The sequence below is a fragment of the Enterococcus malodoratus genome (genome assembly GCF_027659535.1).
GTDB classification, from domain to species: domain Bacteria; phylum Bacillota; class Bacilli; order Lactobacillales; family Enterococcaceae; genus Enterococcus_A; species Enterococcus_A malodoratus.
Genome location: NZ_JAQDPG010000015.1, coordinates 1 through 57,671, shown reverse-complemented (window position 1 = coordinate 57,671; position 57,671 = coordinate 1). Strand labels below are relative to the sequence as shown.

Here is a 57,671-nt window from a genome sequence, read left to right as displayed (position 1 = left end):
AAAAAAACGTATGTCGAAAATATCGACATACGTTTTTTTAACGTGCTCTTATAGGTTGATCGGTTCTCCGCCAGTCACTCCATAAATTTGCGAAGTAACATAGCTGGCATCATTTGATGCTAGAAAAACATAGACTGGTGCCAATTCTACAGGCTGTCCAGCTCGTTCTAATAATGAATTTTGACCGAAATCAGGCAAAGCATCTTTCGGCTGTCCTTGATCTAGTTGTAATGGGGTCCAAATCGGGCCTGGTGCAACCCCGTTCACCCGAATCCCTTTCTTCGCCAACTGACTCGCCAAGCTGACCGTGAAATTCGCAATTGCCGCCTTCGTTGAGGCATAGTCCATTAAATGATCGCTTGGGTTGAAGGCTTGGACTGAGGTCGTCGTAACGATACTGCTGCCTGCTGGTAAATGCGGCAAGGCCGCCTGCACGATAGCAAACATTGAAACAATATTTACCTTGAATGTATCTTCGACCTGTTTAACTGGCAGCTTCTCAATTGATTCATGCGAGATTTGCTGCGCGGCGTTCAAGACTAAGGTATCTAATCCACCAAAGGCCTCAACGGTCTTGGCAACCATTTCTTTTGGTGCATGGTCTTCTCGCAGATCATACGGTAATAACAACGCTTTTCTTCCAGCCTTTTCGATATAGTCCGCTACTTCCTCTGCATCCTTATCCTCACCGGGAAAATAGTGGATTGCAACATCGGCTCCTTCACGTGCATAAGCGATAGCTGCCGCACGACCAATACCGGAATCTCCGCCAGTGATCAACACACGGCGATTTTCTAATTTTTTACTTCCCACATAGCTCTCCTCACCACAATCTGGTTTAGGTGTCATTTCGTCCTGTAGTGCAGGAGTTTCTTGATCTTGCTTCTTAAATTGACTGCCATGAAATAGATTTCTTGGATCGATTAAGTTTGGTTCGTTCATTGTATCTCCTCACTTTCTATCTATAACCCTAAAGGAAAATGGCGCGGATTGAAATTATTCTGCTCACGCGAGTTTCTAACAACTAAATCAAAAAGCCACGCTCAAATTGAGCGTGACCCTATTTTTAAAACTATTTAGCTAAACGATAGATCGCATCTGCATAGATTACCGCAGAGTTCAAAATGTCTTCAACAGACATATATTCGTTGGCTTGGTGCATAGTATCTTCAAATCCTGGGAATTGAGCGCCGTAAGCAACACCGCGTTCTAGCAAACGACCGAATGTTCCGCCGCCGATTACTTTTTCTTCCCCTTTGATACCAGTATGTTCTTCGAAGGTATCTAATAAAGTAGCTACCAATGGATCATCTGCTGGTACATAGTGAGGCAGCATGTGGTGTCCGCCTTGAGTTACTTTAACATCTGAACCAAATAGTTCTTCTAATTTTTCTTTGATGTCTTCTGCCGTCGTACCTTTAGGGTAACGGAAATTCAATGTGATATGGTTGTCGTTGTCTTGACCATCTTTGAAGCTGAAGATCCCAGCGTTCATTGTCAATTCGCCCATTTTTTCATTATTGAATTCAACGCCTAATTTTTTACCATAGACATCTTCATGAATATATTTCGCACTATTTTCGATGAAGGCTTTTGCCCCTTTGTCGAAATCATAGTTATTCAAGAAGACTGCTAGGAATGTCCCTGCATTTGTACCTAGTTGAGGGCTGGCACCGTGAGCTGCTTTTCCATCTAAGTGTAAAGTAACGGTTGATCCGTCTACATCCGCTTTTCCGCTAATTGGATTGTTTCCTACATAAACGTCAAAGTCTTTAGCCAATTTTTCTGCAGCATCTGCATCCGCAACTTTTACTTCTGCGACTGCATTGCCGGGAACCATGTTTTCACGTAATCCAGCTTCGAAACTTACTAAAACATAAGAAGTTCCATTTGTGCCATCAAAGTGAGGGATCATTGTTACATTCCCTTTTTCACCGTTGATGATTGGGAAATAGGCATCTGGTGAGAACCCAAAATCAGGTTTTTCTTCATGTTCGAAGTAGTAATCCATGTCTCCCCAGCCGCTTTCTTCGTCAGTACCGAAGACGAAACGGATTTTTTTAGAGATTGGCAAGCCTAGTTCTTTAATGATTTTTACCGCGTAGTAAGCTGCAACAGATGGTCCTTTGTCATCGCTTGAACCACGAGCATACAATTTGCCGTCGCGAATTTCTGGTTCGTAAGGATCTGAATCCCAACCGTCGCCAGCTGGTACCACATCTAAGTGACCAAAGATCCCTAAGGTTTCATCGCCATCACCGTAATCAAAATGGCCGGCATAGTTGTCGACGTTTTTCGTTTTGAAGCCATCACGTTCTGCGATCTCAAGCATTTTTTCTAATGCTTCGACCGGTCCAGGTCCGAATGGTGCTTCTTTGGTTGCTTTGTCGTCTTCACGTTCACTTTTGATGCGTAATAAAGTGAATAGATCTGCTAACAAATCATCTTTGCGTGCTTCGACTTCTTTTTTAAAATCGATTGTCATTGAAAGATTCCTCCTTTAATTAAAACCACTATCATGATAGCATTCTATTCAATAGAATAAAAATGAAAACTCTTTAAGAAATGCTGGGACAGGCTCTCCTTTTTCCCTTATAATGGTACCCATAATACATTTTTCTACTATTACTTTTCGCAAAAATAAACCGATATTTTTCTTGATGAAAGCAGGTGACTCTATGGTTCAGTTAAGCGAAGATATTTTACATAAAGTGATTAAGAAGCGACCGGAAATTTCTCATAAAGGAACCTTCGGACGAGTTGTTTTGATCGGCGGCAATCAGCAATACGGCGGTGCGATCATTATGAGTGCCGAAGCATGTATCAAAAGCGGTGCCGGACTTACCACCGTCATTACGGCTGAAAAAAATCATAGCGCGCTTCATGCTCGTTTACCAGAGGCGATGGTTTTGGCCTTTTGGGAGACCACGATGATCTACCAAGTATTGGAACAAGCGGACGTTATTTTGATTGGTCCAGGACTTGGTTTGGATAAAACCGCAATCACGCTCTTAAAAGGCGTTTTAAAAACCCAAAAAGCGCAGCAATGGTTAGTAATCGACGGTTCAGCTATCTCGCTCTTCAGCGAGTACAACCTGTCTTTGAAATTCCCCTCTCAGACAGTCTTCACTCCTCACCAAGCTGAGTGGGAAAGACTGAGCGGCTTATCTTTTCTTGAACAGACCGATGAAAATAATCGTGCCCAGCAAGCACTCATAGGAGCAAAAATTGTATTGAAAAGCCATCGTACAACGATTTATGACGATGCTGTCTCCTATTATCAAAATCCGTTGGGCAACCCCGGCATGGCGACAGGCGGTATGGGCGACACCTTAGCGGGAATGATTACTGGATTTTTAGCACAATTTGAAAAAGGAATTGATACGATTGGCGCTGCTGTCTATCTTCACAGCCAGATCGGTGACGACCTATCAGAAAAGAATTATGTTGTCTTGCCGACTACGATCAGCGAGGCCCTGCCCCGCTATATGAAAAAATACGCAATCGAAAGGAAATAATTATGGAAAAATATCCCGGCTATTTGCGCAAGCCTTTTTATTATGAAACCGATAAGATGGGCATCATTCATCACTCCAATTACATTCGCTGGTTTGAAGAATCCCGAGTTGACGCGTTGAGTTTCATGGAATGGCCCTTTGAAAAAATCGAGGCAGACGGTATCATGATCCCCGTATTAGGAGTCACCTGTGAGTACAAAGAAATGGTCCGCTTCGGTGATGAAGTCTTGATTAAGCCCATCGTCACCAAATATACTGGCACTCGCTTAGATTTTGAATATTTGGTTTATAATGGAGAAAAATTGGTGACTACTGGAACCAGCCAGCACTGCTTCATGTCCTATGAAACGAATCGTCTAGTGCAGTTGAGAAAAACACATCCTGCCCTGCATGAATTATTTTTGGACTATTATGAAACCACAAAATCAGAACAATAAAGAAATAGCCGCTGGCAATTGCCAACGGCTATTTCTTTATTAACTAAGTTTTTTTATTATGCTGAAATGCTTTCTCCAGCTGTTTCTTCTGCAGCGCCTGATTCTTCATCAACCAATTTTTTATCATATGCACGAGCAAATGGCAGATAAATTGCGAATGCTGCAGCCGCACAGATAATTGCGACCAATGCCGCTTTCCAGTCACCACCGGTACTAATGAAGGCCCCGACACCAACTGGTGAAGGCCAAGGCATGTTCGCGATTACTGGACGAATCAATTCTAATTGAATCGCGAAGTAAGCAATGGATGCTGAAACCATTGGTGCTAAGAAGAACGGAATTGCCATAAACGGATTGTAAATCAATGGAATACCGAAGATTAACGGTTCATTGATATTGAACAAACATGGAACAATCGCTGCTTTACCTAATACTTTCAACTGTTCTGATTTAGCCATGTAAACTAGGAAGATACATAGACCTAAAGTTGCACCAGAGCCGCCGATCGTTACAAAGGCATTTTGGAATTCACCAGCCAACGGAATGTGTGCACCATCAGCATTTAAAGCTAAGTTACCTAGAGTAATCGGAGCGATCAAGGAAGAAATGATATTGGCACCGTGAATACCCACGATCCACAAAGCATGGATCAAGAAGTAGATGACCATAACCCCGATCCAACTACTAGTCAGATTCGTTACGAAACCAAATGGAATAGCGATCAATTGGAAAATATCAGTATTGAAGAATACTAATACGCCAGTAATAATTAAAATGACAAAAGCAACAACAAATGCAGGAATTAATGCTGTAAAGGCTCTAGAAACACCTTCAGGAACTTGTTCTGGCATTCTGATAACCCAATTTTTTGATACACATAAACGATAAAGCTGAACGGCAATAACTGCCATGATAATACCCGTAAAGATACCAACTGTTCCTAGACGAGAAACACCGTCGCCGCCAATTGCCCAGCCATTGATGATGTTTTCTTTAGCATCAGTCAAACGAACCACTGTTCCGTTATCCAATACTAATTGAGGAATTGAAAGGAAGAATGCAAACATCGCTAATAACGCACCTGTAATCGGCGCCATGTTCAATTCATCTTCTTCAGCAATGATTTTTGTATATTCATACCCTAAACCAACACAAAAGTATAATGCCAAAATCCCCATCGTAGTACTGTTGGCTAACATATAAAGGTCACTGAATTTGAAAAATGTTGCATTGAAGATGTCTTCTAGAAACGGAAAGGTCATCGGTAAAATATTGAATACTAAGAACATCGAACCAACGATCGTAAACGGAATTGCGCCCATACCAGCACCCATGATCGCCCGCACTACTTTTAGTGATGCGTTTTTTCCCATAGGGCCCATCAAGTTTTTCTCTAAGAAAGCAAATACTTTATTATTTGATCCGTCCATTTTTTAATCACCCTTTATCAATTATTTAGTTTACTAAATTCTGTAATATACGTTGCATGCTTATCTTTTTGACTATAAATGCTGTTAATTCGTTTCAAAATAACGCCTGATAACAAAATGCCGACTAACAGAATGCAACTGACAAACCCTTTGCTCGTTACATTATTTGTGAAAAACGGAAAGACTTGTTCAAACCCTAAATTGGTCAAAACAGACACCATTAAAACAATATTTGTTATCGTTTGAGTTATCTGATACAGTCTGTGCCATTTTAGCTGGTTGCGAACATCATCTGATGGATAGCCGTACAGACGTAAATGCTCTGCAATGGCAGGGACTGAAAGTACAATTAATCCCAGCGGCAATAATGCCCACATACTTTTGCTCATAGCTAAAGAAAGCAACCAATATAAATTAGTAAAGAAAAAAACGGCTAATAAATATCGAAGCAAAAGAAAACGATTAAATCTAAAATTCTTTAGTGCCGTTTCTTTTTTTAATTGACTAACAGTTTCTTTATCCATCCTCTGTTCTCTCCTTGTTCATATTAAGGTAATGATTTTTTTGGCAAAAAATCAGTTTGTTGCTCACGCCGTATATCATTCTGCTTAAGTGCTCGTTCCTAAATTACTCAAAATTTCTGATGTTTTATTCGAACTTTTTTCACTGCGAAAAGCAGAACTGACATCCTTATTCGTGTTAAGGTATTGAATTTCTATTGAGATACTTTTTGATATAACGACAGCATTTCAATTGCGACTTCGCGTAAGGTCATAGTTGTCATTAAATGATCTTGTGCGTGGACCATAATAATTTCCATCTCAATTTTCTCGCCGCTCGCATATTGCTGTAAAAGTTCGGTTTGAGCTTTGTGTGCTTTGATTAGTGAATCATTTGCTTCGTTCAAATGTACCTCGGCTTCTTCATAGTTTCCTTCACGCATACTTTTAAAGCCTTCATGTACAAGAGTTCGGGCATCCCCACTACTCAAAATAATTTCAAATGCTGCTTCTTGTAATTTTTCTGAGTCCATTGTTTTCTCCTTTTATGCTTTTTTTTCAAATTGATCAATAAACGCTTGGATAAAGTTATCAAAAGTATCGCTGAAGGCCAATGCCTTCCTGAAGTTATCATCTTCCATGATTTCTACCAACATTTGACTAACCTTCTCTATCTCAAACTTCCCCAATTTATCTGGTGACAGCAAGAAAACTAACTGAATACTTTGACACTCTTCACTCCAAGCGATGCCATCGGGTACTACTGCTACCGCAACATGCCCCTCTTTGGTCAAGGCCTCAATTGGATGAGGAACAGCCATAAATTCTGAAAATACCACTGAACTATAGGATTCCCTTAGTTTTAGCTGGTTCAAAAAGCTTTCCTGCAAGTCGGTTTCTTCGACTGTTTCGATTTTACCGATCAATTCCTTTAACACGGTTTCTTTGGTTGATTGACCTTCAGCAAAATAAAACAGCTCAGGTTTGAAACTTCGTTTAATTAATTCAACGTTTTCTTCGACCATTTCGGTTTGTTTATTTTCCTTAAACCCTTTGAAATGACCACCCTTATTACTAGATATTTCATGATTGATCTTTTTAATGTCTTCTTTCCCTAAGAAAACACTGACATTAACGATCGGTGCGTTTAAAACGACGTTTCCTAAATTGATTGACGAGATAATCAAGTCGATTTGACTTAAATCTTGTTCGGCTATTTCATAATAACTAATGACCTTTTCAATCAGTATTCTCGTTCCAAATTCTCGTTCCAAACGATTTTTGATCATTTGCGAGCTTCCTAATCCAGTCGCGCAAATAACTAATACATGGGTCTTCTGTTCATTAAAGTAACGTTCGACCGCTGCCGTTATATGAATCGCGAGATAAGCCCACTCACTTTCAGTTACTTGGTACGATTTGAACAATGACATTTTTGAAAAATAGTTGACCGTCAACTCAAACAAATCAGGATACTGGGTCTTGATTTCCGTAAGTAATGGATTTTCAATACTCGAGTTATTTTGGAGCCTCGTTAGCAGCGGAATAAAATGAATCATCAATCCGTCAACTAAGATTGTATCGTGTTCCAAATCAAACGGTGTGTCTTGATCAATAGCCCTCAATGTTTCAATTAACTGTGTGCGTATTTCTTCTTCTGTAGCATCTGCCTTTTTAAAAATCGTCTTGGCCGTAATTTTATTTTTTAAATGAAGTGCGATAAAATCGGCCTCTTCGGAAGAAAACGTAATTCCCATCGCGTTTTCAATTCTTGCTAATATTTTCAGTGCGGTTTGATATTCAATCGAACGTTCATCAAAGGTCATCGGTGCTTGGATATCCATCAAAAAACCATTCTGTATTCGTTTGATCGCCAAACCGATGTGGAGTACTAAATTATAAACGATGAAATCGGAAAGCTTTAATTGCGATTCACGACACTCATCTAAAACAATAATGACAATTTCCTCTACACTGATGCCTTCTAACAGGTTGGCATACATTGAGAAAGCAAATAAATTGTCATGCAAACGTTCCATAAAGAAATAGTTCATAATAAAATGACGAATATTCTGTTCATTTCCTACTATGAAAATTCCTTTATTACTTTTGCTCTGAAGTTCGATTTGGTAAGGAGCGATCAGTTTTTTTACTTCAACTAGATCGTTTGATATGGTTGAGCGAGAAACGAACAGTTCGTCGGCAATCGAATCCACATAAACTTCACTCTGCTCAAAAAACAAGCGGTTTAAAATATAGTACTGTCGATCATTTGACTCTTGAATCGTCGTGATATCCTTTGAAGTTGATTGATCCTTAACCTCTTCAAGATAGAACTCATCAAATTTTTTTGCGTCCTCAACTTTCAACTGGTACCCATTTCCTTGTTTTGCTTCAATAGTGGCGATTGATTCTTTCTTTAAAGCATCTTCCAGCAGATGAAGATATTTTCTAGCTGTTCGATTGGAAACATCAATTCCTGAAGCAATCTCTTGGCTCGTTAAATACGTGTGTTTATGATCAAAAAGAAGTTTTAGGATTTGTGTTTCTCGTTTGCTCAACATAGTTATCAATCCTTACTCAATATTTTCAAGAATCACTTTAGATAATTTATCAATACCCATCGGAATCGGTACATATGCTTGTGGTGGAATGTTAACAATTGGTTTATTGTATTTCTTCGCACTCTTCTCTAAGCTGTCAAAATACATTTTGGTTTGCGGGCTGACTAGGTATAAATCATACTCGTCTTTCGCGATTGTATTTGCTCCTTGAGACTGAGAAGTTGCATCTACTTGGATCTCCTTACCATTTCCTTGTAAACTTTCTGTTGTTTTTTTAGCAATTACTGATGATGACATTCCTCCGGCACAGATAATTAATGCTTTTTTCATCGTTTGTTCCTCCCTATTCGTTTTATTTTTTTATCCTTCTAATCTAAGTTTAACGTAATTTAAAATTGTATCGAGTTCGTTTTTTTTATAAAATTTCACCATTTGAGGCAATAACTTGTTTAAACCAATCAAATGAATCTTTTTTACTGCGTTCTAAGGTGCCATTTCCTTCGTTATCTCGATCGACATAAATGAAGCCGTAACGTTTTTTCATCTCGCCGGTTCCAGCTGAAATCAAGTCGATACAACCCCAAGGTGTATAGCCCATCAGATCCACACCATCCTCTACAACGGCCTTCTTCATTTCGTTGATATGGTCGCGGAAATAGTCGATTCGATAAGTATCATGAACACTGCCGTCTGCTTCTTTTTCATCGATTGCACCAAAGCCGTTTTCGACGATAAATAATGGCAAGCGATAATGGTCAGTGAACCAATTCAATGCATAACGCAAACCTTCAGGATCGATCTGCCAGCCCCAATCTGAGATACCGATGTATTCATTTCGCACAAAGTCTTCTTGTTCATGGTAATCGTAGTAAATATTGTCCTCTTTATGTGTGATTGCAAAGGACATGTAATAACTAAAACCAATATAATCGACTGTTCCTTTTTCTAATTCTGCTAAATCTTCAGATGTTATATCTAAATCATAACCTTTTCTAGCAAAGTATGTCATCATATAACCCGGATAAGTGCCATGCACATGAACATCTGTGAAATAATAACGTTTTTCCATGGCCTTTTGCGCCATCAAGACATCTGATGGTTTGCACGTCGCTGGATAGATTGGACACATAGCGATCATACAGCCAATTTCAAAATCTGGATTGATCGCTTTTCCGATCTGAACTGCTTTAGCACTAGCCACTAACTCATAATGGGCTGCCTGGTACATGATCTGCTCGCGATCGTCCCCTTCTTTGTAGGCGATCCCTGAATTCGTAAATGGGAAAAATTGATCATTGTAATTGGCCTGGTTATTGATCTCGTTAAAGGTCATCCAATATTTGACTTTGTCTTTGTAGCGCGTAAAACAAACTTCCGCAAACTTAACAAAAAAATCAATTACCTTACGATTGGCAAATCCGCCATACTCGGTTACTAAATGATACGGCAATTCAAAATGAGAAAGTGTGACCACTGGTTCGATACCATACTTCAGACATTCGTCAAATAGATCATCATAAAATTTTAAGCCGGCTTCATTAGGAACTTCTTCATCACCTTTAGGGAAAATTCTCGTCCAAGCAATTGATGTTCGAAAACATTTAAAACCCATTTCAGCAAAAAGCGCGATGTCTTCTTTGTAGCGATGATAAAAATCGATTCCCTCGTGATTTGGGTAATACTCTCCTTCAAGAACACCCTCAGTGATCCTTCGTGAAATACCCGGACCACCAACTGTCATCACGTCTGCAACACTCGTTCCTTTACCATCTTCCTGCCAAGCTCCCTCAAGCTGATGCGCAGCTACTGCACCTCCCCACAAAAAGTCTTTAGGAAATCCTGCCATAAATTTACCATCCTTTCTTTTTCTATCTTCATCATACGAGATAGCGTTTACATTTAGAACACAGACAATTACCACAACGTTGTGGCAATTTATTGGTTCCTCTATTTTATATAGAAGAAAGGTGCCCCGATTGCGAAAATTGCACAGCAAAAAAACATCTAAGGCAGCGTGTCAAACTACCTTAGATGTTGCTATGCAGAAGCTTTCAAGACAAAAAAAGCTAGCAACAACGGCTGCTAGCTCATATAATTATTTATATTTTTTCTTCAAATACAAGTAGAATGGAATTCCCAGTGCAGTGATTACGATACCCACCATTGCTAATTGGAATTGGTTGATCAATGTCATCACTAAGATGAATACACCACCAATGATTGCGATGATTGGAATAATTGGGTAAAGCGGCACTTTGTAAGGACGAACCAAATCTGGTTCTGTTTTTCTTAATTTAATAACCGCGATAAATACTAACGTATAGAAGATCCAGATAACGAATACTAACATATCTGTTAACATATCGAATCCGCCGACCATCATCATACCAATAGCGATCACTAATTCTAAGATACCAGCGATATAAGGGATTTGGTTTTTGTTTAATTTTACTAGCTTGTCAGAGAATGGTAATTGTTTTTCAAGCCCCATTGTGTAAGGAAGACGCATACCAGTCATTGTATAGCCATTGATTGTTCCATATACAGAGATTAGAATACCGATTGTTACTAATTTACCGCCCATGCCGCCAAAGATTTTTCCAGCAACATCCATTGCAGCATTTTCGTTTCCTGCTAATGCAGAGATATCTAATGTGCGCAAGAAAGCAAATTGAACTAATAAATACACAGCCATGATTCCTAAGATCCCGCCAGCGATGGCACGAGGCAAGTCGCGTGCTGGATTTTTCAATTCTCCAGCGATATTCCCAACGTGGATCCAGCCATCATAAGCGAACATTGTTGCTAATAGACCAGCACCTAATGCTGAAGCAAATCCGCCAACTTGTGTACCAGCTTGGACTGGGAACAAACTAACAGATACATCGCCTTGACGGATTAAACCGAAAATAACGATTAATGCTAAAGGAACTAATTTACAGACTAAAGTGATTGATTGGAACATTCCGCCGGCCTTTGAGCCTAGGAAGTTGATTAACATGATTGATGCTGCTGCTACGATCGCGATTGGGATAATCGCTGCATCGCTCATACCGAATAAGTTCTTGAACTGAGTGGCAAAAATAATTGCTAAAGCGGCGACGTTTGCTGGGAAGTAAATAACTACTTGTGCCCAACCAAGTAAGAAACTCCAAAATTCTCCGTAAGCGCGTTCGATATAGCGTAACATACCACCAGTTTCTGGAATTGCTGCTGCTAATTCCGCACCAGTAAGACCCGCACAGACACTGATCAAACCACCTAAAAACCAAGAGAGCATGTGTAAGCTGGTCGATCCTGTTACTGCAGCGACACTTGCTGCTTTAAAGAAGACCCCTGCACCAATTACAGTACCCATTACTGTCGAAAGGGCCGGGAAAAACGTCATTGTTCGTTTCAGTTCACCTTCATTTGAACCGACAACATCATGTTCGTTGACTGCCATAATTTTTCCTCCTTGTTGTGAAGCGACCGTTTGTTCACTTCTTAACTTGACTTGCAAAACAAATAATTGAAGTTATTAGATAAAAGAAATAGAACAAAAAATTGCGATATAACAACTATTTAGTAACTTCACCTATTTGCTCGGACATTATTTTAACATGGAGAAAGAAAAAGGGAAACGTTATTTTAAACATTTCCTTTTTTCTTATTTCCTCCTCATGTTACGTTAAGAAATACTTCTAATTTTATGAATTAACTTTCCCAAAAGAGACTTTAGTTTCGATTCCTTCTGCCTTAAATTTTGCTGATAATCTTTCTAACATTTCGTCAGTCATTTTATCTAAATCAAAACTTGGACTGAAGTCCCATTCTTTGCGAGCATCGCTGTCATCAATTGAGTTTGGCCAAGAATTTGCAATTCCTTGACGTGCAGGATCCACGTCATAACTCAATTTGAAATCAGGAATACGGCGACGAATAGATGCAGCAATTTGTTCTGGTTCAAAAGACATTGCAGTGATATTGAATGAATTGCGGTGTTCTAAACGACTAGCATCCGCGTTCATTAATTTCACGATTCCTTCGATTGCATCATCCATATACATCATATCCATGTAAGTTCCTTTTTCGATGAATGAGGTATAAGATTTGTTTTTCAATGCTTCGTAATAAATGTCTACAGCGTAATCTGTTGTACCGCCGCCAGGTTCTACTTTATATGAGATCAAGCCTGGGAAACGTACGGAACGAGTGTCTACACCATATTTTGTATGGTAGTAATTTTCCAATAATTCACCAGAAACTTTAGTTACACCATACATGGTAGTTGGGTGCATCACTGTATCTTGCGGTGTGTTGTCTGGTTCTGCATCTGGTCCATAGGCTGCGATAGAAGATGGAGCAAAGAATTTAGTTTCAGGTCCAATTTCACGTGCTACTTCTAGAGCGTTCATTAAACCAGTCATATTCAAGTTCCAAGCAAATGCTGGACGTTTTTCAGCTGTAGCAGAAAGCAATGCAGCTAAATGAATGACAGTATCAACTTCGTAACGTTTAGCAATATCTAAGAATTGATCGTAGTTTGTTACATCTAATTCTTCAAATTGTCCATTTTCAACAACTGGACTGCCTTCAATCGTACGAATATCGGTAGAGATAACATTTTTAACACCTAGATCTTTACGTAATCTCTCAGTTAATTCAGATCCAATTTGTCCTAATGATCCTGTAATCAATACTTTTTTCATGATTTTGTCGTCCTCTCTCTGTTCCTCTTTTTTTATTTGATGATTCCTAATTCTTTACCGACTGTTTCATAAACCTTGATTGCATCGTCTAGCATTTCTTTTGTATGACCAGCATTTGGCATGTTACGTACACGGCCAGTTCCTAATGGTACTGTTGGGAAAACAATTGGTTTCACGTAAACGCCGTTTTCAATCAATTTTTTAGAGAATTCTTGTGCTAATCTTTCATCACCAACAATAACTGGTGTGATTGGTGTTTCAGCATGACCGATATCATAACCGATACGTTTTAATTCAGCCTTGAAGTAATTTGCGTTGTTCCAAAGTTTTTCAACATATTCAGGATGATTTTCAATCAAATCAATTGCTTCGATACAAGCTCCAGCTGCCCCAGGTGTTAATGAAGTTGAGAACAAGAATGGACGAGCTTGAGATTTCAACCATGTAATCAGTTGTTTTGTACCTGCTACATAACCGCCGACAACACCGATACCTTTTGATAAAGTACCCATTTGGAAATCAATATGATCTTGCATACCAAAATGTTTAACTGTTCCGCGGCCTTTACCCATTACACCAGTTCCATGAGCGTCATCCACGTAAGTGATAACATTGTATTTTTCACAAATTTCAACGATTTCAGGAATTTTAGCAACGTCGCCGTCCATTGAGAACACACCGTCTGTAATGTACATTACTTTGTTGTATTCGCCACTTTCAGTTGCTGCTTTTGCTTTAGCTTCCAAATCTTCCATATCTTGGTGGTTTATACGAATAATTTTCGCACCGGATAAACGGCAGCCATCAATAATAGAAGCGTGGTTTAATTCATCTGAAAGAATTGCATCGCCTTTTTTCATTACAGCTGAAATGGCACCCATGTTACAGTTGAAACCTGATTGGAATGCAATTGCTGCTTCAGTTCCTTTGAACTCAGCGATTTTTTCTTCTAATTTTTGGTGAATGTCTAATGTTCCATTGATTGTACGAACCGCACCAGCACCAGCACCGTAATGTTTCGTTGCTGCCACGTCTGCTTCAATCAATTCTGGGCGAGTAGCAAATCCTAAGTAGTTATTAGAAGCTAAGTTGATCATTTTCTTATCATTAACTGTGATGATAGGACCATTGCTTCCTTCCAAAACGTCAATTGTGTTGAACAACCCTTTTTCTTTTAAATCTGCCAAGTTCGTTTCTAGAAATTGGTCAAGAACCTTTGAACTCATAACTATTCCCTCCATACTGATTATTGCGCAATTAAGGCTGTTATTTTTCTGCTTTTAAAAAGTGAATAGCATACTTATTTTTTTGCGCTTTTGTATTTTACATGCTTAGTTTATCCACATTTGACAACGTTTACAACTTATAACCTCGACAATTCCTTGAATTATAATAGAAGTTAGAATCTTTCTAATCGATTTTATTTAATAATTGATTATTTACTTTTTGGGTTAAATTTACGGAAACTATTTATCCAAATTTAGCGTTGAAATTTAAAGTATGCGCTTTCACAAAGACTGATGATAAAAGAATAAAAAAACTTTTGATTCTATAAAAACAGTTATCTGACAGCCCTGCTAACATCAAACCATAAGATCTTTTACTCACAATGGATAATTCTTTGTATCTGTGTGGAACAAAATAGAGAATTTAAATAGGGAAATAAAATTCTAATCATTTTCAAATAAAAAGCGTTATCATTTTCATATAAATCTACAATTTCATTTTTTTTACTCGATTTTTATAAAAAAGGAGCGAATTTCTATAAAAAAAAGAAGAGTCGTTCCTCAAAAAAAAATTATCTGTTCCGATCCATCTTTTTCTTCGATAACTTCCCTCCTGATTTTTAAGCGTTTTCTTTTTGCCGTTTTTTTATTGTCCTCATGTTGATTTTAGGAATAACAAAAAGGATGCACCAATAGAATTGGTACACCCTCCTATAATTTGCTATTATGCTCTTCTTTTTCTAAAGATTAATCCAACCGATCCAATAACTATTGTACCTACTATCATTAGAATAGTAGTCATCGTCGTTTTCTCACCGGTTCGTGGTAAAAGTTTATTGCTGCTTTCTTGTTTTGTATTTGGTAAAGTTCCTGTTCTCGTATAGGTATTGGTACCGACATGAGCTGTGCTCGTTTGTCCGCCAGCAGTGTTGCCGCCTGCTTCAGAGCCGCCACCAGTTCCTTGGTTATTCTCCTTTACATATACGTAAGTAATTATCTGCTCTTTAGCTTGATAATTTCCTTTCACGTTTTTCGGTGTTTCTTTCAACTTCCAGCCATCAATTGTCTTCGCTTCAGTTTCATATGCGTCGCCAATTTTTCCAACTTTCTGTTCAGCTGGGGCCAACTCATTTCCTGATTCGTCCACGTAACGTATAGTAATTGTTCCTTTATTGCTATAAATATAAGTAACGACTTGTGGTTCAGAAGTATATTTACCTGTTGGGTTGCCTAAAACTTCCTTAAATCGATAGTCTTTAAACTCTTTCTTTGCAGTCTCATATTCCGTACCTACATCACCGCTCATCGTGATCGATTTAGCTAATGATTCCCCAGAATCACTGATATAATTTACGATCACATTGCCCGACACTTTACGATAGACTACGGTAATTTCTTGCGTTCCTTCTATATAAGTACCAGTAGTAAAACCTTTGACTTCTTTAATTACATAATTTTCAATTGATTTATTCAACTGGTTTAGCGGGATCAACGTTCCAACAGGTTTTACCTCAGAAAAATCATCCGCTAGTTTTGTTCCCTTTTCGTCTTGATAGTGAATGATTACCTCTCCTGATTTAGCAGGCTCGTCATTCTTCTTGTAAATATAAGTAACTTTAGTGATTCCAGCTATATACTGGCCTGTTTCGGCACCGTTGATTTCTTTAAGGCTGTATCCTTCGATCTCTTTTTTATTCGTAGTATATGTTTCTCCGACCGCATCCATTGATACTTCACTATTTTGGAGTGGATGGCCTGTTTCATCTTGATATTCTACGATCAGAACACCTTTTTCAATGCCAGTCCCTTTCTTCTCATAAATCAACGTGACTTCTTGATCCTGAGTCTGATATTTCCCACTAACATTGCTTGGAATTCCCTTTAGCGCATACTCATCAAAAGATTTCACTTCAGCTGAGTAGTAATCGTCAACATCGCCTGTCAGCTCCACATCTGGACATAAAGGAGTTTGATCTTCTGTTTGATAATGGACGGTAACCTTTCCTTGTTGAGCAGGATTCTTAGTATAAATATAGATCACTTGTGTAATCCCGGCCGCATATTTACCTGCCTCATTACCATTTACTTCTTTAAATGTATAACCGTCAATATTTTTTTGAACGGTCGTATAATCACTGCCGATTTCTCCCATGGAGACCTCATCACCAGCTAAAGGTTTCCCAGACTCATCTTGATACTGAGCTAAGACGATGCCTTTTTCTTTGGCAACTTTTGTATAGATCAACGTGATTTCTTTCGGTTCATCACTGAAAATACCCGTAATCGAATCCCCATCTTTCACCCCAGAAAAAGCATAGTCATCAATTTGCTTGATTTGTGCATGATAGGATTCTCCCAGACTCCCCGTCAAGGTTTCATCTGGACTGATTTGAACCAGCTGCTTGTCTTCATCATAAGTCATATAGTGAACGATGACAGGTTCTGATTTTTTCCAAACGGCATAGAGTGTCTCGTTGCCTTTTGGTATTGTCATCGTTTGTCCAGCTGCCAAATTATCGTCAGGATCCTTGGCATCCTTATCTTTAGACCAGCCTGCAAATTGATAACTTTCCCGCGTAGCCTTCAACTCTGTACCTGCTGGAATCGTTTGGTTCAACTCTTTATAGCCAACTTGATAATAAGTTTCTGGTTGTGTTCCTTCATAATAAATCGTACCCTCATATTTGGAAAGTTCTGTTCCTAAATCAAAGATACCGCCATTACTATCATACTTGATCCAATCAATTTCAACTGAACCAATATCAGCTTTCGCAGTTCTCGGCAAACCGCGTTGATCCTCGTTCACATCTCTCAAATTTTCAACTTGATCATCTGCTAGTTTTTCTGGTGCGATCGGGACCGTTGGTAAAATGATCGCATCGTCAGAAGTTCCCGCCTTGATTTTATTATAGTTTTCCACTAAACTAACAGGTGCTGTACCAAAGGCATCTGCCATTGTCACTGAAGTTGCCGTGCCATTATCATAACCAAGATTGGATTCAATATTACCAGCACCATCGATTTTGGAATCCGCAATATTATTTTTACTAGCGGTACGAGCTTTATTCCCTGCAAATAAATTATTGGCATAGCGGCCAGCAGAAAGGTTCGTAACGTAACCAGAACTACCAATGGCCCCGCCATCATAGGCTGCTGTGTTCTCAACAAAACTATTGTTTATGTAATCAACAACCGCTTTTCTGCCTTCAGTGATGCCGCCATTCGCATAAATTTGAATAGCACCGCCGTTATTTGATGACAAATCTTGCCCTAAAGCTTTATTTTGATAAAAAGTATTATTCTTAAAAGTAGCAGCACTCGAAATATTGTCATTCGTTTGAATTAAGATCGCTCCGCCGTCATCACCGGCAATATTTCCAACAAATGAATTGCCATCAAATAGAATATCTGTGCCGTTTACTGTATTGAAAAAGGCAATGGCTCCGCCGTCAGCCAGTTTGGCCTTGCCGCCGCCAGATACATCTTCTACAGATTTGTTGCCTTCAAAGTAATTATTCTTGAAAGTGAACTTGGCCGAAGCGCTTGGTTGGAAGAAATAGATCGCTCCGCCTTCTCCACCCACATTTCCCGTTCCAGCTTGCAATGTCTCGTTGGCAATAAATTTTGAATTGTATGCTTTAAAATTAGATGAGTACCCTTTACATGCGATCGCACCTCCAGAGTATCCCGATGCGTTATTTACATTATTCGAGAACGTACAATTATTGAGCGTTGTATTCCCCGCTGTATAAAAGGCGCTGCCATCGTCATAAGATCGAAAATTATTAACCTTTGTATTTTCTAAAATGAATTCTCCTTTATAGCCGGAAACAACTAATGCTCGAGCAGAATTACCTAATCCTTCCAAATTGAAATTTTTAAGTTTTAGGATTGAACTTGTTGTTCCCGTCCCACCGCCATAAGAAAATAATTGTTTTCCCGCAGTAGATTGAAGCGCCTTGCCGCCACCATCAACCTCCACTTGATAAGGCGATTCATTTAATGCAATCGTTGCACCAATATCTGTTGGAAAAGAATCTCCCAAAATTACTTTTCGGTCTTCTGGAGCATTTTTCACTGCATCCTGAAGATCAATTATTGTATTCACGGTTACTTCATCCGCAAGAGCTGTTTGCCCTGTTGCTCCAAATAAAAGAGCACCACAAAAAAGACCAAATAAAAGAACAGCGTAATTCCTTTTCATTTTTACCATCTCATTTTCCCCCTCTATAAAAAAACTTTAGTTATTTTATAAACAAGCATTCTTATTCCTTTTTTAACTAAAGAAACTAAATAGGATTATTTCCAACTTACTTATAATCTTGTTTTCTTTCCAAAATTTAATAAAATTCATTTAGGCTATATTTTTTTATTAATTATGAATTATTTATAATCATTATAATTTATAAGTTAACTTACTTCAACTGTTTTTCTAAAAAAATCCTTAAAATATATAAAAGTTTTCCTGTAAGCTGAACTTTTTAGCTTTTATTAGCTGCTATCTTCAACAATAAAAACAAATTTAATTTAGGATTATAAAAAAAGACAAATCAGGCTTAAATCCCTAAATACGAGATTTAAAGCTTGATTTGTCTACAGTTCTTAACTCATCGAAATAATATATGCCTTATGCTTTAATCAATAATTAGACAGTTTAATGACTTACTATATTCAAGTACAACTGTCTTTGCGATTTCTTGATTGATTTTCCCTTCTTCTTCTAGCTGATTGATCAATTTCACAACAGCATCCTTGTCTTTTCTTTCATTTACCTGAATTTTTTGAATCAGATAAAGAGAAAAATAAGCCATGACTAATGGAAAATCGTTAGTCCTGGCTTATTTTTTATCTATCTAAGGTAAATCATTGCCTGCTGCGAAATAGACATCGTACCATTCTTGTTTCGTTAAGGTCACATCGCCGCCTGCTGCACTTTCTTTGATTCGTTTTGGATTCATCGTTCCAAGAATCACCTGCATGTTGGCTGGATGACGTAAAATCCAAGCAGTCGCGATCGCATTTTTATTCGTGTCATATTTTTTAGCTAGCTTAGCCAAAAGTTCATTCAATTCTGGGAATTTTTCATTATCTACAAATACACCTTCGAAAAATCCATATTGGAATGGTGACCACGCTTGAATTGTTACGCCGTTCCGACGAGAAAATTCTAATACGCCGCCATCATGATCGAATGAACGTGTATCGGTCATGTTTGTATGCATCCCGTAATCGATCATCCCTGTGTGCATGATCGAGAATTGCAATTGATTGATCAATAATTTTTGATCCACATGAGATTGCAGCAACTGGAACTGTTCTGGATTGAAGTTTGATACACCAAAGTGACGGACCTTCCCGCTCGCCTGTAAAAGATCAAAGGCCTCCGCGATTTCCTCTGGTTCCATCAATGGATCAGGACGATGCAGCAAATAACTATCTAAATAGTCGATACCCATTCTTTCTAAAATACCATCCACAGAAGCTAATAAATGTTTCTTTGAGAAATCATAGCGTTTATCATCACCAGTTACGATGCCGCCTTTTGATTGAATAAAAAATTTGTCACGAGAGATTTTGGCTTCTTTCAAAGCCGCACCAAAAATCAATTCTGATTTTCCGTCGCCGTACATATCTGCTGAATCAATAAAATTGATCTCATTTTCTAAAGCCGTATCCAAAACCTCTGCTGCCTTAGTTGAAGTTAGCGCTGACATTCGCATGATACCTAAAGCAATTGCTGAAGTTTCCCAATAGCTGTTGCCGATTTTTCGTTGTAACATCGTGTCCATCCTCTCTGATAAAACATTTTTTCTTACCTATAGAAGTATAGACTATTTCGCTGATAAAAAGAATCCCTAGCGCTTAGAATCCAGACTTATCAAGACTAGAAACGGCTGACACTTGACCCAGCTGTCCTTTCTTTCGTATGCTTACTTTTAAAGGAGGGTCCCTATATGTATTCGATGCTGAAAAAAATCATTACTGAAAAAGACATTTATCGTCAGATTTTGCTTTTAGAGCAGCTGCTTAATCATTCACAGTTAACGGCTAAAGAATTAGCGGAAAAAATCGGCACCACCGAACGCACCATTTTTTCTGATTTGCAGTTGATTCGCGACTATCTGCCAGAACAATGGGAATTGGACTCTGACAAAAGCGGTATCCGCTTAATTTCACAGGATAATTCATTTACCAACGATATTTGGGAAGCTTTTCTGCCCCATTCCGTCAGCCTGCAGCTGGTCAAAAAATTATTATTTACAAAAGAACTGAATGTCCCGCGTTTTCTTGACGAAACCGGCGTTTCCTATGAAACACTCAAACGGCAACGGACCAAAATCAATCGTCAAATCCAACCGTTTAAGATTAAAATTCGTTTGACCTCAACACAGGCACACCTAGTTGGAGAAGAAAGCGCCATTCGAATTTTTTTCCATCGACTGCTGCTGCCCTTCACCCACAATAATTATTTTTTTGAGGATTACTCGATCCACGAGGAACATTATTTGCGCTTCTTGACGAAAGAACTCACTGAGGACCTGTTTGCGGATACGGAACAAATTTTTGGAATCTGCTGGTTTTTTATCAATAGTATTCGTATCAAAGCCGGTTGCCCCATTGATGACTTCAGCTTTGAACTAAATGACCCATTATTTGTTCTTTATGCCCCTCTTCTGAAAGAGCTATATGAAAAAGAAGGCGTCTATCTGCAAGATGAAGAAATCTTTTTTGCCTTTTTCTGCTTTTTAGAAAGCTGGAACTACAACAATCCTTTAGGAAAAAAGGTTTCTGACGTATTGAGTGAAGACTATCCGCTCCTGCGGGAAAAAGCACAGCAAACAGTGCAGGAAATCGCTGAAGAGCTGCACTTGGAATCCTTGCTGCAGACAAACTTATCGACAAATTTGTTACTGTTGCTACTAAAATATGCTGAATCACCGGCGCTGTCCAAACAATTTCAGCTAGAGTATCAAGAATTATTGCTGCAACGAAATGAAAAATATGCTGTTTTAGCTGAAAAAAGCACTGCACTTTTTAATAGCCTGCCGCAGTTTTCAACGATTGGAGATACGACATATTTCGTTAATCTCTTTTCCCTTTTAAGTCAGCAGTCGATTTTTTCGATCCAGCCACATACGAAAACAGTTTTCTTCATTTTTCAAAGTGAACCTGCTTGGAAAACATTCTTACAACAGGAACTGGCGGATCTTTTAGGTAAACGCGTCAACTTAGTCTCTCTTGAGGTGTCCCAACTGCGAGCCGAAATTATTCAAACCGGAGATTTGATCCTCTCCAATATTCCGTTGGATTCGGCGCCATTGCCAGTTGTCTATCTATCCACCATTCCAACAAAAAATGAGCTCAGCCAATTGACTGAACTCACTTCCCATTCGTATCTTTAAGTAAAACGGTTAGTCATTTTGGTAACGGCTGACCGCTTTTTCTTTTCTTTTGAAAATACCTTTGCTGACTCTCTTCTCGATTTCAACGACTAGAAACAGCAGCAGTGCATTGCCTAAGATGACCAATTGTTGTGCCAAACTAAGCGCCGTTGTTCCGATCAGCTGTTGTCCTAGTGGTAAGAAGACTACACCCATTTGAAGAACGAAGAGGATTCCTAATGAGATGAACAAGAATTTATTTTCGAAGAAACGACGGTTGATCGCTGGATCGAACATCTCTCGACAATTGATCATGTAAACCGCCTGCCCTAAAACAATACTCTGTAAAAGAATCGTTTGTTGCAGAGCAGCCCCGTCAAAACGCATGGCCAAGAAGTAAGCCGGGATCATGATCAGTAAGGAAACATACAGGATTCTAAAGAAACTGTAGCCTGATAAAATCCCCATTTTCGTGTCTCTTGGTGGGCGCTTCATCGTATCACGATTTGCCTTTTCAAAACCTAAAGCATAAGACAGCGTGATCGTCGTTACCATGTTGACCCATAAGATTTGAATCGGAGTCAATGGCAATGGCCGATTCATCAGTAAAGCTAAGATTACAATCAGTCCTTGTGCTAATGCTGTTGGCAAGAAGAAATTGATCGTCTTTTGCAGATTATCAAAGATTCTGCGGCCTTCCTTAACAGCTTTTACGATCGTATAAAAATTATCGTCGGCTAATACCATATCCGCTGCTTGCTTACTAACCTCGCTGCCTTTGATTCCCATTGCAATACCAATGTCCGCTTGTTTTAAGGCAGGAGCATCGTTCACTCCGTCACCAGTCATTCCTACAATTTCTTCTTTTTTCTGAAGCGCCGTTACGATTCGCAGCTTATGATCCGGCGTCGTCCGAGCATATACATCTACTTTTCCAACCACTTCAACCAATTCTTCATCAGACATGCTGTCAATATCGGCACCCTCTAAAATTTTAGATGTGTGCTTCAACCCAATTTGCTTACTGATTGCTTGGGCCGTTGCTTTATGATCGCCAGTGATCATCTTCACTGAGATCCCCGCTTGCTGCGCCTGTTCAACTGCTCGAACAGCACTCTCTTTTGGCGGATCGATGATTCCGGCCAAACCGGCAAATGTCAGTCCCGATAATAACTCATGGGTTAACTCTGTTGCGGAAACTTTTTTGTAACCGAATCCTAGCACACGCTGACCTTTACTAGCTAGTTCTAAGCCGCGTTGCTCCCATCTTGCCTTCTCTTCATTCGTTGCATCAGCCTTTTCTAATAACACTTCAGGAGCACCTTTAACAAAAATGATTTGGTCCTCACCCTCCGCATGCATCGTCGCCATATATTTGTAACTAGAGCTGAAAGGAATCTTTGCTAACACAGGTTTCAACTGCTGCTCTTCTTCCGCTACATAATTCAATAAAGCAAGTTCTGTTGGGTTGCCATGGATCTCTTCAATTTTCTGATCATCTTTCGTCTTTAATTCCTGACAATTATTCATGATCTCTTTTACTAGCGGCAGTTCTTCCGTCACGACTTCCTGTACAGTCATCTCATTTTTCGTAAGGGTTCCTGTTTTATCCGAGCAGATTACAGTCATTGAGCCCAATGTCTCTACTGCCGGCATCCCTTTGATGATTGCATTTTCATCAGCCATTTCTTTGACACCCATCGAAAGGATCATCGTCAAAACAGCCGGAAGTCCTTCTGGAATCATGGCAACGATCAACGCGATACTCGCTGAGAACATCAAGCTCCAGTCCATCCCGTATCTGAAGCTGGTAAAGAATAGTAAGAACACAATCAGAGCCAAAATTCCTCTAAAAATCTGTTTATTTAATTGGTGCATTTTTTTAACTAGCGGTGTCGTTTGTGTTTGGATCGACTGCAAGGCGTGATTGATCTTTCCGATTTCTGTCGCATCGCCTGTTTCCACCACTAGCCCGCGGGCGGAACCTGTTTGTACAAGTGTTCCCGAAAAAGCCATATTTAGCTGATCGCCGGCCATCGCTTCTTGCGAAATCACCTCAACTGTCTTTTCGACCGCCTCAGATTCACCGGTTAAGATCGATTCCTCCACCGTCAAATCATGAACCTCAATCAACCGCAGATCCGCAGGGATAACATCGCCAGCTTTCAAGATCACGACATCCCCTTGAACCAGCTCTTCTGAATCCAGTTTAAGCGGCTGCCCTTCATTTAGCACCGTCGCTTCCTGGCCCATCATCTGCTTCAATCCATCTAACGATTCTTCCGCCTTGCGCTCCTGCCAATAGCCAACAAAACCATTGACGATCACGACTAAGAAAATAATTCCGCCTTCAACCGCCTCGCCTGTCGCAAATTTCAGCACAGCCGCAACGATCAAAACAACCATCAATAAATCAGTAAAATGCTTGGCGATTTTACGCAATAATTTAACTTGCTCCTTCTCTTCCATTTTGTTCGGCCCATTATTTTTTAGACGAGCGCTACGTTGTTCTTTTGTTAAACCAGTAGTTTGTGATGCTACTTTATGTAAAATATCTTCGGTTGATAATTTATACCATTTCATATGTGTTCCTCCATATCATTTATTTGATACCTTAAGTATACGGATAAATAACATTTTTTAAGGTCGATAATTTCATGGAGGACTGAAATAATTGTGTTTCAAAATTCAAAAAATAGCCCCACTCCCATTAAATGAAGTGCGGCTATTCAATAATAGAAAGACTAGTGTAAAAAGTTTTGCAGATCATCGCCATACTCATCGATCTTCTTAGTCGTCAAAATTGTACCTGCCACTAAAACGCCACCGACAATCAATGTACTAGCAACTACGAACTTAACAAATGATTTCATACTGACTACCTCCCATGCTTTTTTCTAAAGAATCTTGTTCCGACTACTCTATGAATTAATCCTAGCACAAGTAGGTAGATGTATCTTCTAATATGCTTACTACAATATATTTTACATCCAATTACTTAACTTACCTTCACTTAGTAGTTAAGAGAAGGACAGCAAAACTTTTATTATAAACCAATTCAAAATAATCTTCAAATCGCAATTTGACACTTACACCCCCAAAATTGACCTATTTTAACGCAAAAACAGGCTTTTTCACCCCAAAACGTGTCAATTTGGGGGGAGTAGCGGTTAAATTGCGATTCGTATTTTTTCAAAAAATCGAGTATCTTTTAATCACCGGCCGGAATAAAAATATGGAGTACAGCGATCACGGTGAAAGAAGAAATCCTAGGCAGCTTGGAAAGATTCGCTTTGTTACATCCATTTGAAAAGACGATGAGAAACTCTTCAACAAAATCATCATCACTAAGGATATCGAAACAACAAAAAACATTTTTAACGGAAGTAATTGAGGATGGCGACAATCTTATCGCCTCCTCTCACTAAAAAAAGGAGGATAAGAATCTCATGAATGAACAAACATTGTCTCATCGACAACTTTTCAATTTGAAATCAAAAACACTGGAAAAAAGAATTACCAACTATTATTACGAAACACAAAACAGCAGCCTAACCATCAAATATATCCTAGCACTACGAGTAAGGCACCAGCTTGGTGCGGAGGAGTTTGCCCACTTTCTGAAGGATCTTGTCCGAAAGATTTTTATGAATACGAAGGCTACTCGTACCATGAAACGTTTTTTCTATTACTTCAAAGATTACTTCATGGCACCTGAGTGGCGCGCATTAACCGCGAAGGTTTTTCCTGTAAGAAATTTTGGTCAGAAAGCTATGACACTCTTCCGCTCCTTACTGTCATTTGCCGGTCCTGATGAAACCAACGAACCTTGAAATAACCTACCTATCCAGAAAATCTTAAAGAGAGGACAATCTAAATGATAAATGACAAACACGATTTAGTTGCGACATTTACAAATGGTCTTGGAAAAGAACACAATTGGACATATAAAGACGTGAACGCCGATCTGCCGACTCCTGTAATCAAAGATGCTTGCGAATTACTGACGAACTTAGATATTTTTGAACAAGATGGCGTAAAACTATTTGATTCTATTGTCACCGCGAAGATCGTGACGACTAAGGAGACTGAAATTTTCGATGTAAAAAACGATCCTAAAATAGAGAAAAAACAACAGCGCGATGATTTGCCCATAAAAATTGAGACAGTGACCACAGAAAAAAAAGCATTATCGATAAATGCGAAAGTTGATCCCGATTTATTAACAAAAAGCACACCCAAAATCGATGAATTAACTACATTGACGTGTAAAAATAGTTCTGCAAGTTTCCCTGCTGTCTCACTGCCGACATTAAAGGTTTCTAGTATTCCAACTCGCTTGCCGCAAACAACAAGTAATGATTCGAAATCAATAAATAGTGCAGTAAAGGTGAATGATATGACCTCTGACAAAATTCTACAGCCGCCGAATCAATCGCTTGAAAAGAACGGCGATAGTCTTAGGCAAAGATTCGCCCGATTCTGGGGCAAGAGAGGAAAAAATAAAGAAGATCCTTCTTGAATGATGTCCGATAAATCTAAAAACAACTAAATTCCACCTTTCTCAAGCTAAATATGCGTAGAAAAGCCTGATCTAGTCGTTATTCCTCCTAATCCGGATGGGAGGTGACACGACTTTGAGTGAGTTTATTCGCTAAGTTCCCGCGCCGTTCTTCACGGGATTGATCACCATCCTCGTCAACCATTAGTTAAGCGGGCGTGATCCACGTGAATACTCAAATTTATGTCATAGGTCGATTTTGTATTGCGTGATTAGCGATCAATTAAGGCAAACAAAAAACCCCACTTAAATAAGTGAGGTTGAACATTCATTATTTAGCTAATGAATCTTTAGCTTGGTCAGCTAGTGAAGTGAACGCAGCTGCATCGTTAACTGCTAAATCAGCTAACATTTTGCGGTTGATTTCGATACCGGCAACTTTAAGACCATGCATTAATTTTGAGTAGCTCAAGCCGTTCATACGAGCTGCAGCGTTGATACGTGCAATCCATAATTTGCGGAAGTCGCGTTTCTTTTGACGACGATCGCGATATGCGTAGTTGTATGAATTCATTACTTGTTCTTTAGCTGTTTTAAATAGAGTGTGTTTAGAACCGTAGTAACCTTTAGCTAGTTTTAATGTCTTTTTACGACGCTTACGAGTTACTGTTCCACCTTTAACACGTGCCATGTTTAATTCCTCCTAATAAATAGATCATTGAATTTTTTAAGTTGTAAAGCGGGTTGCGCAATTATTTCATGCGTGCCAATTGTTGGCGGATACGTTTGTAATCGCCCTTAGATACCATAGACGCTTTACGTAATTGACGACGTTGTTTTTTCGTTTTTCCGTGGAAGCGGTGACTTGTGAACGCGCGGAAACGTTTCAAACCGCCGTTACCAGTGCGTTTTACGCGTTTTGCTAAACCGCGATGTGTTTTTTGTTTTGGCATGACTAAATTTCCTCCTACTTTTCATTTCGCACACTCTTCAACTAAGGCTAAAGAGCATTCTCAAAATTATTGTTAGTCCTTTTTCTCTTTCGGCGTAAGCACTAAGAACATGCTACGTCCGTCCATCTTCGGTTTTTGTTCTACTGTCGCAATGTCTTCTGTTTCATCAGCCAAGCGAGTAAGAACTTTCTGACCAATCTCTTTATGGGTAATGGCACGGCCCTTGAAACGGATCGAAGCTTTCACTTTGTCCCCTTTTTCTAGGAATTTACGTGCGTTCCGAAGTTTTGTATTAAAGTCGTTTACATCGATTGTCGGACTTAAACGAACTTCTTTAATGTTGATCACTTTTTGTTTTTTACGAGCTTCACGATTCTTCTTTTGCATTTCGAAACGATATTTCCCGTAATCCATAATACGCGCTACCGGTGGTTTTGCGCCTGGAGCTACAAGTACAACATCAAGATTTGCTTGTTCAGCGATTCTTAATGCTTCTGCTTTCGACTTCACACCTAGTTGTTCGCCATCTTGGCCGATCAAACGCACTTCATGAGCACGAATGCCGTCGTTAACCATCATATCCTTTGCTATGGTCATTCACCTCCAAATTTTTTGAGAGAAAAAAAGCGAATAAAAAAACGAGTTCTTTACGAACCCGCACGTAGTATGACTCATCCAAAAGATCAGTCATTAACTATCTAGCCCAGCGAGATGTTCGCGTAAGGCGAGAAGCGGGTGCTTCTGCTTTCATTTCTCAACTTTAATAGTATACAAGCTATTCTAAGGAATGTCAACCTCTTCAAACCTATTTTTAGTCGTTTTCAGAAACTTTCTATTGAACTTTCTTTAGTTTGTATGCTAACCTATATATGAAAAGGGTGTCTGTTTGCTCTGCAACGACCCTCTCAGATTCATTCAGAATTATTTTTCAGGTTTTTCGAAAAATGAGTTCTTAGAAAAAGGAAGTGATTGGATGGAACAATCTTTTTTTAAAGAATTGATTCATTACAACAGACCAAAGGAATCACCGTTTCGTTTACTCGGTGCCGGTCTTTGTATGATCAGTGTTTTATTCACCGGCTACTTAACCCACCAGCTAGCCATTTCTAGCTTCGGCTCTTTAGGTATTTTCACCTTTCTCTATTATCAAAGACTTCCGCTAAAACAATTAATCATGCGCTTGTCTATCGTAGGCAGTTTTTTGACTGTGGCAAATTTTCTTGGGATGCTTTCTACCCACGCCGCTTGGACTGCCCCAATCGTAGTCGCGATTGTCGGCTTTTTAGGAAGATTCTTCTTCCGTCTATATGGTATTGCTAAACCAGGTCCCTTTTTCATCGTGATGGTCACAGCCATGGGTGCCAGTACAAAAATACCCTTGACTAGAATTCCAGTAATGAGCGGTTACTTTTTCATCGGTGTACTTTTCTCCTTGCTAGTAGCTACCATTTTGCATTTTGTAGAAAATAAGCCGTTGCCAGCAATTGAAGCAAGAAAGACAGTGAAATCGCGTATCGATGACGATCCTGCCGTAGTAATCGACAGCCTTCTATACAGTGGCTTTCTATTTTTTGCCGTCTATTTGAGTATGAGCTTGCAGCTGAAAAATCCGTATTGGCTAGTCGTCTCTTGTGCCTCCATTTTACAAGCCGACAATCTTCGGGCTATGGCTCATCGCAATGTTCAACGGATTTTCGGTACGATCATCGGTCTGGCAATTGCGGCCTTTCTATTGTATTTACCGTTATCGGTTTTCGAGACACTGCTGATCATCACCGTTTTGTTTGTGACGGTTGAATATTTCGTTAAGCGCAATTACGCGATCGCTCAATTCTTTACCACCCCGATGGCATTGATGCTCTCAATGCTAGTGCGGCAACAATATCTCTACTCCTTGATTCAATTTCGTTTTTTAGGAATCGTGCTTGGCAGTCTATTAGGTCTTCTAGCCGGATGGCTTATGAGTACCAGTTTAGAGTTTTACAATCGAAAATTTCATTCAAACTAACTAGTATCTTCAGAAAACCGAGTGAGCCTACTCGGTTTTTTGCTATAATGAGAACAAGAAAAATGAAGGAGGACCATCTATGTACCGATTAATTGCTTGCGACTTGGATGAGACTTTATTGGACAAAGGTCGACATGTATCAGATAAGACGCAAGATACGATACAAAAGGCCGAAGCAGAAGGCGTCGTATTCGCACCAGCAACCGGACGCGGATTTTATTCTATTAAACAAACGCTGGAAGAATTGGATGTCGCTAATAAGGCCGACCATTACATGATCGGGTTTAACGGCGGTGTGGTGGTTGAGAATCATGGCCCCACCATCATCAAAGATTTCCCAATGCCTTTTGAGATTCTAGCGCGTTTATTCGAGTTTGGCTCAAACTATGAAGTAGCGATCCATCTTTATACTTTTGACCAAACCTATGTCTATCACAGCAACCCTGAGGAAGACGCCTACTTAACGACAATCCCGCACGAAAAACGTTTGGATGATGATATTCAGTTTCTTAAAGATCAGGTCTGCTACAAAGCCTTGTTCCAAAATTTGGACCGCAGCTATTTAGAAAAGCTAGAAGAAGACATGCCTGCGGATCTGCATGATCTGCTGGAAATCAGCTATTCTTCTAATCGCTACATCGAGTTCAATCCAAAAGGTGTCAGCAAAGGAGTAGCATTACAAACTTTGGCCGAACACCTGAGTATTCCTATGGAGGAAACAATCGCTATCGGGGACAACACGAATGATCTAGCAATGATTCATGCCGCCGAATTAGGCATCGCTGTCGCAAATGCCGTTCCTGCGGTAAAAGATGCTGCGCAGCATACAACCTTGGCAGATCATGAAAACCATGCCGTAGCGGAGGTTATTGAAACGTTTATTCTCTAAATATTATTATTCAACTTTACATCGCTTCACTAATAAAGCACTATCCCTGTCAAAACGGGATAGTGCTTTATTTAATATTAATAGTATGAATGATAACTAGTGATAATAGATGTAATTATTGCTGCGAAGAAAAGAAAATACACAACCATCAGAAGGATGAAAAGAATAAAGCCGACTAATCCCGCGCGATTCCATGTTTTTTGTACAGCCAAGAAAGTATCGATATCTTCATAATCACCTTTTTGCCATGCCCATTCATTCCCCTTAAAACCACACACAAAAATCCAAATAATATTAAATAGCGGAATGAGACACAATAAAGGCAAATAACTTTTATTACCGATCCCCCAAGTAATATTGTACATAAATGCTCCCCAGTTCCAGCCTTTTATCTCATCAGGGATAATTCTGTTCGATTGTTCGTCCATCGTTGAAACTCCTTTAAGTTATTTATAAGAACCAATTAATAATAACAAAAAACAGTATCTGTGTGAATAACTAAAATAAATCAGCCTAGTTAGGTTGCAAACACCTCACTAGACTGGTTTAAAATGGTCAATCAAAATAATTTATCACTTAATCTACCAATACCCGAAACTGAAAGTTCCTAATTACAGCACCAAAAAAAATAAAAATATTTCTGAACTACCTCAACGGATTCTGCGCCATAAAATCAGGATCAACCATACGGACAAACCCAGACTAATGACTAACGTTATAATCCAGCCGATTTCGGAATGAGTGAATGGCAGCGGCATATTCATGCCGAAGAAACCAGTCACGATTGTCGGGATTGTTAATAGTAATGACCAGATCGTTAAGATTTTCATCGTATCATTCAAATTATTGTTCAATAAATTATTATAGGTACCGGATAGCTGATCCAACACTTCGCTGGAAAGCTTCGTCATCTCTACCGCTTGCTTGGCCTCGATCAAGGCATCGTCCAGTTCTTCTTTTTCCTTATCCGTAAAGCTTGAGAAAATCGATTGCGCTTTTATTTGTTCTAACAGCACCGCATTCTGCTTGGTCGCGGTTACTAAATAGACCAACCCGATCTCTAAGTCGGAAAGAGCCAATAAATTTTTATTCGTCGTTTTTTCCCTCAGCTTTTTGTTCAAGTGAATCCGTTGACTATCCACTTCCTCCACTAATGGGAAATAATAGTCGGAAATTAAAAATAAAGTATGGAATAGCAAACTCGCCGTACTTTGATTTGGCTCATTGGACAAAATGTTTTCGATAATGTTTTCAACATACGCTGTTCGTTCATTGATAAAAGAAAAAAAGTAATGATCCTTCAAGATGAAGGCCATCGGACTGGTTTCATAGTGATTATCTTTTTTTAACAGATTAGGCACATTAAAAATCAACAGCAGTGCCTTCTCCATTGGATCATACTCCACCCGAGCCCGTTCATTGTCATCCAGTGCATACGTCAGCATTTCATCGCTGATCGCATAGCTGGCTCTCAATTTTTTTATTTCATGTGATTGGGTGCTGTCTACATTGATCCACGAACACATCTCTTGATTAAATGTTTGTCTACTGTCCATCAGAAACCTCCTAGTGCGAATTCATCCTACTCTCAGTATAACAAAAACTTTCATTCAGTATTCATTTCTGCTTGCAGGCTGTTTTGCCAGTAAATCTATTCCGACAAAAAACCTTTTTGTTGACTTAATCAATACCTCGTCTTATTATACTCGTGTAGTGAGGTATTAAATGTAAGGAGGTATTAGCTTGGAAATTGATAAAGAGGTTTTGCGGGGATATATCGATCCGATTATTCTCAGTATTTTGGCTAAAGCAGATAGTTACGGATATGACATCGCTCGTCAAGCAAAGAAATCGAGCAATGAAACGTTTGAATTGAAGGAAGGCACCTTATACGTCGCATTCAAACGCTTGGAAAAAAATGGTTATGTCGTAAGCTACTGGCAAGATGGACAAGCAGCTCGGCGTAAATATTACCACTTAACCGAAAAGGGAGCGGCTTTCTTACAGCATAAAAAACAAGAATGGCAATTCATTAAAGACTTAATGGACGGTTTTTATAAAGGAGACGAATAAAATGAGTACATCAATCGATGATAAAATTCAAAAATTTGCAGACAATATGGTCAAAGCCAGTTTGAGTAAAGATCAGCTAAGCTATCCCGAACGAATGGCTCTAAAATTACAAGAACTGCAAGAAAAGACAAAAAAGAATTTAAAGCCCGACCGGAAGGAAGAAACGGAAGAAATCGCTGGTTACATCAAAGAGTATATGACTCAACTAATGGCTGAAGAAAATTTAAGCGAACAAGACGCTTTGAATAAGGCAATGGCTACTTTTAGAGCTGATCGGCCACTCTCTGACGAAGAAATCAGAAATCAAGAACGCCAAGCTTACTATCAAACGATCGATCCGCAAACTGAAGAATCCATCGGCTTAGGCTATGCCAGCAATTTGTTCATCGGGATCGTAATCGGCGCAATCATCGGGATCTTCGGACAAATATTATATAGCGGTGAATTGATTGGTATCGTCTTCTTTTTAATGCTTGGTTTAGGGTTACTGCTGGGTATCGCACTAGGTTTGAACAAGCACAATCGCGTGATCAGTCAGAACCACTCAAAATAGTCCGCAAAAAAAAGCTTTGCCAGATTTTGGCAAAGCTTTTTCTTATTCCGCTTCTACGGGAACACCTTGGACTTCTAGGATTTTTTCATCGATCATTCGAATGACTTCATCGCGTGCGGCTGCTTCATCGACAAAGTTCAAACGATCGCCGTCGATTTGGATTTTAGGACTCTCATTGTAGTCTTCATACCACTGATCGTAACGGCTGTTCAATTCTTTATAGTAATCATATAGTGTCGGATCAAATTCTAATTGTTCATATTCTCGGCCACGTTTTTGAATCCGTTCCATCATGGTTTCAAATGAGACACGAATGTGTACTAATAAATCAGGATGCTTTTTGTGAGCAGCATATGGCAATTCTTGCATCATGTTCGCCAACAACTCATCATAAACTTTCACTTCTGTCTCGGTTGCTCGACCAAGATCAGCATTTAAATGGAATAATAAGGAATCCTCATAGATTGAACGATCCAAGACATTATTATCATCCTGCATCGCCTTTTTAATACTGTCAAAACGTTTGTTTAAAAAATAAATCTGTAATAAAAATGCATATTGTTCTGGGTCTGCGTAAAACAGCGGCAATACCTCATTATCATCAATCGACTCATAAAAAGCCTGACTGCCTAAATGCTCTGACAACATCGCGGTCAAACTTGATTTTCCTGCTCCAATAGTTCCTGCTAATACGATCACGCTCATAAACCTCCAACTCGTTTCATACAAAATATAGTGCGGATTTTCCAACTTATTTAATATACCCCCAATATCTTGTGTCGTCAAACGAAATACTTCTAAAATAATTCAATTTTTTCTTCTAAGGAATGTTTAAAAAATCGTTGATTTTCAAAAACTTTTCAGTCGTTTCGTTTACTTGTCCCCATTCTCTGAGTAAAATGAGAAAGAGACTTAAAAGGATAACTGCTATTAAGTAAAAAACAGGCCCTGTTTATTCAGGTAGAAGACAAAAAACGTATTGCTTTCGCTAAAAAATTAATTGCTTTAGAATCACTACTAGACAGTAGTGAGCTGCGTTGGTAATCACTTTTATTTTCTCTGGGGGAAAATAATTACTCTAAAACGAAATAGGGGTTTTTTTAATGAAATCGATTGGCACGGGTTATGCCAGCGGGAAAATCATATTAATGGGAGAGCATTCGGTTGTCTACGGGGAACCAGCGATCGCCTTTCCTTTTTCAGGAACAGGAATCCAAGCGACGATTCGCGCAAATAAATTAGAATCCTGGATCGAATCCAGCTTCTTCCACGGACCGCTTTCAGAAGCTCCAACTACGATGCGAAATGTTACGGTCTTACTTTGGTATTTAGTGAAACATTTTAAAATTCCAGAACCATTTTATTTAAAAATTGAAAGCTCGATTCCAGCAGAACGCGGAATGGGCTCTAGCGCGGCTGTTGCCGTTGCAATCACACGCGCCGTCTTCGACTGGATGGAAGAACCAGCAACACAGGAAAAAGTGCTGCATTTTGTAAACCAAGCCGAAGCAGTTGCCCATGGCAATCCTAGCGGCATTGATGCCACAACGATCAGCGGCACCGAACCGATCCTTTACCAAAAAGGAATCGGCTTCCAACCCTTCCAATTAAATATGGATGCTTTTTTAGTCGTCGCCGACACTGGCGTCAAAGGTCAGACACGCAAGGCTGTCAAAGATATTGCAAAACTGATGGAGCTGCGGCCCTATGAAATCAGCAAACAAATGCGGACATTAGGCAAACTGACTGGTCAAGCTCAACAAGCGATTTTACAAAACCGCCCACAAATTTTAGGCGACTGCATGAATCAAGCGCAAAGTTTATTGCGGCTATTAGGCACCAGCAACCGCCACTTAGATCACCTGATCGAAACAGCCTTAGAAAATCAGGCGCTAGGCGCCAAATTAACAGGCGGAGGCCGTGGCGGATGCATGATCGCTTTAGCAGAAAATGAAACACGCGGTCGTCAGCTGCAACGCATCTTATTAGATGCCGGCGCGCGAAATACATGGATTGAAGGGTTAGGTGTGTACGCACATGTTTAGTGGTAAAGTTCGGGCTTATACGAATATCGCCTTGATTAAATATTGGGGCAAAGAAAACCAAGAACTGATTATTCCAATGAACAATAGCTTATCATTAACATTGGATGCTTTTTATACTGAAACACAAGTACTCTTTTCAAAAGACCTGACCGAAGACCAATTCTATTTGGATAATCAACTGCAAGATTCGAAAGCGACCTTAAAAGTGAGTCGCTTTCTTGATTTAGCGCGCGAAAAAGCCGATTGTACGCTGTATGCAACGGTTCGCAGTCAAAATTTTGTACCGACTGCTGCTGGCTTGGCTTCTTCTGCTAGCGGCTTGGCTGCTTTAGCAGGTGCTGCCAGCGCAGCATTAAAATTGGATCTTTCTTCAGAAGAGCTATCACGTTTAGCGCGTCGCGGCTCTGGTTCTGCCTGCCGCAGTATTTATGGTGGTTTTTCAGAATGGCAAAAAGGGACTTCTGATGAAACTTCTTATGCAGTAGGAATTGCTAGTGACGGTTTTGAAGATCAGCTTAGCATGATTTTCGTCGTGGTCAACGACGCTCAAAAGGATATTTCCAGTCGTGACGGAATGCAGCGAACGGTTGAAACATCTGCTTTTTATGATGGCTGGCTGCAAACTGTACCGCACGATTTAACTAAAGCAAGAAAGGCCATCGCCGAGAAAGACTTCATTGCTCTTGGAGAAGTGACCGAAGCCAGTGCTTTAAAAATGCATGGGACAACTTTAGCAGCTACACCGCCCTTTACTTATTGGTCTGCGGAAAGTATGAAGGCGATGAATCTTGTCCGCCAAATTAGAAACGATGGTTTGCCCTGCTATTTCACGATGGACGCAGGTCCAAATGTCAAAATTCTGGTTGAACGAAAAAATGAAGAAGCTTTATTAAATGCTCTAAGAGATCAGTTTGACGCGCAACAAGTCGTTGTTGCTCATACAGGTCCAGCAATTGAAATTTTGTCAGAGGAGGAAGCGTAAATGATCGAAGTAACTGCACCAGGTAAATTATATATTGCTGGTGAATACGCGGTAGTGGAACCGGGACATCCGGCGATCATCGTGGCGATTGATCAATTTATTTCGGTCTCTATCGGCCCCGCAAAAAAAAGCGGCAGCATCCAATCCGCTCAATATAGCGACATGCCCGTTCGTTGGACTCGTCGCAAAAATGAACTAGTTTTAGACATTCGCGACAATCCTTTTCATTATATTTTAGCGGCGATTCACTTTACTGAAAAGTTCGCACAGGAAAAAGGAAAAAAACTTGCTTTCTTTGATTTGAAAGTAACGAGCGAATTAGATAATTCCAACGGCCGAAAATATGGCCTAGGTTCTAGCGGCGCTGTAACTGTGGCGACCGTCAAGGCCCTGAATGCTTTTTACGATCTGCAGCTTTCACAACTTGAACTGTTTAAATTGGCAACTTTAGCTCATTTGAACGTCCAAGGAAATGGCTCCTGCGGCGATATTGCGGCAAGCTGTTACGGCGGCTGGCTAGCTTTTTCCACGTTTGATCACGAATGGGTTCTAGCTAAATTAGAATCTGAGAAAATGTCTACTTTGATTGAAAGCGATTGGCCAAACCTGCAAATCGAACCTTTGCAAGTTCCTGAAGATTTGCGTTTATTAATTGGCTGGACCGGCAGTCCCGCGTCGACTTCTGATTTAGTTGATCAGGTTCATCAATCCCGCAATGAGAAGAAAACATCCTACGAGAATTTTTTACAAGACAGCACAGATTGCGTCAACCAAATGATTCAAGGCTTTAAACAGAATGATATCTCGCTGATTCAAAAAATGATTCGCAAAAATCGCAGTTTGTTAAATCAATTAACTAGTTTAAGCAACGTATCGATTGAAACAGAGGAATTGAAACGTCTGAATGATCTCGCTGAGAAATACGGCGGTGCCGCAAAATCTTCTGGTGCTGGCGGCGGCGACTGCGGAATCGTCATCGTGGATAAACGTGCCGGAATCTTGCCTCTGATGAGTTCTTGGGAAAAGGCGGGCATTACTCCTTTGCCTTTGCACGTCTATCACTTCACGGAGGATCGCTATGAATCGTAAAGATGAACACGTTTCTCTGGCACGCGCATTTCATCAGAAGCCAAAAGAGAATGATTTTGATGCCATTCGTTTGGTTCATTCTTCTTTGGTTGCTGCACGACCAGAAGACATCGATCTAAGTACAGAAATTCTGGGGTTAAAACTCAGTACGCCTTTTTACATCAACGCCATGACTGGCGGCAGCGAAAAAACCAAACAGATCAACCACGATTTAGCGATCGTCGCTCGCGAGACCAACTTAATGATGGCAACGGGCTCAGTCAGTGCTGCCCTAAAAGATCCCGCTGTAGCTGACTCTTATACTGTTGTCCGCGAAGTAAATCCGAATGGGTTGATCTTAGGAAATATGGGCGCCGGCAGAACAAGCGACGACGCCAAAAGAATCGTCGACCTGCTTCAAGCAGATGGTATGCAAATCCATTTGAATGTGCCGCAAGAACTGGTCATGCCTGAAGGCGATCGTGATTTCCATGAGTGGCCTGAAAATATTCAAACAACTATTCAACAACTACCTGTTCCAGTGATCATTAAAGAAGTCGGTTTTGGCATGAGTAAAGAAACCATTCAGCAGCTGCAATCACTTGGTGTTAAGGCGGTGGATGTTTCCGGTCGCGGCGGCACAAGCTTTTCGCAAATCGAAAATGCCCGCCGTAAAAAACGGGAACTGAACTACTTGGACGATTGGGGACAATCAACGGTGATCTCCCTTTTAGAAGCCCAAGAGGTTGATGAGCTGACACTTTTAGCTTCTGGAGGTATCCGGGATGCTTATGATATTTTCAAAGCTCTCTGCTTAGGCGCCAAAGCGGTTGGTATCTCTGCTACTATTTTGGATCACCTTCTCAGTAACGGAATCGATGCTACAGTCGAAATGATCGAGGACTGGAAAACACAGCTTCGCCGATTGTATTTAATGACCGATAAAGCTACGACTGCTGATTTAATTCATAATCCAATCATTCTAAGCGGCGCACCAAAAGAATGGTGCCAGGCCCGTGGAATTGATTATAAAAAATTAGCAACACGCAGCTAAATCTGAACCAGCAAATAAGAGGATGAGATCAACCGATCTCATCCTCTTCATCTGTAAAGATATTCTTTTGAACCATCGCTTGCGCTTCTTCAGCTTTCCCCTCAAGCAACGCTCGATAAATTGTATTATGCAAACTTGTATTGTCTTGATAATCTTCCATCCGCAAGACCTGTTGGCTTAAATGCAGTTTGATATCCGATAGCAGCTCATTGTACCATTTGATCAAGAATGGGTTTTGGCTCATCGCCACGATCTGTTGATGAAAAGCCAAATCTGCCTCGATATATTCGGAAAAATTTCCGGCCTCTAATAACCGATTCCTTTGAAACAGCACTTCCTTTAATCGCAGCATGTCTTTATCTGTTCGATACATCGCTGCCAGAACAATCGCCTGACTCTCAATCATTGAACGTGCTCGTAAAAGATCCGTCGTTGAAAATTCTCCAATACTGCCATTTTTGACAAATGTACCTGAGCCCTGCTTCACTTCTAAAACATTGCTATAGACTAAAATCTTTACCGCTTCTCGTAAAGTCGAACGACCCACTCCGAAAATTTCGGCCAATTCTTTTTCAATCGGTAATTTATCCCCGATCATCAATTCGTTTTGCTGAATATAATTTTCTACTTGCTGAATCGTCTCATTCACCAGATTGCGATTTTTCGTCATTTTCATAGCCTCTTCCTTGTATTGTCAGCAGCAAGATCCCGCTACACAAAATAATCATAACATATAAAAAGACATTGAAAGATCTAAAAATATCAACTGCTATTCCTAAAAGAATTGGGATCAAGCCACCGACAATGTACCCGAAAGATTGTACCATTCCAGTCCATAAACTAGCCTCTAACGGATCTACACTTGCTTGTAATGGCAGCAGCATAGCGATTGGAAAATAGCCGCCCAAACCAAAACCAATCAGAACGATTCCGCTGATCAATAAGAAAAGAGTATTCGTTAATAGGCAGCCAACTCCTAACAATATCAGACCTCCGCAAATCAAAATCCAACGCCGCGTATTTCCCCAATGGTCCATTAAGACTGGAATAACAAAGCTGAAAATCATTTGAACGATTACAAAAATAGTCAAATACTGACTGGCTTCGCCGCGAGAAAAACCTTTTTGAACAAGCAGCTCCACTAGCCAAGTACTCACGCCGTAAAACATTCCTGATTGTAATCCAAAGAATAGAACCATCTTCCACGCTTGCAGTTTTTTTAGCGGGAACCCGCTCGAAGTAATAGAAGCTGACGACTGGATCGTCTTCTTTCCCATGACAAAAGACCAAACAACACCCGCAACTATCGCTAACACACTCCAAATCCCCAATGCAAAGGGCCATGAATAATCGGCCAAAGAAAGACTGAATCTCGATGCAGCGGCCGAACCAACACCCATACTGATGGAATAGACACCGATCAGCAAACCCGTTTGCCGCGGAAAATATTCCTTGATCAAACTTGAAAGTAAAGGCCCAATAATTGCGATAGCGAATCCGATCACGACTGCTGAAATAACTAAGCTTAGATAATTAGAGAAAATAATCCGACTCGCCGTACCCATGGCTAAAATAAACAAACAGAACAGGATACTGCGGTCACGGCCTATTTGCTGCTGCATCCGTTTAACGCCAAAGGCCATGACCCCCATACAAATTACCGGAATACTCGTTAGCAAACTCACTTGAAAATTGTTCAGCTGCAAATCTTGTTTGATCAATCCGATCAAGGGCGGTATCGAAGAAATCCCCAATCGCAGATTCAGCGCCACAATAAATACTACAAGAACCATTTTTTTATTTTTCATAAAAACCTCCTTTTAAAATTCATCTGATGTATTTTAAATTCATCCTATCATTTTAAAAGGAGCTTTACAATTCTATTAGGAACTTCTTTATCTGTGAATAGTTTGGCACACAAAAAAAGAAACCCACAAATGAGTTTCTTTACCTTCTAAATATTCGCTGAAGCCAACTTTTCTTTTCACCAATCCGGATGTTTCCACTAATTTTTTTGGCATCCAGCATTGACTGAAAAAAGATATTGTCTTGCAGTAATAATTGATTAATAATTTTCAAACGTCTAAAATATTTCTTCTTACTCTCATCAAACGTCAGATCCTCTGGTAATTTTCCAGAAGCTTCGAGACGAGTGTAATCTCTTTCGACAAGCTTTAACAATTCGTATTGTTGTGTCAGCAGATGATTGATTTGTTTGATTTCAGGAGGTGTCACAGAAATTTTCGACTCTGAAGGAGCAAATTGATTCATCGCAGCGACATAATCTTGCATGTCTAGCATAAAGATATGATTGGCTTTACTGGCCATCAATTTTTTTTCATTTACTAAATAATCAATTAATGCACCTAGTCGCGCATTTAAGTTTCCTAATTCTTCTAACTCACGTTTCAGTTTCTCCATGCCCTCGAACCTTTCTTCTCATCCTAATCCTAGTCTATCGTTTTTCACAGGCTATAACAATCAAAGAGATTCATTTTGTCTAAAAAAACTGAACATTTTAAATAAAAAAAATCAGAATTATTTTTTTCTAAAAAATATGAAAATTTTTTTATAACTAGCCGCTGAATATCAATTTTAGGCTTTGATAACTTGTTCTTATACCATTAGATTTTTACGTAAAAAAATTGCATCGTGTTTGCCTTTCTTCCGATTTATCAAAAAAAAGAGCCCTCATATTGAGGGCCCTTGCTAAGCTCTATGCTTTGTAATCGTAAGCTGTTACGATGATTTCTTTCAACTCACTGATCAATGGTTCTTTAGGATTTGCTGTTGTACATTGATCTTCATAAGCCAATTCTGACATACGATCAACTGTTGTATTCAACGTTTCTTGAGTCACGCCTTGCGCTTTCAAGTTCATGTCAATCCCAACTTCTGTTCCTAAGTTGTAAACCGCTTCGATCAACGCTTCAACTAATTCTGCTGTTGTATTGCCTTTAAGTCCTAAGAACTTCGCAATATCTGCATAGTCAGTGTCTGCACGGAAGTAGTCATATTTAGGGAACATCGCATGTTTTTGCGGATCTTTGGCATTGTAACGGATAATATGAGGCAATAGAATTGCATTCGTACGTCCGTGAGGAATACCGTATTCTCCACCAATTTTATGTGCGATTGAGTGACAAATTCCCAAGAAGGCATTAGCAAATGCCATACCAGCCATTGCTGAGGCGTTATGCATTTTTTCACGCGCTTCTGGATCTGCCGTTTTCACTGATTTATCAAGGTTTTCAAAGACGATCTTGATCGCTTGTAAACTTAAACCACGTGTATAGTCAGAAGCCATAACAGATACATAAGACTCGATTGCGTGAGTCAATACGTCCATACCAGTATCAGCAGTAACTGAAGCAGGTACTGTCATTACAAATTGAGGGTCCACGATCGCTACATCTGGAGTCAATGCGTAGTCTGCTAATGGGTATTTCACATGTGTTTCACTATCTGTAATAACGGCAAATGGTGTTACTTCAGAACCAGTACCAGAAGTTGTTGGGATACATACGAACTGAGTTTTTTCAGGTTTGCCGATATTGTACGTCCGTTTACGGATATCCAAGAATTTTTGTTTCGCGCCGAAGAATGAAGTGTCTGGGTGTTCAAAGAACATCCACATACCTTTCGCCGCATCCATTGCAGAACCACCACCAAGAGCGATTACTGTATCAGGTTGGAAGTCGTTGAATACTTCTAAGCCTTTATAAACAGTGTTTGTTGAAGGGTTAGGTTCAACATCAGAGAAGACTTCGATTTTCACGTCATTTTTGCGACGTCCAAGAACTTCGCGAACGATGTCAGCGTAACCGAATTGAACCATACCAGGGTCACAAACTAACATAACACGTTCAACGTTTTCCATTTGTGTCAAATACAATAGAGAGTTCTTTTCGAAGTAGATTTTTGACGGTAATTTAAACCATTGCATATTATTTCTCCGTTTCGCTATAGTTTTAACATTGATTAAGTTAATAGCAGATACGTTCTTAGATACAGAGTTCTTACCGTATGAACCACAACCAAGAGTCAATGATGGGATCATTTCATTGTAGATATCACCGATACCGCCTTCAGCAGATGGTGAATTTACTAAGATACGGCAAGCTTTCATACGCAAACCAAATTTCACTTGCAAGTCTTCGTCTTCAGTATGGATAACCGCTGTATGTCCCAATCCGCCTAATTCAAGCATTCCTTGGCAAAGATCGAATCCATGTACATGATCGTTTGCTTTGATCATTGCTAAAACTGGAGAAAGTTTTTCACGTGATAATGGATAATCAGCGCCTACACCGTCTAATTCTGCAATCAGAATTTTTGTGCCTGCAGGAACTTTGATACCTGCACGTTGTGCGATATCTTCAGCTGAATGACCAACGATTGCAGGGTTAACTGCATATTTGCCTTCATTCATTACAGCGTCTTCTAATCTCTTTAATTCTGCTTTTTTCACTACGTATACTTGATGCGCTTGGAATTCAGCTTTCACTTCTTCGTAGACTTCTTTGTCAACGATGACCGCTTGTTCAGAAGCACAGATCATACCATTATCAAATGATTTTGATACGATCAAGTCATTTACTGCACGTTTGATTTTCGCAGTTTTTTCAATATATGAAGGAACGTTACCAGCACCTACACCTAAAGCTGGTTTACCAGTAGAGTATGCTGATTTAACCATGCCTGGTCCGCCAGTCGCAAGAACGATTGCTACGCCAGGGTGGTTCATTAACATTGATGTTGCGTCAATCGATGGCTTTTCGATCCATTGGATACAGTTTTCAGGAGCGCCCGCTGCGATTGCAGCATCACGAACGATACGTGCAGCTTCAGCCGAACATTTTTGAGCACTTGGGTGGAATGCAAATACAATTGGATTCCCTGTTTTTAATGCGATCATTGATTTAAATATTGTAGTAGAAGTTGGGTTTGTCGTAGGCGTTACCCCACAAACAACTCCGACAGGTCCGGCAACTTCAATTAAGCCTTTTTGTTTGTCTTCGCCGATTACACCAACTGTTTTATCATGTTTAATGCTGTTCCAGATATATTCTGATGCATACATGTTTTTGATGGCTTTATCTTCAACAACTCCGCGGCCAGTTTCTTCAACCGCCATTTTTGCCAACATCATGTGCTTGTCTAGTGCAGCCATTGCCATTTCGTGAACGATATGGTCAACTTTTTCTTGATCGAAATCTTCCATTTCTTTCAGAGCAACATTTGCTTTTGTCGCTAGTTCGTCAATCACTTGCTCAACACTAACCGTGTTTTTTTCCTTTTCAATCGCTTTAGCCATGTGTATCCTCCTAAAAATTTTTGTGTTACTTTTCACATAGATATCATACAACACTGATTCCTGTTTGTAAACAGTTTTTGTGATATTTTTCACACTAATATTTTTTATTAACAAATGCCATTAAAACAATGAGTAAGGAACATTTGTTTTTTTGAGAGATTAAAAAAATTTAGAGACTCTTAAAGAACTTTTTTCACAATGTTTTTTTGCCAGACAGATTTCTATCTGATTCAAAAAAGATAAATATGAAAAACTGATTAGCCGTTCTCTGCTAACCAGTTTCGTTTTTAACTATTTTTTTTGAGAAAGATCCATACTACAGCGAGTAATCCGCCGCCGAGCAGTAAAAGAAACTTATTTTCCGCCATACCAGTCTGCGGATACTGTTTCTTTGTTGAATTTGAAGGTGATTCATTTGTTTGTTCGCTGCTTGCTTTTTGGCTAGTTTCCGTTTCTTTAGGGAATACTTTTTTCACAGGAGCAGCTTTTCCTTCCTTTGTATTTTCCTTAGTCAGTGCCAAGAATTGATCCTCTTTATCAAAAGTAAATTCTAGTGGATCACTATCAAGTTGATAGCCTTCTGGAGCCCCTACTTCTACCAAAGAGTAGTTACCTGCAGGCAGTGGGTTAATATGAAGCTTTCCATTTTCATCGGTAATTAGTTCTTTTCGAAGATACAACTCCTCTCCTTCTGCATTTTTCAATTCGAACTTGGCTCCTTGAAGTTTATCGCCTGTCGATGAATCTATTTTGGTTAAAGTAATTCCTTTCTCATCTTTCATCTCTTCTTCAGAGGTGGAAGAAGATGATGCTGGTGCTGCCTGATACTTCATTGCATTTTCTTTAGCTTTTTGTTTTGCAGCAGGTTTCTCTTGGGGTTCTTTTCTCATTTGAGGAATCGCCAGTGCAGAGACAGCCACAAAATCATTTGAAAACTGTTCTTTCACTGTCGGTCGATTCAAAATCAAAAAGCGGGCTGTTTGAGTGTTTTCAGTTTGGTATTCGTACTGATCTCCTTCTCCCGCTCCTCCTGTAATCACCGTTGAATAACTTGGATTGGTTATTTCCCGAATCAAATAGCTGTGATTATCTTTTAACAGCGAAGACCACCCCATCGCCCCCGTATTTCCGTCAATTCTATCTAGATACTCTCCTTGAGCTGTTTTATTTTTGTAAAAAACTACATTGACTGGATCATTCTTTTGACTCAGCTTCCTTTCTGTAATTCCATAGGCGATAGGATTCATTGATTCGCTCTTGTCTACAAGTACATATTCAAAGTTTTTAAAATCCTTTAGAGCTCCAACCCCTTCTACTTTGGTTACCACCTGAATCAAATCATCGATTGGAGTCCGTAATTCAACAATTTCTAATGTTGAACTATTGAGAGAGTCATTTCCGCCTGGATTGATTTTATTACCTGCCTTTATCGCTTTCAGCTTGACCGTTAATTTCAGATTGTTCAGCATTGTCTGACTGGTAGCCTGTTTATTTAGTGTCACGGTAAAATAATTTTTACTTAATGAGCCCAGTCCAAAGATTTCATTCGTCGTCCCATCTTTTAGTTGGAGTGATGGCGGGTTTTCGTGGCTGCTAAAATAGTGATCATCTGGCAAAGAAACAGTAAAGGTATCTCCCGATCTAATCTCATCATTTTTCTCTTGATTGATTTTTACTGTGTAATTCATTTGAACGATATCATCCACATGGATCTTGTTTTCTTCCGAAACTTCGCCGCCAGTATCTTTTACCAGCTTCAGATCAATAAGACTGATTTTATCTGAAATATCGTTTGCAGCGGTCGAGACTATCGGACATATCGTTCCCATAGTCACCACATAGGACCCTAGCAGTAAAATCAACACCAGAACAGACAAAATACTTTTCCTCATTCTTTTCCCCTCCCATAAATTCCCTCTCTCCTAGTCAAAAATAGAATATTTATCCTGAAATTCATTGTTCCGATGAACAGTCTTTCATGAATTTCTGTCTAACACATCGCTTTTCCTTATTTTCTCAAAAAATGAGGGGTAACTGAGCTGTTTTTCAAATCTTATCTTTCTTAATTTTTAGTCTTAGTAAGTAATCTGGTTTTTTTGATACAACGCAAAAAAAAGCGCGTATAAAAATACGCGCTTCCCAGCAGAAAATATTAATGTAAGAAATAATTCCTACTTATCTTCGGTTTTATCTTCAGGTGTTTCTTCAACAACGGTTTCAACTGGCTCTGTTGTTTCTGGTTCAACAACTTTTGTTTCAACAGGCGCTGCAGCAGGACGTACACCTGATTGAACCGTTCTGATTGAAGAACGATCGAATACTAGGTAGATTCCTTCACAGTCCAAAGTAACTGTCTTGTCGCCGCTGTTGATTTCAGAAATCACACCATGCAAGCCGCCAATCGTTACAACACTGTCGCCAACTTTCATTGCATCTAATACACCTTGACGTTCTTGCTGTTGTTTCTTTTGAGAACGGTTCATCATGAAGAACATTCCCAGCATCAACACAAGTAAGATAATCATTGAAAAGTTTCCCATTTTTAAATTTCCCCTCGCAATCTTAGTAATTCCACTTTTAACTGTAACAAAGTTTTCAATCTTTCACTAGAGTTTTTATCTATCCTTTAAAAACTTTTTGCGTTTTGCTTGTTAAAGCCGTATTCTTCAAAGAATGCTTGGCGGAATTCTAATAAATTATCATCCATAATCGCTTGACGCACTTGCTTCATCAAGTTGATCAAGAAATACAGATTATGATAAGAGGTCAAACGAATACCAAAGGTTTCATCACAATGGATCAAGTGACGAATATACGCCCGAGTATAATTACGACAAGTATAGCAGTCACACTTTTCATCCAAAGGACGGAAGTCATGAGCATACTTCGCGTTTTTAACAACCAAGCGTCCAGCAGATGTCATACATGTCCCATTACGAGCGATACGTGTCGGCAATACACAGTCGAACATATCAACACCGCGAATAACACCGTCAATCAACGAATCCGCCGCACCGACGCCCATCAAGTAGCGAGGTTTGTTTTCTGGAATCAACGGAGTAGTAAATTCCAATACACGATTCATTTCTTCTTTTGGTTCACCAACAGAGAGGCCGCCGATAGAGTAACCAGGGAAATCCATGCTTACTAGATCCTTCGCGCTTTGGCGACGCAGATCCTCAAAACCGGCACCTTGAATAATTCCAAATAATCCTTGTGTTGCTGGATTGGCGTGAGCATTCAGGCCGCGTTCAGCCCAACGTGAGGTACGTTCTACCGATTTTTTGACATAATCGTAGCTTTCGTCAAATGGCGGGCATTCATCAAAGCTCATCATGATATCTGAGCCTAATTTGTTTTGAATGTCGATCGCTTTTTCTGGTGACAAGAACATTTTTGATCCATTCAAGTGATTTTTAAAATGAACGCCTTCTTCAACGATATTACGCATATCAGCTAATGAGAAAACTTGGAAACCGCCAGAATCCGTTAAGATCGGTTGATCCCAATTCATAAATTTGTGCAGTCCGCCTGCTTCAGCAACTAAATCTTCGCCAGGACGCAACCAAAGATGGTACGTGTTACTTAAGATGATACCGGCTCCCATCTCTTTTAAATCCTCAGGAGACATTGTTTTTACGGTAGCCAGCGTGCCTACGGGCATGAACATTGGTGTTGGAAATGTTCCATGAGGCGTGATGATTTCTCCAAGACGCGCCCCTGTATGTTTTTCTTTCTTTATTAAACGATAAGAAATGGCAGGTTCAGTCATTTAATTTCCTACTTTCTTCTATATGTATGTGTTTGCAACTTGTATCATAATACTGGTTTTAACCTGCTTTTGCAACTTTCCGTGAGCAGCTTAAGACTTCCTATAGGAAGAAAAACAGTATTGTTCATAATAGTACAAAGTTTGTTTTTTTAATTTTATTCAAATAAAACAAAATAGCACATTCCGCTCTTTCGATAATATTTAAACAGATTATTGGCAATCGAAAATCCCCTCACGATCGTTTTTAGCCTATACCAAATTATTTAACTGGAATTATTTTAATATTATTCTAATTTTATAATATTTACATTCCCTTATTGTGAAATGAATATTTAATTAGAGGAAGCGTTTACATTTAGAGCTATACCAATTATGATGGATGTGTAAAAAAATATTAGGAGGTAAGAAATGGTTAAAGCGGCAGAGAAGAAGAAGGAACCAATCGATGTTGAGGCTATGGTCAATGACCTAGCAACGAAAGGAAACGACGCATTAAAGGTTTTATCTAGCTTTGATCAAGAAAAAGTGGACCATATCGTTCACGAAATGGCGATGGCAGCACTGGACAAACACATGTTGTTGGCAAAAATGGCAGTAGATGAAACGGGTCGTGGGGTTGTTGAGGACAAAGCAATCAAAAATATGTATGCTTCCGAATACATCTGGAACAATATCAAACACGATAAGACCGCCGGGGTGATCTACGAGGACAAACAAAAGCACCTTGTCCAGATAGCTGAGCCTGTGGGGGTTATTTGCGGTGTAACACCGACTACTAATCCAACGTCAACAACTGTATTCAAATCGCTGATTGCGATTAAGACTCGTAATCCGATTGTCTTCGCTTTCCATCCAAGCGCACAAAAATGTTCGGCAGAGGCAGCTCGAATCGTGCGTGACGCGGCTGTTGCGGCGGGGGCTCCTGAAAATTGTATTCAATGGATTGAAACACCTTCACTTGATGCAACCCAAGGATTAATGAATCATCCCGGCATTGCGATTGTCTTAGCAACCGGAGGCGGCGCAATGGTCAAATCGGCTTACTCGACCGGGAAGCCCGCTTTAGGTGTAGGACCAGGGAACGTGCCATCTTATATCGAGAAAACCGCTAATATCAAACGCGCGGTCAATGATTTACTTGTATCAAAAACCTTTGACAGCGGAATGATTTGTGCTTCTGAACAAGCGGTCATCGTTGACAAAGAAATCTATGAAGATGTGAAAAAAGAATTCCAAGCACATCAGGTTTACTTCGTTAAGAAAAGTGAATTGCGTCAATTAGAAGCTGTTGTCATGAACGAAGGAAAGTATGCAGTTAATCCTAAAATCGTCGGCTTCTCCGCTAAAGCAATTGCTGACTTAGCAGGTATCGGAGTTCCAGAAGGCACCAAGATGCTGATTGCGGAGTTAGACGGAGTCGGCCCGGATTATCCGCTTTCTCGTGAAAAATTATCACCTGTTCTAGCAATGATCAAATCGAATAATACCGAGCATGGTCTTGATTTATCTGAAGGGATGCTGGAGTTAGGCGGACTCGGTCATACAGCAGTAATCCATACAGAAGATCCCGATGTTGAATTAGATTTCAGTTTGCGTATGAAAGCATGTCGGATATTGGTCAACTCACCATCTTCTGAAGGCGGCATCGGTGATATCTACAATGAATTGATTCCATCACTAACGTTGGGCTGCGGCTCTTATGGGAAGAACTCAGTCTCTCATAACGTCTCTGCTCTTGACTTGATCAATATCAAAACTGTAGCGAAACGGAGAAAAAACATGCAATGGTTTAAACTTCCACCAAAGATCTACTTTGAAAAGAACTCTCTATTGTATCTGGCTCAAATGGAAAATGTGGAACGTGTCATGCTTGTTTGTGATCCAGGTATGGTTCAATTTGGTTATGCTGACATCGTACGGGAAGCCCTCGGCAGACGTAAAAATGATGTGAAAGTAGAAGTCTTCTCTGATGTTGAACCAAATCCTTCTACGAATACTGTATACAAAGGGTTAGAAATGATCGTAAACTTCCAACCTGACACGATCATCGCGCTTGGTGGTGGTTCTGCGATGGATGCGGCGAAAGGCATGTGGATGTTCTTTGAACACCCAGATACGTCATTCTTCGGCGCGAAACAAAAATTCTTGGATATTCGTAAACGGACTTATGGTATTGCACCTCCAGAAAAAACACAATTAGTTTGTATTCCGACAACTTCTGGTACAGGTGCCGAAGTAACACCGTTTGCGGTTATTACAGATAGCGAAACCCATGTGAAATACCCATTGGCGGATTATGCCTTAACGCCAAACGTGGCGATCATTGATCCACAATTTGTCTTAACTTTGCCTAAATCAATCGCGGCGGATACAGGGATGGATGTGTTGACTCACGCAATCGAGTCATACGTTTCAGTAATGGCATCAGATTATACACGCGGCTTAAGCTTACAAGCCATCAAGATCGTCTTCGATTACCTTGAAGAATCGGTTAAGACTGGCGATGAGACTGCTCGCGAAAAAATGCATAACGCCTCAGCAATGGCTGGCATGGCATTCGCTAATGCCTTCTTGGGAATTTGTCACTCAATCGCACATAAAATTGGTGGAGAATACGGCATTCCTCACGGACGTACGAACGCAATTCTATTGCCTCATATCATCCGTTACAATGCCAAAGATCCGCAAAAACATGCGATGTTCCCTAAATATGACTACTTCCGTGCAGACACTGATTACGCAGATATCGCGAAATTCTTAGGCTTGAAAGGAAAAACAACAGAAGAATTAGTGGAAGCATTAATTACAGAAGTTTATGAACTGGGCTTGAAGGTCGGTATCGACATGAGCTTGAAAGCACAAGGCGTGACGCAAGAAACCTTGGATTCAACGGTAGATCGGATGGCTGAATTGGCTTATGAAGATCAATGTACAACTGCCAATCCAAAAGAACCATTGATCAGCGAATTGAAAGGAATTATCGTGACAGCTTACGATTACAAAGCGTAATACGGCAGGATCGTTTTACTCCTAAGCAGTGGTCATCACTGCAAAAAAACCTTCGATGATTTTCGTCATCGAAGGTTTTTTAGTTTAAATATTTTCCGGATCTACTTCGGGTGCTTTATGGAACTTGATCAATTCAGTCACAACAATCGGAACTATGGATAGCAAGATCGCAATTACCCAATGATTCATGCTGATCGGAACAAGATAGAACAGTTCCTGAGTTTGCGGAATCAAAGCAATCGCTGTTGTGATCCCAAGCGCTAACCAAGCCATTTGTGCCAATGATTTGTTCGTTGCCAAATCGATTTTGAAGATCGATTTGCTGCTGCGTACATTAAAGACATGCAAGATCGACGAGAACGCCAACACTAGAAATGCCACTGTTTGACCAACTTCTAAGCTTGGTGGTGTAAAGTAGCTGACATGCTCAACAAATGCCCCAATGTAAAAACCAATCAAAGTCACAACCGTAAAGATCGCAGCATTTAGACCGATCTTCTGCCATAACCCGCGAGCAAAGATTCCCTCATCACGAGGAATCGGTTTTTCATCCATGATTCCAGCTTCTGCCGGTTCTCTACCTAAAGCAAAGCCTGGCAATCCATCGGCTACTACGTTAACAAACAACAATTGAACAGCTGTAAACGGTGCCCCCCAACCAAGCAGCATCGCAATGACTACGATAAAGATCTCAGAGATATTACAGCTCAACAAGAAATTGATTGCTTTACGGATTCCTTGATAAACTGACCGTCCGCGAGCTACCGCATCAACGATCGTCGCAAAATTGTCATCGGTCAATACCATATCGGCCGCACCTTTGGCCACGTCCGTTCCGGTAATCCCCATTGCACACCCTACATCACTAGCTTTCAAAGCCGGCGCATCATTTACGCCATCACCGGTCATCGCTACAACCGCACCTGTTCGTTGCCAAGATTTAACGATTCGGATCTTATCTTCCGGCGTCACTCGTGCATAAACAGACAAGTTCTTCACTCGGCCGTCTAACTCTTCATCGGTCATTTTTTGCAGTTGAGCCCCAGAAATCGCTTCTTTACGACTCTTCATAATGCCAAGTTCTTTGGCGATCGCTCCAGCAGTTACAACATGGTCTCCTGTGATCATGACTGTTTTGATCCCTGCTTTTTTAGCACGCGCAATCGCGGCTTTTGATTCTGGACGCGGCGGATCGATCATTCCGATCAGACCCATCAAACGCAGATTCTTTTCCAACGCTTCCGAGGTAATTTCTTTCGGCTCTTCTTCATGGATCGCATAGCCCACAGCAATAACCCGCAAGGCTTTTTTCCCAAAGCGGTCATTAACAATCGCAGCCTGATCTACATCGCCATAATGAAATTTTGGTAGTAAAACATCGAAAGCACCTTTAGTGATAGAAATAAATTTTTTCCCGCGCTTATGTACTGTCGTCATCATCTTTCGCTCAGAGTCGAAAGGTATTTCTCCAATTCGCGGATATTTTTCTTCCAATTCAGCTTTCGTATGGTAATTTTCTTCTACTGCACGAACAATCGCAGCTTCTGTCGGATTTCCTTTGATTTCCAATTCATTGTCATCATTTTCTACTACAACATCGGTACACAAAGCCGCAATACTTAAGACTTCCATTGCCTCTTCCGTCATACCTTCTTCAGTATCTACGACAGAATCGCCATGCGTCCATACTCGACGAACCCGCATTTTATTTTGTGTCAAGGTACCAGTTTTATCTGAACAAATGACATTGGCTGAACCAAGTGTTTCCACCGCAGGCAATCGACGAATAATCGCATTTTTCTGCGCCATCTTCTGGACGCCAAATGCCAAAGTCAGTGTCACAATAACGGTCAATGTTTCCGGAACAGCGGCTACTGCTAAAGAAATCGCCGTGATGAACATATCCAACATTGGTTCACCTTGCATCTCTCCGATGAAAAACACAAAAGCCGCAGCTGCCAAAGCGATCAAACTGATTCGTTTGCCTAATTGATTTAATCGTTTTTGCAGAGGTGTTTTTTGATTTTCATCGCTATTTAAGAGTCCGGCAATCTTTCCCATTTCGGTTTCCATGCCCGTTGCAGTAATAATCGCTTTACCGCGGCCATTGACTACAGTCGAACCTTTATAAAGCATATTCAAACGATCGCCCAACGCATCATCTGCTTCTCCCAAATATTCCGAGTCTTTCATGACTGGTTCGCTTTCACCTGTCAATGCTGATTCTTCCACTCGCAGCTGTGATGCTTCTGCAATACGAGCGTCAGCAGTAATCATCGAACCGGATTCCAGTAATAATGTATCTCCTGGTACTAATTCTTCAGCGTCAATCTCCTGCTGCTTGCCGTCACGTATAACAGTGGCCGTTTGTTTGTTCATGTCCTGTAATGCCGACAGTGCCTTTTCTGCATTGCCTTCTTGAACAATTGCTAAAACTGAGTTGATCACGACAATCGCAATGATCAAAAAGCTTTCAAAATAGTCGCCATGATCAGTAGCAATCGCGGTGTACAGCGATATCACTGCTGCCACCAATAATATAATCGTAGTGAAATCCGTCAGACTATGGAAAAACTTTTTCGCCAATGATTCCTTCGGCGCTTCTTCAAATTTATTTTTTCCGTTATTTTTTATTTTTTCTTCAACACTATTCTCTGTCAGTCCATTATCTAAATCAGCTTGATATTCACTGATCACGGCATCAACCGTCTCTTTGTAGGGTTCCATCCTATTCCTCCTTGCGTTATAAAAAACCTCTTTATATATTTACTATAACACAGAAAAGACACAGAACTCAAAGTATACACCTTGTCCTTTCGTCAAAAAGTAACAAAAAGAAACATTCAAAATAACCAAGTGTAATCGCTTCCAAAAACTACTGAGTTGTGCTATATTATAGATACAAGGAAGGAGGAACTTAGATCATTCGAAGGATTTCTCGATAAGAAAGTAGAAAAAAGTAAACAATAAAAATTGTTAGTAATACAAGATTCACCTAAAAGTTGTTAATAGTATGCGTGTGAAGTATTTCCTTATAAATAGTGAATGCGTATCACAGGTTGAGTAGTACATCAAACACACAAGTAAAAAGATACGTAAGTTAGAAAAGTTTCTTTAAAACTGAATAAAAGTGAAAACGTAGTAAAAACAAATATTTATGTTTATAGTCAAGAAATTCATGTAATACTTTGCATGTATCATAAAAGTAATATAAAATTCGAATGAACTAATCCTTCCGATATTCTAAGAGCCAGGCAGTCGAGAGCTTGGCTTTTTTGCTGCTCAAAAAGGCCAACGAAAAAATTCGTTGGCCTTTCTTCTATTATTTAACGAACATCGCATAGAGGCTTATACCCTTTAACTATGCGGTTTTACTAATGAATAATTTAAATATCCCGAATTAATCCCGACTCGTTTCATTATAAAAATATTGTCTTAAAGTAATAGGCTTTAAATGATACAATACATCTGAAATGTATCATTTTATTGAAAGAAGGGGAAATTTTGAAAAAAATTGTTGGGATCATTATAGCATTGATATTTATTGTTGGATTATCTGGGTGTGGTAAAGAAAAGGAAAGCGAAATACTAACTTTAAAATCTAAAGATTTAGTAGTCACTGAAAACGGAGATTTTATTATCGAAGGGAAAGCTCCAAAGGGAACAACAATTACAATCAATAATAGTCCAATAACCATTACTCGGAACGAAGATGATAGCTTCTCTGAAAGTATACATTTAAACGACCCTATTAACGATGCCATACTTGTCGCAACAGACATGAAAGGAAATAAAAAAGAGTACAAATTGCAATTAGACAGTTCTGAATATAAAGAGAAAATAAATGCTGAAATACAAGAACCCAGCACACAAAGAGCATTAGAGGAAAGTCAAGCGGCAGCACAGAAAAGTAGTATAGATGAAGAAACAGCTCGTAAAAATCAGGCTATTGCGGAAAAATTGCCAGAACTGCAAAGTAATTTACAACAAATAATTGATGTATCGGGCGGCTATGTGACTAGCATTTTACCAACTGGAGGTAATTATGACGCTGTGGATGTCTACATTAAGCAAGATATGAAGTATGACACAGAAGCAAACCGGCAAGAATTAATAGACACGGTTGGAGTAAAAGTACAAGAATTAATCACAGGTTCATTAAATCCGGAAAATCCACCATTAATAACTTTCGTTTACGATAGTACAAAAGAGAAGATGGGTGGTAACTCTGCTTTTCACCCCGAAAGATTTAAATTGAAAAAATGATAAAAACTCTTTATTTGAATACAATGTTTTTGAATTTTTATTTCTAACTATACAAAAAAAGCTCCCCACCAACTAAGGTAGGGAGCTTAACTTTTAATACTTAAATCCTTTAATATGCGCAGGATTAATGCCAACATCCTTTGCTTTACCCATCTCTTGAATCTCTTTCAATCCAATAGGCGCGTCATGATCATTGAAGCCTTCCCCTTTGACACGAACGTCGTATGTTCCATAAGAGTTTTTCTCCGCATAAGTCTGCTTATCAAGAAGTACATCTTTCAAGAAGTTGCGCATGTGGCCTTCCATCTTCTTGCTTTGCTCATCATTCAAATTTCGTGCCTCGATCTTGATTATAGGTTTGTCTCCATCAACGATCGCAATGTTTTGCTGCATGTAGCCTGGATAGTATGTTTTAAGCTCTTGTTTCAAACGATTGACCGCATTCTCATACTTCCATTTTGAATCGCAAGTGATAACCAGCGTATAGACTTTGTTCGGCTGCAATACTCGTTTCACTTGGTCACGAAGCAACGTCCAGGCGTATTTCGTTTGAATACGCTGAACCATTTTTACCGCCTGATCTTTGGTGATATTATCGATCGCAATACCATTTTTATTTCCAGAAGGTTGAGGTTTAGGCGCTGGTGCTGGACTTGGATTTGGTTTAGGCGTGGAATTCAACCGATAGGCATAAAAATAAGGACACCCAGCCATTACCCATCGTTGATCATGATTGGCAATAATTGTTGTATCCTTCCATCCTGTGCATTCTATCCAATTTTGATTATCTAGTGCAATCCCTGTGTGACCACCGGCACCGGCAGAGTATCCTTTTTGTCCCCAGATGATGATATCTCCGCGTTGCATCGGAAAGTCGCTGTTCTCGGCGATCTTTTCATATCCTAACTTCGTAAGGTAATCGTGCAACGTTTCGGTACTCGGAATATATCCATAATCAAAACCACCTGATTCACGTAAAATACGATAGACAGACCCTGAACAATCACAAGTGCCATCTGTGTAATATCGTGAGCCATACATGCTGTAATAGCAATTGTTGACGAATCTCTGAACTACATCTAAACCCGTTTCAATATTAATAGCCATTATTTGTCCTCCTTCTTTTCTTCGATTTCTTTTGGTTGCGGTTGTAATCCAACATTTTTGTCATCTGATTTCTCGTATTTTTCTTGTGCTTTTTTCATGTCCATGCTATTTTCCCTCCTTATTATCAGAATCATAATTATTACTAACCACATTCAAAAGTACCCCTGACAACGTAGCAAGCGCCGTAATTGTCCCCACAATCACTTTTGTATCAAAGCCATATAAACCGCCTAACGTCACGATACAAGCGGTAATGCCTGGCACACCGATCGTTAAAAATCGTTTGATAAAGTCGTATTGTTTGTTGCTTAGTTTCATTGTTTTACCCCACTTTCTTTAAACAATGTTTTAATCTGTTCAGTGTGTTCAATTAATCGATCGTTGTGACGATCTAAACGTTCATCATGAGTCTTCAGCTCATTGTGGATGGACACACGATCAGATTTACTCATCTCTAAATCACGATTGATTAAGTCTAAGCTGTGTGCCATTTTCGTTAGATTGTCCGATATTTTTGTGAAACTCGCTAAAATCGGACGTATGACTAACAAAATCAGACCAGCAATTGTGGCAAACCACCCCGCCCAAGTTGCGATTTCTCCAATGTTTAACATTTGCACTCCCTCTTTACATCAAAATAAAAAGCACACTCGAAAGTGTGCTGAAACAAGTTATACCTCTTCAATTTTTAGTGACGTTAATTGCACTGCAAATGCTTGTTTCCCTGATCTTAATCCAATTTTTAAGGATAGTACATCCCCGCTATTGACAGAAATAACCCTTTGCCCCATCGCTGACCAAGTCAATCGAAGTGTTCCGTTGGTAGCTGCGGTAGCACCCAAAGCAATAAACTCATTCAAGGCATTATTTACATATGCATTAACATGTAAATAGTCAGTTGGATTTGTATCACCAACAACTAGCTTCATACCTCCAGTCACTATTAAATTTGTTGCTCTTTTGAATGTAAACGATCCATCGCTATTGACAGTATATGGTCTATTATTCACATGATTTAGCGATCCACCAACAGAATCTCCATGAGGTACTAATGTTCCTTCATTTGCTACATTTGATAACGCAATCCCTTCTTTAAAAACTTCTTTGAATTTTATTGTGTCTGCTAACGTTTTAGGAGAAATCATTTTGTCATCAGATTGCCCCACGCTAATTTCCGAATAATCAGCCATACGAGAATCTACGTGCTGCTTGACGCCCATCGGTGTTATAAACTTATTTCCTGCTAGTCCCTGCTCTGCATCGGTCTGATTAGCAGTAGCGTAGTTGTCGACATTGCCGAGTCCAACTTTACTTTTAGTCAAATCAGCAGTCTTAGCAAAATGATTGTCTGCTTCTGACTTAGTGTAAAAATCTCCTGCTTTGAATTCTTCCAGCGCATCCGAAATCATTTTAGCAGCATTAGTAGCAGCGGTTGAAATGGTGTTCTTTGCGTTGGTTGCTGTAGTATCTACCGCAGTCTGCGTGCGCATCAGATTTCGTTTTGTTGATAGCTGTCTGCGCGTCGGTAGCTGTTTTTGAAACACCAGTCTCATAGGTTTTAATTTTGCTTTCTAAAGTAGCTACATCACTTTTTAGTTCAGCGAACGCCTGAGCAAGCTCAATAACATAATCTTCTTGTTGTTGTCTTAAGTCAGAAATGCTTTTTTTCTGTAACTGTTGTAATTCCTCAACAAGCTTATTATATTCAGATATGATTGTCTCAGCTTCATTAGCAGTTAAATCGGTATTGTCTAATACGATAACCTCGAAGTCTCCAGTGGTAGCAACAACTCCGTTCTTATCGGTGAATTGGAAATACGACCGCTCATAAGGCCCCGCAACACCAAATGCTTCACTAGGAAAGGTGTATTGAAACAAACCCTTTTTTGCATCCTTTACTTCAATCCCATCAGAGCTAATTACTTCTGATTTATTTGTATATGAACTCGGCGTTCTCGGCATATCGCTTATAATTGGTGATCGCAAATTAATCTCGTCCTGTCCTGCGATCCTACTCAGACGACGGTATGAAGCTAGTATTCGTTTTGCTTTGAATTTTGTTTCTCTTACATCTATCTCTTCGAACAGTTCCAAGGCGATCGCTCCTATGCTATAATATTATGGATGAGATAACGTTTAGCACTGAGCGAAAGCTTGGTGTTTTTTTGTGATATAATCGTTGTGAGCTGGGCTTTTCCTTCAATGGGCGCAAGCATATTTCAACTAGCTCACTGGCAACCGACCACTGGTTGCCTTTTTCTATGCAGTTGGCGACGTTAGCGGATCTCTTTGACATACTCCTCAACTTCTTTCCAGTAGTGCTTAC

The 57,671-nt window shown here is 39.8% G+C and carries 49 protein-coding genes and 1 other annotated feature; of the genes, 15 read left to right on the top strand and 34 right to left on the bottom strand.

The genetic code is table 11. The annotated features are described in order from the left end of the window. Nucleotides 1-48 precede the first annotated feature (48 nt). Both PGP85_RS19485 and pepV read right to left on the bottom strand, forming a co-directional pair. Nucleotides 49-942, bottom strand: coding sequence for an SDR family oxidoreductase (locus PGP85_RS19485; protein ID WP_270328941.1), 894 nt, complete (start codon nt 940-942; stop codon nt 49-51). A gap of 130 nt (nt 943-1,072) precedes the next feature. Continuing rightward, the gene (gene pepV / locus PGP85_RS19480) at nt 1,073-2,485 is read right to left on the bottom strand and encodes a dipeptidase PepV (RefSeq protein WP_270328940.1); all 1,413 of its coding nucleotides are present in this window, start codon (nt 2,483-2,485) and stop codon (nt 1,073-1,075) included. 193 nt (nt 2,486-2,678) lie between these two features. Here pepV and PGP85_RS19475 point away from each other — a divergent pair, with 193 nt between their 5' ends. Both PGP85_RS19475 and PGP85_RS19470 read left to right on the top strand, forming a co-directional pair. Beyond that, the gene (locus PGP85_RS19475; RefSeq protein WP_270328939.1) at nt 2,679-3,518 is read left to right on the top strand and encodes an NAD(P)H-hydrate dehydratase; all 840 of its coding nucleotides are present in this window, start codon (nt 2,679-2,681) and stop codon (nt 3,516-3,518) included. Between the two features lie 2 nt (nt 3,519-3,520). Continuing rightward, complete coding sequence (locus PGP85_RS19470; RefSeq protein WP_010742920.1) at nt 3,521-3,955, top strand: acyl-CoA thioesterase; 435 nt, start codon at nt 3,521-3,523, stop codon at nt 3,953-3,955. A gap of 56 nt (nt 3,956-4,011) precedes the next feature. Here PGP85_RS19470 and celB read toward each other — a convergent pair whose 3' ends face one another. From celB to PGP85_RS19415, 11 genes are all read right to left on the bottom strand, one after another. Beyond that, nucleotides 4,012-5,385, bottom strand: a complete 1,374-nt coding sequence (celB, locus tag PGP85_RS19465; RefSeq protein ID WP_270328938.1) for a PTS cellobiose transporter subunit IIC — start codon at nt 5,383-5,385, stop codon at nt 4,012-4,014. A gap of 17 nt (nt 5,386-5,402) precedes the next feature. Further along, the gene (locus tag PGP85_RS19460; RefSeq protein ID WP_270328937.1) at nt 5,403-5,909 is read right to left on the bottom strand and encodes a hypothetical protein; all 507 of its coding nucleotides are present in this window, start codon (nt 5,907-5,909) and stop codon (nt 5,403-5,405) included. A 191-nt stretch (nt 5,910-6,100) separates the two neighbouring features. Then, entirely contained in the window at nt 6,101-6,418 is a 318-nt protein-coding gene (locus PGP85_RS19455) for a PTS cellobiose transporter subunit IIA (protein WP_010742917.1), read from the bottom strand. Between the two features lie 12 nt (nt 6,419-6,430). Then, nucleotides 6,431-8,449 carry a BglG family transcription antiterminator gene (locus PGP85_RS19450; RefSeq protein WP_251867680.1) on the bottom strand — a complete coding sequence of 673 codons (2,019 nt, stop codon included), beginning with the start codon at nt 8,447-8,449 and terminating at the stop codon, nt 6,431-6,433. Nucleotides 8,450-8,461: 12 nt separating this feature from the next. Next, on the bottom strand, nt 8,462-8,779 hold the full coding sequence (locus PGP85_RS19445; protein WP_010742915.1) for a PTS cellobiose transporter subunit IIB: 318 nt from the start codon (nt 8,777-8,779) through the stop codon (nt 8,462-8,464). An 85-nt stretch (nt 8,780-8,864) separates the two neighbouring features. Next, the gene (locus tag PGP85_RS19440; RefSeq protein ID WP_090406642.1) at nt 8,865-10,295 is read right to left on the bottom strand and encodes a 6-phospho-beta-glucosidase; all 1,431 of its coding nucleotides are present in this window, start codon (nt 10,293-10,295) and stop codon (nt 8,865-8,867) included. A gap of 249 nt (nt 10,296-10,544) precedes the next feature. Next, nucleotides 10,545-11,894: an APC family permease gene (locus PGP85_RS19435; protein WP_010742913.1), complete on the bottom strand. Its 1,350-nt coding sequence runs from the start codon at nt 11,892-11,894 to the stop codon at nt 10,545-10,547. A 244-nt stretch (nt 11,895-12,138) separates the two neighbouring features. After that, nucleotides 12,139-13,140 (bottom strand): NAD-dependent epimerase/dehydratase family protein, encoded by a 1,002-nt coding sequence (locus tag PGP85_RS19430; RefSeq protein ID WP_010742912.1) that lies wholly within the window; start codon nt 13,138-13,140, stop codon nt 12,139-12,141. Nucleotides 13,141-13,172: 32 nt separating this feature from the next. Next, nucleotides 13,173-14,366 carry a glycine C-acetyltransferase gene (locus tag PGP85_RS19425; protein WP_270328935.1) on the bottom strand — a complete coding sequence of 398 codons (1,194 nt, stop codon included), beginning with the start codon at nt 14,364-14,366 and terminating at the stop codon, nt 13,173-13,175. Nucleotides 14,367-15,090: 724 nt separating this feature from the next. Beyond that, a complete protein-coding gene (locus PGP85_RS19420) occupies nt 15,091-18,579 on the bottom strand; it encodes a MucBP domain-containing protein (RefSeq protein WP_270328934.1) in 3,489 nt (1,162 codons plus the stop codon). A gap of 640 nt (nt 18,580-19,219) precedes the next feature. Beyond that, nucleotides 19,220-20,146, bottom strand: coding sequence for an aldo/keto reductase (locus PGP85_RS19415; RefSeq protein ID WP_090409218.1), 927 nt, complete (start codon nt 20,144-20,146; stop codon nt 19,220-19,222). Between the two features lie 174 nt (nt 20,147-20,320). On the opposite strand from PGP85_RS19415, the gene PGP85_RS19410 reads away from it, so the two are divergent. Then, entirely contained in the window at nt 20,321-21,769 is a 1,449-nt protein-coding gene (locus tag PGP85_RS19410) for a helix-turn-helix domain-containing protein (RefSeq protein WP_270328933.1), read from the top strand. Nucleotides 21,770-21,778: 9 nt separating this feature from the next. Here the strand turns inward: PGP85_RS19410 and PGP85_RS19405 are convergent, their stop codons facing one another. Next, a complete protein-coding gene (locus PGP85_RS19405) occupies nt 21,779-24,331 on the bottom strand; it encodes an HAD-IC family P-type ATPase (protein ID WP_270328931.1) in 2,553 nt (850 codons plus the stop codon). A 161-nt stretch (nt 24,332-24,492) separates the two neighbouring features. After that, on the bottom strand, nt 24,493-24,621 hold the full coding sequence (locus PGP85_RS19400; protein ID WP_010742896.1) for a hypothetical protein: 129 nt from the start codon (nt 24,619-24,621) through the stop codon (nt 24,493-24,495). A gap of 576 nt (nt 24,622-25,197) precedes the next feature. Between PGP85_RS19400 and PGP85_RS19395 the strand changes: the two genes are divergently transcribed. After that, nucleotides 25,198-25,581: a hypothetical protein gene (locus tag PGP85_RS19395; protein ID WP_270328929.1), complete on the top strand. Its 384-nt coding sequence runs from the start codon at nt 25,198-25,200 to the stop codon at nt 25,579-25,581. 44 nt (nt 25,582-25,625) lie between these two features. After that, nucleotides 25,626-26,270 carry a DUF2922 domain-containing protein gene (locus PGP85_RS19390; protein WP_010742894.1) on the top strand — a complete coding sequence of 215 codons (645 nt, stop codon included), beginning with the start codon at nt 25,626-25,628 and terminating at the stop codon, nt 26,268-26,270. A gap of 310 nt (nt 26,271-26,580) precedes the next feature. On the opposite strand, the gene rplT is transcribed toward PGP85_RS19390, so the two are convergent. The 3 genes from rplT to infC all read right to left on the bottom strand — a co-directional run bounded on the left by rplT (nt 26,581) and on the right by infC (nt 27,799). Beyond that, entirely contained in the window at nt 26,581-26,940 is a 360-nt protein-coding gene (gene rplT / locus PGP85_RS19385) for a 50S ribosomal protein L20 (RefSeq protein ID WP_010742870.1), read from the bottom strand. A gap of 61 nt (nt 26,941-27,001) precedes the next feature. Next, nucleotides 27,002-27,202 carry a 50S ribosomal protein L35 gene (gene rpmI, locus PGP85_RS19380; protein ID WP_010742869.1) on the bottom strand — a complete coding sequence of 67 codons (201 nt, stop codon included), beginning with the start codon at nt 27,200-27,202 and terminating at the stop codon, nt 27,002-27,004. Nucleotides 27,203-27,274: 72 nt separating this feature from the next. Then, nucleotides 27,275-27,799, bottom strand: coding sequence for a translation initiation factor IF-3 (gene infC / locus PGP85_RS19375; protein WP_010742868.1), 525 nt, complete (start codon nt 27,797-27,799; stop codon nt 27,275-27,277). Nucleotides 27,800-27,826: 27 nt separating this feature from the next. Then, nucleotides 27,827-27,955: a sequence feature (ribosomal protein L20 leader region), on the bottom strand. 220 nt (nt 27,956-28,175) lie between these two features. Between infC and PGP85_RS19370 the strand changes: the two genes are divergently transcribed. Then, nucleotides 28,176-29,210 carry an FUSC family protein gene (locus tag PGP85_RS19370; protein WP_090407968.1) on the top strand — a complete coding sequence of 345 codons (1,035 nt, stop codon included), beginning with the start codon at nt 28,176-28,178 and terminating at the stop codon, nt 29,208-29,210. A 79-nt stretch (nt 29,211-29,289) separates the two neighbouring features. Next, complete coding sequence (locus PGP85_RS19365; RefSeq protein WP_270328926.1) at nt 29,290-30,099, top strand: Cof-type HAD-IIB family hydrolase; 810 nt, start codon at nt 29,290-29,292, stop codon at nt 30,097-30,099. Between the two features lie 77 nt (nt 30,100-30,176). On the opposite strand, the gene PGP85_RS19360 is transcribed toward PGP85_RS19365, so the two are convergent. Together PGP85_RS19360 and PGP85_RS19355 are read right to left on the bottom strand one after the other, a co-directional pair. Then, nucleotides 30,177-30,527: a hypothetical protein gene (locus PGP85_RS19360; protein WP_010742865.1), complete on the bottom strand. Its 351-nt coding sequence runs from the start codon at nt 30,525-30,527 to the stop codon at nt 30,177-30,179. A gap of 222 nt (nt 30,528-30,749) precedes the next feature. Beyond that, nucleotides 30,750-31,655, bottom strand: coding sequence for a magnesium transporter CorA family protein (locus PGP85_RS19355; RefSeq protein ID WP_010742864.1), 906 nt, complete (start codon nt 31,653-31,655; stop codon nt 30,750-30,752). 187 nt (nt 31,656-31,842) lie between these two features. Between PGP85_RS19355 and PGP85_RS19350 the strand changes: the two genes are divergently transcribed. Further along, a complete protein-coding gene (locus PGP85_RS19350) occupies nt 31,843-32,172 on the top strand; it encodes a PadR family transcriptional regulator (protein ID WP_010742863.1) in 330 nt (109 codons plus the stop codon). 1 nt (nt 32,173) lies between these two features. Continuing rightward, a complete protein-coding gene (locus PGP85_RS19345) occupies nt 32,174-32,725 on the top strand; it encodes a hypothetical protein (protein WP_270328924.1) in 552 nt (183 codons plus the stop codon). A gap of 42 nt (nt 32,726-32,767) precedes the next feature. On the opposite strand, the gene PGP85_RS19340 is transcribed toward PGP85_RS19345, so the two are convergent. Then, nucleotides 32,768-33,430 carry a deoxynucleoside kinase gene (locus tag PGP85_RS19340; RefSeq protein WP_034708522.1) on the bottom strand — a complete coding sequence of 221 codons (663 nt, stop codon included), beginning with the start codon at nt 33,428-33,430 and terminating at the stop codon, nt 32,768-32,770. Nucleotides 33,431-33,828: 398 nt separating this feature from the next. On the opposite strand from PGP85_RS19340, the gene mvk reads away from it, so the two are divergent. Genes mvk through fni form a run of 4 tightly spaced genes read left to right on the top strand, consistent with a single transcriptional unit; the run spans nt 33,829 to nt 37,874 of the window. After that, nucleotides 33,829-34,770 (top strand): mevalonate kinase, encoded by a 942-nt coding sequence (gene mvk / locus PGP85_RS19335; protein WP_010742860.1) that lies wholly within the window; start codon nt 33,829-33,831, stop codon nt 34,768-34,770. Beyond that, nucleotides 34,763-35,752: a diphosphomevalonate decarboxylase gene (gene mvaD, locus PGP85_RS19330; protein ID WP_270328922.1), complete on the top strand. Its 990-nt coding sequence runs from the start codon at nt 34,763-34,765 to the stop codon at nt 35,750-35,752. The genes mvk and mvaD overlap by 8 nt, the downstream gene beginning before the upstream one ends. Then, nucleotides 35,753-36,841 carry a phosphomevalonate kinase gene (locus tag PGP85_RS19325; RefSeq protein WP_010742858.1) on the top strand — a complete coding sequence of 363 codons (1,089 nt, stop codon included), beginning with the start codon at nt 35,753-35,755 and terminating at the stop codon, nt 36,839-36,841. Further along, on the top strand, nt 36,831-37,874 hold the full coding sequence (gene fni / locus PGP85_RS19320) for a type 2 isopentenyl-diphosphate Delta-isomerase (protein WP_270328921.1): 1,044 nt from the start codon (nt 36,831-36,833) through the stop codon (nt 37,872-37,874). Before PGP85_RS19325 ends, fni begins: the two co-directional genes overlap by 11 nt. Nucleotides 37,875-37,902: 28 nt before the next feature. Here the strand turns inward: fni and PGP85_RS19315 are convergent, their stop codons facing one another. The 7 genes from PGP85_RS19315 to tgt form a co-directional block, all read right to left on the bottom strand. After that, complete coding sequence (locus PGP85_RS19315) at nt 37,903-38,544, bottom strand: FadR/GntR family transcriptional regulator (RefSeq protein WP_270328920.1); 642 nt, start codon at nt 38,542-38,544, stop codon at nt 37,903-37,905. Continuing rightward, nucleotides 38,516-39,682 (bottom strand): MFS transporter, encoded by a 1,167-nt coding sequence (locus tag PGP85_RS19310; RefSeq protein ID WP_270328918.1) that lies wholly within the window; start codon nt 39,680-39,682, stop codon nt 38,516-38,518. Before PGP85_RS19310 ends, PGP85_RS19315 begins: the two co-directional genes overlap by 29 nt. A 139-nt stretch (nt 39,683-39,821) precedes the next feature. Then, a complete protein-coding gene (locus PGP85_RS19305) occupies nt 39,822-40,295 on the bottom strand; it encodes a hypothetical protein (RefSeq protein ID WP_010742854.1) in 474 nt (157 codons plus the stop codon). 295 nt (nt 40,296-40,590) lie between these two features. Then, a complete protein-coding gene (gene adhE / locus PGP85_RS19300) occupies nt 40,591-43,191 on the bottom strand; it encodes a bifunctional acetaldehyde-CoA/alcohol dehydrogenase (RefSeq protein WP_010742853.1) in 2,601 nt (866 codons plus the stop codon). A gap of 287 nt (nt 43,192-43,478) precedes the next feature. Continuing rightward, nucleotides 43,479-45,083, bottom strand: a complete 1,605-nt coding sequence (locus PGP85_RS19295; protein WP_270328917.1) for a prealbumin-like fold domain-containing protein — start codon at nt 45,081-45,083, stop codon at nt 43,479-43,481. A gap of 279 nt (nt 45,084-45,362) precedes the next feature. Then, nucleotides 45,363-45,731 (bottom strand): preprotein translocase subunit YajC, encoded by a 369-nt coding sequence (gene yajC, locus PGP85_RS19290; protein WP_010742851.1) that lies wholly within the window; start codon nt 45,729-45,731, stop codon nt 45,363-45,365. Between the two features lie 86 nt (nt 45,732-45,817). Next, nucleotides 45,818-46,963: a tRNA guanosine(34) transglycosylase Tgt gene (gene tgt, locus PGP85_RS19285; protein ID WP_010742850.1), complete on the bottom strand. Its 1,146-nt coding sequence runs from the start codon at nt 46,961-46,963 to the stop codon at nt 45,818-45,820. Between the two features lie 408 nt (nt 46,964-47,371). Here tgt and adhE (PGP85_RS19280) point away from each other — a divergent pair, with 408 nt between their 5' ends. Next, nucleotides 47,372-49,972, top strand: coding sequence for a bifunctional acetaldehyde-CoA/alcohol dehydrogenase (gene adhE, locus PGP85_RS19280; protein ID WP_270328916.1), 2,601 nt, complete (start codon nt 47,372-47,374; stop codon nt 49,970-49,972). A gap of 84 nt (nt 49,973-50,056) precedes the next feature. Here adhE (PGP85_RS19280) and PGP85_RS19275 read toward each other — a convergent pair whose 3' ends face one another. Further along, nucleotides 50,057-52,699 carry a cation-translocating P-type ATPase gene (locus tag PGP85_RS19275; RefSeq protein WP_010742848.1) on the bottom strand — a complete coding sequence of 881 codons (2,643 nt, stop codon included), beginning with the start codon at nt 52,697-52,699 and terminating at the stop codon, nt 50,057-50,059. A 777-nt stretch (nt 52,700-53,476) separates the two neighbouring features. On the opposite strand from PGP85_RS19275, the gene PGP85_RS19270 reads away from it, so the two are divergent. Continuing rightward, nucleotides 53,477-54,238, top strand: a complete 762-nt coding sequence (locus PGP85_RS19270; RefSeq protein ID WP_270328915.1) for an LptM family lipoprotein — start codon at nt 53,477-53,479, stop codon at nt 54,236-54,238. A 93-nt stretch (nt 54,239-54,331) separates the two neighbouring features. Here the strand turns inward: PGP85_RS19270 and PGP85_RS19265 are convergent, their stop codons facing one another. From PGP85_RS19265 to PGP85_RS19245, 5 genes are all read right to left on the bottom strand, one after another. Beyond that, nucleotides 54,332-55,345, bottom strand: coding sequence for a peptidoglycan amidohydrolase family protein (locus PGP85_RS19265; protein WP_270328913.1), 1,014 nt, complete (start codon nt 55,343-55,345; stop codon nt 54,332-54,334). Nucleotides 55,346-55,450: 105 nt separating this feature from the next. Beyond that, a complete protein-coding gene (locus PGP85_RS19260; RefSeq protein ID WP_176675548.1) occupies nt 55,451-55,663 on the bottom strand; it encodes a phage holin in 213 nt (70 codons plus the stop codon). Then, nucleotides 55,660-55,959 (bottom strand): hypothetical protein, encoded by a 300-nt coding sequence (locus tag PGP85_RS19255; RefSeq protein WP_176675549.1) that lies wholly within the window; start codon nt 55,957-55,959, stop codon nt 55,660-55,662. Before PGP85_RS19255 ends, PGP85_RS19260 begins: the two co-directional genes overlap by 4 nt. A 57-nt stretch (nt 55,960-56,016) precedes the next feature. Beyond that, nucleotides 56,017-56,835 carry a hypothetical protein gene (locus tag PGP85_RS19250; protein WP_270328910.1) on the bottom strand — a complete coding sequence of 273 codons (819 nt, stop codon included), beginning with the start codon at nt 56,833-56,835 and terminating at the stop codon, nt 56,017-56,019. Next, on the bottom strand, nt 56,765-57,439 hold the full coding sequence (locus PGP85_RS19245; protein WP_270328908.1) for a BppU family phage baseplate upper protein: 675 nt from the start codon (nt 57,437-57,439) through the stop codon (nt 56,765-56,767). Before PGP85_RS19245 ends, PGP85_RS19250 begins: the two co-directional genes overlap by 71 nt. Nucleotides 57,440-57,671 lie beyond the last annotated feature (232 nt).

Excerpts from the sequence above, each read along its gene's own strand:
- fni (WP_270328921.1), top strand. The coding sequence starts at position 36,831 with ATGAATCGTAAAGATGAACACGTTTCTCTGGCACGCGCATTTCATCAG.
- mvk (WP_010742860.1), top strand. The coding sequence starts at position 33,829 with ATGAAATCGATTGGCACGGGTTATGCCAGCGGGAAAATCATATTAATG.
- PGP85_RS19435 (WP_010742913.1), bottom strand. The coding sequence starts at position 11,894 with ATGGCAGTCAACGAACATGATGTTGTCGGTTCAAATGAAGGTGAACTG.
- PGP85_RS19450 (WP_251867680.1), bottom strand. The coding sequence starts at position 8,449 with ATGTTGAGCAAACGAGAAACACAAATCCTAAAACTTCTTTTTGATCAT.
- PGP85_RS19470 (WP_010742920.1), top strand. The coding sequence starts at position 3,521 with ATGGAAAAATATCCCGGCTATTTGCGCAAGCCTTTTTATTATGAAACC.
- PGP85_RS19405 (WP_270328931.1), bottom strand. The coding sequence starts at position 24,331 with ATGAAATGGTATAAATTATCAACCGAAGATATTTTACATAAAGTAGCA.
- PGP85_RS19325 (WP_010742858.1), top strand. The coding sequence starts at position 35,753 with ATGATCGAAGTAACTGCACCAGGTAAATTATATATTGCTGGTGAATAC.
- PGP85_RS19265 (WP_270328913.1), bottom strand. The coding sequence starts at position 55,345 with ATGGCTATTAATATTGAAACGGGTTTAGATGTAGTTCAGAGATTCGTC.
- PGP85_RS19370 (WP_090407968.1), top strand. The coding sequence starts at position 28,176 with ATGGAACAATCTTTTTTTAAAGAATTGATTCATTACAACAGACCAAAG.
- PGP85_RS19315 (WP_270328920.1), bottom strand. The coding sequence starts at position 38,544 with ATGACGAAAAATCGCAATCTGGTGAATGAGACGATTCAGCAAGTAGAA.
- celB (WP_270328938.1), bottom strand. The coding sequence starts at position 5,385 with ATGGACGGATCAAATAATAAAGTATTTGCTTTCTTAGAGAAAAACTTG.
- PGP85_RS19410 (WP_270328933.1), top strand. The coding sequence starts at position 20,321 with ATGTATTCGATGCTGAAAAAAATCATTACTGAAAAAGACATTTATCGT.
- PGP85_RS19305 (WP_010742854.1), bottom strand. The coding sequence starts at position 40,295 with ATGGAGAAACTGAAACGTGAGTTAGAAGAATTAGGAAACTTAAATGCG.
- PGP85_RS19460 (WP_270328937.1), bottom strand. The coding sequence starts at position 5,909 with ATGGATAAAGAAACTGTTAGTCAATTAAAAAAAGAAACGGCACTAAAG.
- PGP85_RS19395 (WP_270328929.1), top strand. The coding sequence starts at position 25,198 with ATGAATGAACAAACATTGTCTCATCGACAACTTTTCAATTTGAAATCA.
- PGP85_RS19390 (WP_010742894.1), top strand. The coding sequence starts at position 25,626 with ATGATAAATGACAAACACGATTTAGTTGCGACATTTACAAATGGTCTT.
- PGP85_RS19310 (WP_270328918.1), bottom strand. The coding sequence starts at position 39,682 with ATGAAAAATAAAAAAATGGTTCTTGTAGTATTTATTGTGGCGCTGAAT.
- mvaD (WP_270328922.1), top strand. The coding sequence starts at position 34,763 with ATGTTTAGTGGTAAAGTTCGGGCTTATACGAATATCGCCTTGATTAAA.
- yajC (WP_010742851.1), bottom strand. The coding sequence starts at position 45,731 with ATGGGAAACTTTTCAATGATTATCTTACTTGTGTTGATGCTGGGAATG.
- PGP85_RS19360 (WP_010742865.1), bottom strand. The coding sequence starts at position 30,527 with ATGGACGAACAATCGAACAGAATTATCCCTGATGAGATAAAAGGCTGG.
- PGP85_RS19345 (WP_270328924.1), top strand. The coding sequence starts at position 32,174 with ATGAGTACATCAATCGATGATAAAATTCAAAAATTTGCAGACAATATG.
- rpmI (WP_010742869.1), bottom strand. The coding sequence starts at position 27,202 with ATGCCAAAACAAAAAACACATCGCGGTTTAGCAAAACGCGTAAAACGC.
- infC (WP_010742868.1), bottom strand. The coding sequence starts at position 27,799 with ATGACCATAGCAAAGGATATGATGGTTAACGACGGCATTCGTGCTCAT.
- PGP85_RS19455 (WP_010742917.1), bottom strand. The coding sequence starts at position 6,418 with ATGGACTCAGAAAAATTACAAGAAGCAGCATTTGAAATTATTTTGAGT.
- PGP85_RS19420 (WP_270328934.1), bottom strand. The coding sequence starts at position 18,579 with ATGGTAAAAATGAAAAGGAATTACGCTGTTCTTTTATTTGGTCTTTTT.
- PGP85_RS19415 (WP_090409218.1), bottom strand. The coding sequence starts at position 20,146 with ATGTTACAACGAAAAATCGGCAACAGCTATTGGGAAACTTCAGCAATT.
- PGP85_RS19295 (WP_270328917.1), bottom strand. The coding sequence starts at position 45,083 with ATGAGGAAAAGTATTTTGTCTGTTCTGGTGTTGATTTTACTGCTAGGG.
- adhE (WP_010742853.1), bottom strand. The coding sequence starts at position 43,191 with ATGGCTAAAGCGATTGAAAAGGAAAAAAACACGGTTAGTGTTGAGCAA.
- rplT (WP_010742870.1), bottom strand. The coding sequence starts at position 26,940 with ATGGCACGTGTTAAAGGTGGAACAGTAACTCGTAAGCGTCGTAAAAAG.
- PGP85_RS19250 (WP_270328910.1), bottom strand. The coding sequence starts at position 56,835 with ATGCGCACGCAGACTGCGGTAGATACTACAGCAACCAACGCAAAGAAC.
- pepV (WP_270328940.1), bottom strand. The coding sequence starts at position 2,485 with ATGACAATCGATTTTAAAAAAGAAGTCGAAGCACGCAAAGATGATTTG.
- PGP85_RS19485 (WP_270328941.1), bottom strand. The coding sequence starts at position 942 with ATGAACGAACCAAACTTAATCGATCCAAGAAATCTATTTCATGGCAGT.
- PGP85_RS19255 (WP_176675549.1), bottom strand. The coding sequence starts at position 55,959 with ATGTTAAACATTGGAGAAATCGCAACTTGGGCGGGGTGGTTTGCCACA.
- PGP85_RS19365 (WP_270328926.1), top strand. The coding sequence starts at position 29,290 with ATGTACCGATTAATTGCTTGCGACTTGGATGAGACTTTATTGGACAAA.
- adhE (WP_270328916.1), top strand. The coding sequence starts at position 47,372 with ATGGTTAAAGCGGCAGAGAAGAAGAAGGAACCAATCGATGTTGAGGCT.
- PGP85_RS19400 (WP_010742896.1), bottom strand. The coding sequence starts at position 24,621 with ATGAAATCATTTGTTAAGTTCGTAGTTGCTAGTACATTGATTGTCGGT.
- PGP85_RS19275 (WP_010742848.1), bottom strand. The coding sequence starts at position 52,699 with ATGGAACCCTACAAAGAGACGGTTGATGCCGTGATCAGTGAATATCAA.
- PGP85_RS19445 (WP_010742915.1), bottom strand. The coding sequence starts at position 8,779 with ATGAAAAAAGCATTAATTATCTGTGCCGGAGGAATGTCATCATCAGTA.
- PGP85_RS19425 (WP_270328935.1), bottom strand. The coding sequence starts at position 14,366 with ATGAGTTCAAAGGTTCTTGACCAATTTCTAGAAACGAACTTGGCAGAT.
- PGP85_RS19430 (WP_010742912.1), bottom strand. The coding sequence starts at position 13,140 with ATGAAAAAAGTATTGATTACAGGATCATTAGGACAAATTGGATCTGAA.
- PGP85_RS19340 (WP_034708522.1), bottom strand. The coding sequence starts at position 33,430 with ATGAGCGTGATCGTATTAGCAGGAACTATTGGAGCAGGAAAATCAAGT.
- tgt (WP_010742850.1), bottom strand. The coding sequence starts at position 46,963 with ATGACTGAACCTGCCATTTCTTATCGTTTAATAAAGAAAGAAAAACAT.
- PGP85_RS19260 (WP_176675548.1), bottom strand. The coding sequence starts at position 55,663 with ATGAAACTAAGCAACAAACAATACGACTTTATCAAACGATTTTTAACG.
- PGP85_RS19475 (WP_270328939.1), top strand. The coding sequence starts at position 2,679 with ATGGTTCAGTTAAGCGAAGATATTTTACATAAAGTGATTAAGAAGCGA.
- PGP85_RS19355 (WP_010742864.1), bottom strand. The coding sequence starts at position 31,655 with ATGGACAGTAGACAAACATTTAATCAAGAGATGTGTTCGTGGATCAAT.
- PGP85_RS19440 (WP_090406642.1), bottom strand. The coding sequence starts at position 10,295 with ATGGCAGGATTTCCTAAAGACTTTTTGTGGGGAGGTGCAGTAGCTGCG.